Annotated in this window: 42 protein-coding genes and 2 riboswitches (2 of these 44 cut by a window edge); of the genes, 25 read left to right on the top strand and 17 right to left on the bottom strand. The window is 59.1% G+C overall.

From position 1 onward, the window contains the following. Window positions 1-140, bottom strand: partial view of a glycoside hydrolase family 30 protein gene (locus QQL64_RS07915; protein ID WP_284397926.1) — the 5' portion only. 1,417 nt of this gene lie to the left of the window's left edge; 140 of the gene's 1,557 nt are visible here — the first part of the coding sequence; the start codon lies at window positions 138-140; its stop codon lies beyond the left edge, outside the window. Window positions 141-472: 332 nt separating this feature from the next. Here QQL64_RS07915 and QQL64_RS07910 point away from each other — a divergent pair, with 332 nt between their 5' ends. Genes QQL64_RS07910 through QQL64_RS07900 form a run of 3 tightly spaced genes read left to right on the top strand, consistent with a single transcriptional unit; the run spans window position 473 to window position 3,469 of the window. Further along, entirely contained in the window at window positions 473-883 is a 411-nt protein-coding gene (locus QQL64_RS07910; RefSeq protein ID WP_284397923.1) for a hypothetical protein, read from the top strand. A 40-nt stretch (window positions 884-923) separates the two neighbouring features. Then, complete coding sequence (locus QQL64_RS07905) at window positions 924-1,622, top strand: response regulator transcription factor (RefSeq protein WP_284397920.1); 699 nt, start codon at window positions 924-926, stop codon at window positions 1,620-1,622. A 2-nt stretch (window positions 1,623-1,624) separates the two neighbouring features. After that, window positions 1,625-3,469 carry a sensor histidine kinase gene (locus QQL64_RS07900; protein ID WP_284397917.1) on the top strand — a complete coding sequence of 615 codons (1,845 nt, stop codon included), beginning with the start codon at window positions 1,625-1,627 and terminating at the stop codon, window positions 3,467-3,469. On the opposite strand, the gene QQL64_RS07895 is transcribed toward QQL64_RS07900, so the two are convergent. After that, window positions 3,466-6,879: an Ig-like domain-containing protein gene (locus QQL64_RS07895; protein WP_284397914.1), complete on the bottom strand. Its 3,414-nt coding sequence runs from the start codon at window positions 6,877-6,879 to the stop codon at window positions 3,466-3,468. The genes QQL64_RS07900 and QQL64_RS07895 overlap by 4 nt on opposite strands. A gap of 437 nt (window positions 6,880-7,316) precedes the next feature. Between QQL64_RS07895 and QQL64_RS07890 the strand changes: the two genes are divergently transcribed. Both QQL64_RS07890 and QQL64_RS07885 read left to right on the top strand, forming a co-directional pair. Next, window positions 7,317-9,419: an ankyrin repeat domain-containing protein gene (locus tag QQL64_RS07890; protein WP_284397912.1), complete on the top strand. Its 2,103-nt coding sequence runs from the start codon at window positions 7,317-7,319 to the stop codon at window positions 9,417-9,419. A gap of 189 nt (window positions 9,420-9,608) precedes the next feature. Beyond that, a complete protein-coding gene (locus QQL64_RS07885; RefSeq protein ID WP_284397909.1) occupies window positions 9,609-10,316 on the top strand; it encodes a hypothetical protein in 708 nt (235 codons plus the stop codon). Between the two features lie 152 nt (window positions 10,317-10,468). On the opposite strand, the gene QQL64_RS07880 is transcribed toward QQL64_RS07885, so the two are convergent. Beyond that, window positions 10,469-11,992 (bottom strand): glycosyltransferase family 39 protein, encoded by a 1,524-nt coding sequence (locus tag QQL64_RS07880; protein ID WP_284397906.1) that lies wholly within the window; start codon window positions 11,990-11,992, stop codon window positions 10,469-10,471. Window positions 11,993-12,145: 153 nt separating this feature from the next. Here QQL64_RS07880 and QQL64_RS07875 point away from each other — a divergent pair, with 153 nt between their 5' ends. The 3 genes from QQL64_RS07875 to QQL64_RS07865 all read left to right on the top strand — a co-directional run bounded on the left by QQL64_RS07875 (window position 12,146) and on the right by QQL64_RS07865 (window position 15,455). Then, window positions 12,146-13,534: a DUF6438 domain-containing protein gene (locus QQL64_RS07875; RefSeq protein WP_284397903.1), complete on the top strand. Its 1,389-nt coding sequence runs from the start codon at window positions 12,146-12,148 to the stop codon at window positions 13,532-13,534. 311 nt (window positions 13,535-13,845) lie between these two features. Next, on the top strand, window positions 13,846-14,286 hold the full coding sequence (locus QQL64_RS07870) for a DUF4265 domain-containing protein (RefSeq protein ID WP_284397879.1): 441 nt from the start codon (window positions 13,846-13,848) through the stop codon (window positions 14,284-14,286). 761 nt (window positions 14,287-15,047) lie between these two features. Continuing rightward, a complete protein-coding gene (locus QQL64_RS07865; RefSeq protein ID WP_284397875.1) occupies window positions 15,048-15,455 on the top strand; it encodes a VOC family protein in 408 nt (135 codons plus the stop codon). 35 nt (window positions 15,456-15,490) lie between these two features. On the opposite strand, the gene QQL64_RS07860 is transcribed toward QQL64_RS07865, so the two are convergent. Further along, the gene (locus QQL64_RS07860) at window positions 15,491-16,405 is read right to left on the bottom strand and encodes a LysR substrate-binding domain-containing protein (RefSeq protein WP_284397872.1); all 915 of its coding nucleotides are present in this window, start codon (window positions 16,403-16,405) and stop codon (window positions 15,491-15,493) included. 160 nt (window positions 16,406-16,565) lie between these two features. On the opposite strand from QQL64_RS07860, the gene QQL64_RS07855 reads away from it, so the two are divergent. Then, window positions 16,566-17,312, top strand: a complete 747-nt coding sequence (locus QQL64_RS07855) for an isochorismatase family protein (RefSeq protein WP_284397869.1) — start codon at window positions 16,566-16,568, stop codon at window positions 17,310-17,312. A 107-nt stretch (window positions 17,313-17,419) separates the two neighbouring features. On the opposite strand, the gene QQL64_RS07850 is transcribed toward QQL64_RS07855, so the two are convergent. Beyond that, complete coding sequence (locus QQL64_RS07850) at window positions 17,420-18,334, bottom strand: LysR substrate-binding domain-containing protein (RefSeq protein ID WP_284397865.1); 915 nt, start codon at window positions 18,332-18,334, stop codon at window positions 17,420-17,422. Window positions 18,335-18,515: 181 nt separating this feature from the next. Between QQL64_RS07850 and QQL64_RS07845 the strand changes: the two genes are divergently transcribed. From QQL64_RS07845 to QQL64_RS07835, 3 genes are all read left to right on the top strand, one after another. Continuing rightward, a complete protein-coding gene (locus QQL64_RS07845) occupies window positions 18,516-19,214 on the top strand; it encodes a pirin family protein (protein WP_284397863.1) in 699 nt (232 codons plus the stop codon). 60 nt (window positions 19,215-19,274) lie between these two features. After that, window positions 19,275-19,697, top strand: coding sequence for a DoxX family protein (locus QQL64_RS07840; RefSeq protein WP_284397860.1), 423 nt, complete (start codon window positions 19,275-19,277; stop codon window positions 19,695-19,697). A 395-nt stretch (window positions 19,698-20,092) separates the two neighbouring features. After that, window positions 20,093-21,001: a glycoside hydrolase family 18 protein gene (locus tag QQL64_RS07835; protein ID WP_284397858.1), complete on the top strand. Its 909-nt coding sequence runs from the start codon at window positions 20,093-20,095 to the stop codon at window positions 20,999-21,001. A 70-nt stretch (window positions 21,002-21,071) separates the two neighbouring features. Here QQL64_RS07835 and QQL64_RS07830 read toward each other — a convergent pair whose 3' ends face one another. From QQL64_RS07830 to QQL64_RS07815, 4 genes are all read right to left on the bottom strand, one after another. Beyond that, window positions 21,072-21,620: a MarR family transcriptional regulator gene (locus tag QQL64_RS07830; RefSeq protein WP_284397855.1), complete on the bottom strand. Its 549-nt coding sequence runs from the start codon at window positions 21,618-21,620 to the stop codon at window positions 21,072-21,074. Window positions 21,621-21,651: 31 nt separating this feature from the next. Then, window positions 21,652-22,839 (bottom strand): HlyD/EmrA/EmrK family protein, encoded by a 1,188-nt coding sequence (locus QQL64_RS07825; protein ID WP_284397852.1) that lies wholly within the window; start codon window positions 22,837-22,839, stop codon window positions 21,652-21,654. Window positions 22,840-22,849: 10 nt separating this feature from the next. After that, entirely contained in the window at window positions 22,850-24,331 is a 1,482-nt protein-coding gene (locus tag QQL64_RS07820) for an efflux transporter outer membrane subunit (RefSeq protein ID WP_284397850.1), read from the bottom strand. A gap of 105 nt (window positions 24,332-24,436) precedes the next feature. Continuing rightward, on the bottom strand, window positions 24,437-25,999 hold the full coding sequence (locus tag QQL64_RS07815) for a DHA2 family efflux MFS transporter permease subunit (RefSeq protein WP_284397848.1): 1,563 nt from the start codon (window positions 25,997-25,999) through the stop codon (window positions 24,437-24,439). A gap of 234 nt (window positions 26,000-26,233) precedes the next feature. Here QQL64_RS07815 and QQL64_RS07810 point away from each other — a divergent pair, with 234 nt between their 5' ends. Both QQL64_RS07810 and QQL64_RS07805 read left to right on the top strand, forming a co-directional pair. After that, window positions 26,234-26,764, top strand: coding sequence for a MarR family winged helix-turn-helix transcriptional regulator (locus tag QQL64_RS07810; protein WP_284397847.1), 531 nt, complete (start codon window positions 26,234-26,236; stop codon window positions 26,762-26,764). Between the two features lie 227 nt (window positions 26,765-26,991). After that, window positions 26,992-27,684, top strand: a complete 693-nt coding sequence (locus tag QQL64_RS07805) for a DUF4386 domain-containing protein (protein ID WP_284397846.1) — start codon at window positions 26,992-26,994, stop codon at window positions 27,682-27,684. A 65-nt stretch (window positions 27,685-27,749) separates the two neighbouring features. Here the strand turns inward: QQL64_RS07805 and QQL64_RS07800 are convergent, their stop codons facing one another. Then, window positions 27,750-28,727: a GlxA family transcriptional regulator gene (locus tag QQL64_RS07800; protein WP_284397845.1), complete on the bottom strand. Its 978-nt coding sequence runs from the start codon at window positions 28,725-28,727 to the stop codon at window positions 27,750-27,752. Between the two features lie 117 nt (window positions 28,728-28,844). Here QQL64_RS07800 and QQL64_RS07795 point away from each other — a divergent pair, with 117 nt between their 5' ends. Next, complete coding sequence (locus tag QQL64_RS07795) at window positions 28,845-29,489, top strand: HD domain-containing protein (protein WP_284397844.1); 645 nt, start codon at window positions 28,845-28,847, stop codon at window positions 29,487-29,489. Window positions 29,490-29,501: 12 nt separating this feature from the next. Here QQL64_RS07795 and pdxR read toward each other — a convergent pair whose 3' ends face one another. Next, on the bottom strand, window positions 29,502-30,956 hold the full coding sequence (gene pdxR / locus QQL64_RS07790; RefSeq protein WP_284397842.1) for a MocR-like pyridoxine biosynthesis transcription factor PdxR: 1,455 nt from the start codon (window positions 30,954-30,956) through the stop codon (window positions 29,502-29,504). Between the two features lie 105 nt (window positions 30,957-31,061). On the opposite strand from pdxR, the gene QQL64_RS07785 reads away from it, so the two are divergent. Next, window positions 31,062-31,631, top strand: coding sequence for a hypothetical protein (locus QQL64_RS07785; RefSeq protein WP_284397839.1), 570 nt, complete (start codon window positions 31,062-31,064; stop codon window positions 31,629-31,631). Between the two features lie 118 nt (window positions 31,632-31,749). On the opposite strand, the gene QQL64_RS07780 is transcribed toward QQL64_RS07785, so the two are convergent. Continuing rightward, on the bottom strand, window positions 31,750-32,688 hold the full coding sequence (locus tag QQL64_RS07780; RefSeq protein WP_284397837.1) for a GGDEF domain-containing protein: 939 nt from the start codon (window positions 32,686-32,688) through the stop codon (window positions 31,750-31,752). 22 nt (window positions 32,689-32,710) lie between these two features. Next, a complete protein-coding gene (locus tag QQL64_RS07775) occupies window positions 32,711-34,063 on the bottom strand; it encodes a beta/alpha barrel domain-containing protein (protein WP_284397833.1) in 1,353 nt (450 codons plus the stop codon). A 459-nt stretch (window positions 34,064-34,522) separates the two neighbouring features. On the opposite strand from QQL64_RS07775, the gene QQL64_RS07770 reads away from it, so the two are divergent. The 4 genes from QQL64_RS07770 to QQL64_RS07755 all read left to right on the top strand — a co-directional run bounded on the left by QQL64_RS07770 (window position 34,523) and on the right by QQL64_RS07755 (window position 41,734). Continuing rightward, window positions 34,523-36,052, top strand: a complete 1,530-nt coding sequence (locus tag QQL64_RS07770) for a GGDEF domain-containing protein (protein WP_284397831.1) — start codon at window positions 34,523-34,525, stop codon at window positions 36,050-36,052. 199 nt (window positions 36,053-36,251) lie between these two features. Then, complete coding sequence (locus QQL64_RS07765) at window positions 36,252-38,900, top strand: M1 family metallopeptidase (protein WP_284397829.1); 2,649 nt, start codon at window positions 36,252-36,254, stop codon at window positions 38,898-38,900. A gap of 153 nt (window positions 38,901-39,053) precedes the next feature. After that, complete coding sequence (locus tag QQL64_RS07760; protein WP_284397826.1) at window positions 39,054-39,641, top strand: LemA family protein; 588 nt, start codon at window positions 39,054-39,056, stop codon at window positions 39,639-39,641. A gap of 53 nt (window positions 39,642-39,694) precedes the next feature. Further along, entirely contained in the window at window positions 39,695-41,734 is a 2,040-nt protein-coding gene (locus QQL64_RS07755) for a M48 family metallopeptidase (RefSeq protein WP_284397823.1), read from the top strand. Here the strand turns inward: QQL64_RS07755 and QQL64_RS07750 are convergent. Beyond that, window positions 41,731-42,885: a YncE family protein gene (locus QQL64_RS07750; protein WP_284397818.1), complete on the bottom strand. Its 1,155-nt coding sequence runs from the start codon at window positions 42,883-42,885 to the stop codon at window positions 41,731-41,733. The genes QQL64_RS07755 and QQL64_RS07750 overlap by 4 nt on opposite strands. 51 nt (window positions 42,886-42,936) lie before the next feature. Continuing rightward, on the bottom strand, window positions 42,937-44,088 hold the full coding sequence (locus QQL64_RS07745) for a sugar diacid recognition domain-containing protein (protein WP_284397815.1): 1,152 nt from the start codon (window positions 44,086-44,088) through the stop codon (window positions 42,937-42,939). A 168-nt stretch (window positions 44,089-44,256) separates the two neighbouring features. Between QQL64_RS07745 and QQL64_RS07740 the strand changes: the two genes are divergently transcribed. Both QQL64_RS07740 and QQL64_RS07735 read left to right on the top strand, forming a co-directional pair. Continuing rightward, the gene (locus QQL64_RS07740) at window positions 44,257-45,579 is read left to right on the top strand and encodes an MFS transporter (protein WP_284397812.1); all 1,323 of its coding nucleotides are present in this window, start codon (window positions 44,257-44,259) and stop codon (window positions 45,577-45,579) included. A gap of 27 nt (window positions 45,580-45,606) precedes the next feature. Beyond that, on the top strand, window positions 45,607-46,875 hold the full coding sequence (locus QQL64_RS07735; protein WP_284397809.1) for a glycerate kinase type-2 family protein: 1,269 nt from the start codon (window positions 45,607-45,609) through the stop codon (window positions 46,873-46,875). A 125-nt stretch (window positions 46,876-47,000) separates the two neighbouring features. On the opposite strand, the gene gcvP is transcribed toward QQL64_RS07735, so the two are convergent. Beyond that, window positions 47,001-49,871 (bottom strand): aminomethyl-transferring glycine dehydrogenase, encoded by a 2,871-nt coding sequence (gene gcvP / locus QQL64_RS07730; RefSeq protein WP_284397808.1) that lies wholly within the window; start codon window positions 49,869-49,871, stop codon window positions 47,001-47,003. Window positions 49,872-49,917: 46 nt separating this feature from the next. Next, window positions 49,918-49,996: riboswitch (glycine riboswitch) on the bottom strand. Between the two features lie 3 nt (window positions 49,997-49,999). Then, a riboswitch (glycine riboswitch) is annotated at window positions 50,000-50,083 on the bottom strand. Between the two features lie 130 nt (window positions 50,084-50,213). On the opposite strand from gcvP, the gene QQL64_RS07725 reads away from it, so the two are divergent. Then, window positions 50,214-50,633, top strand: coding sequence for a VOC family protein (locus tag QQL64_RS07725; RefSeq protein WP_284397804.1), 420 nt, complete (start codon window positions 50,214-50,216; stop codon window positions 50,631-50,633). Between the two features lie 631 nt (window positions 50,634-51,264). Then, window positions 51,265-52,203 (top strand): hypothetical protein, encoded by a 939-nt coding sequence (locus QQL64_RS07720; RefSeq protein ID WP_284397802.1) that lies wholly within the window; start codon window positions 51,265-51,267, stop codon window positions 52,201-52,203. Window positions 52,204-52,357: 154 nt separating this feature from the next. Here QQL64_RS07720 and QQL64_RS07715 read toward each other — a convergent pair whose 3' ends face one another. Next, window positions 52,358-55,477, bottom strand: coding sequence for a WD40/YVTN/BNR-like repeat-containing protein (locus QQL64_RS07715; protein ID WP_284397799.1), 3,120 nt, complete (start codon window positions 55,475-55,477; stop codon window positions 52,358-52,360). A gap of 209 nt (window positions 55,478-55,686) precedes the next feature. Here QQL64_RS07715 and QQL64_RS07710 point away from each other — a divergent pair, with 209 nt between their 5' ends. Next, a protein-coding gene (locus tag QQL64_RS07710; RefSeq protein ID WP_284397798.1) for a TonB-dependent receptor family protein crosses the window boundary here: on the top strand, window positions 55,687-57,671 show its 5' portion. It continues 205 nt past the right edge of the window; 1,985 of the gene's 2,190 nt are visible here — the first part of the coding sequence; the start codon lies at window positions 55,687-55,689; its stop codon lies beyond the right edge, outside the window.

The raw sequence follows: 57,671 nt of genomic DNA, 5'->3' as shown, positions 1-57,671 counted from the left end.
ACTTTGGGCCCTACCGTGGGATGCTCGAAACGCAGTGCATAAAGGGCAGCCAGCGTGAGCAGGGTGATCAAAGCGATGAAGACGGTGGCTGCCCGGCTGGAACCCGACTTGCGCTCATCCATGGCGTGCAGAATGCCCATCGCTCATGTTGCAGTTCACTTGGATCACGAAGCTCCCGGGCTTCCGCATCAAAACAGGGGACGGGTCGACTTTTGAAACAGGGTCGGGTTCATTTCCTTCAAACCCGGGAGTGAACGCGACGCCGTTCCTGGAGCATAGCGAACCTGGGCCGTTTTGACTGTGACGGGGCATCGAATGGTTGCGGTACCCCCCCTTGCCCTGGGTGATCGCTGATCTTGGCATCGAGATCTGTGCACTGAATCCGTTGGGGTACTCGAAATCAGCACGAGTCCCTGTTTCTCCGCCCCAATACAACTCTATAGTGGCTCCAGGTAGACCAAGGAGGCCGCTTATGACCGCACCTATCGCCACCGCTACCCCGCCCTCGGACGAAGACAAAGCCCGTGCTCGGCACTTCCGTGATTTCATCGTGGATATGCTGGACCCTCTTTTGATCGAGGGGCGTCTGCATGATGGGATGGCGGCCCGGGAGTCGGTCGAGGCGCTGATTGCACTGCATCGTGATGGGACGCTGGCCGGTCATCGCTGGGACGAGCACCATCCGTTTTTGGTTGTCCACCCGGGTCTGAAAATCTGGCAAACCAACAACCTTGCATGTGCTCGCGCATTTGGCGAGGAGTTCGCCGATGTCGATAAATGGTCCCCCGATGCGCACCACTACTTGTTCGTGGGCCGAGACAGACTCGCCCTGGTGGGTTTGGAGGCTCGCTGCAAGGATCTGCGGCAGCGTCTCGCCTTGTGATCGTTTAACATCGCCTCGGAAGTAGTCAGGGGTTGGGGGCATGGCTTCTACAGGGGATCACATTGCATTCGATCGTGTGCTGATCGTCGAAGACGATGAGCCTACGCAGCGACGCCTCGTTAAACTGTTGCTTGAACTGGTCGGTTCGACTGACTGCGTTACGGTTGCAGATAGCGTCGCTGGCGCCAAAACCGCCGTCTCGGCATCCGAGCCTCGTCTCGCGCTCATCGATATTGGACTTCCCGATGGCAATGGACTCGAACTGATCAGCTGGGTCGCGAAGCAGCATCCCGACACGAGCACCGTGGCCATCTCGGCGTGGGGGCACGAAGAAGTAGTGTTAGCGGCACTTCGATCCGGCGCTGTCGGGTATCTGATGAAAGAGCGGGACGATGCCGAGCTTCGCTCCGCATTGCAAAGCATTCGTCGCGGCGGGGCATTGATCGATCCGCTCATCGCGCGCCGCATCCTCGCGTTCATTTCGCTCGCGTCGACGGAACCACTCACGCCGCCGCTTACTTCTGCCGAATCGTCATCCAAGAACGACACCGCGCTGTCGGAGCGTGAGTCGGAAATTCTGCAATTCGTGGCACGTGGATTCAGCAATCGCGAGATCGCCCATCTTACCGGGCTCTCGCGCTTCACTATCGAAGGCTATACGAAGAGCATCTATCGCAAACTGGCAGTGAGCTCGCGTACTGCCGCGGTATTCGAAGCCAAGGCCATGGGGTTGCTGTAAGCATGCGTATGGTTTTCGTTCTGTTGCTCGCCTGCATGATGCTGGTCTCTACGGACGCCGCCGGGCAGACACTATCAACATCCAATGCAACCATTGAACTGAAGTCCGCCGAGGCGGCGCCCGCCGACTGGCACTCTGAGGCGCCACCGGTCGATGGTTGGACGCCCGTCAAGCTGATGGATTTGTGGGATGCGCGCTGGCCGCAACACGACGGCGTAGTGTGGTATCGGCTGCACTGGAATCAGACCAGCGCCGATCAGCCGGCGGGCTTGCTCGTCGATTACGTCAATTCGGCGTATGCCGTCTACGTCAACGGCAGTCTGATTTACAGCGACACCCATCTAACCGAACCGCTTTCACGCAGCTGGATCCGGCCGCAATACTTTTTGCTCGACAAGCCGCTGCTTCGCCCGGGACAAAACACGTTGCTGGTGCGTGTATCGGGGTTGGCCGCTTACCAGCCGGGATTCGGCACCGTGACGATTGGAAATCCTGCTTCGGTGCTGGCACAGCAACGCCGTGGCGAGTTCTGGCGCTACAACGTGCAGTTGTTCGATCAATCCGTCGGCCTGGTATTCGGCGGGCTGTTCTTTATCCTTTGGCTGTTGCGGCGCAAGGATGCCTACTATGGCTGGTACGCGCTGTGCACCGTGTTCTGGTCGCTGTACTCGTTCAATTTTGTCGCCTCCAGCCCGTGGCCATTCGACAACACCGATGTCTGGGAGGCCCTCAACGCGGCGTTCTATGTCATATCGACGGTAACGTTCGCGATATTTCTGCTCCGCTACGCGGGCTACCAATGGCGACGTACCGAGCGAATCATGCTGATGTTTTGCATGGCACTATTTGTGTTTGCGCTGCTATGTCCCCAGTGGACAGGGCGCTATCGCACTGTGCCCATTGTCTTCGGTTGCAGCACGTATTACGCGTCCATCTTCTGGTTCATGGGTTATGCGCTAAGGCATCCGCGCGCGGACTACTACGCGCTGGCCGGCAGCCTGTTGATTCCCTTGGTCGTATCCGCGCATGACATGCTGCTGTTTTTAAGCGTCATTCACAGCGACAACTATCTGCTGGCAGTCACTTCGCCGCTTACGATCATCGGCATGGGTTCCGCGCTCGCCTATCGTTTCGCGGTGGCCATGCGACGGGCGGAAAACTTCAACGTGGAACTGCAGCGCGAAGTGAACGCTGCCACGCATCAATTGACGGAAACGCTCAAGCGTGAGCACGACCTGGCCTTGAACAACGCCCGCATCGGAGAGCGCCTCAATCTCGTTCGCGACCTGCACGACGGCTTCGGCGGCAGCCTGCTCGCAGCCATTTCCACGCTGGAAGATCCGCGCCGTCAGCCCGGGCCTGCACAAGTCGTCACTACCCTGAAAGAGTTGCGGGACGATCTGCGTCTGATCATCGACACGACGACGCATGAGCGCGACACCGATCTGACCGGACTCATCGCGCCGTTGCGGCATCGCTGGAGTCAACGCTTTGAAGCGATCGCCATCGACAGCCAATGGACGGTGGACGGAGTGGAAGACCTAAGCCTGGGTGCCATGCGCGTGCTGGAGTTGCTGCGCTTTCTGCAGGAAGCCTTGACCAACGTGCTCAAGCACAGCAGCGCATCGCAGGTGCATGTGTGCATTCGGCGCGAGGGCGAACATCTGAGCGTTGACGTGCACGATGACGGCAGCGGTTTCGATCCAGGCAATCTGACTTCGCCGGGCGCAGGACTGCCGAGCCTGCGCGTTCGTGCTGGCCGACTCGGAGCCACCTTGCAGATAACGTCATCGCCGGGGGAGGGCACGCGCCTGAGCTTCGACGCGCCGCTCTCCCCGCTGGTCTAGAACTGCTTCTTTACGCCGAGCTGTATGCTCTGGTCGTGCGCATGCGGCATCAGCATGTATTCGTATTCGGTGGTGATCAGCAGATGGTTCCATAGCTGCAGGTCGCCACCGAAAGCCGCCTGCACGCTGGTGCCGCTCGCCGAATACGGATTCGTCAGCACATTCCAGGAACCTGCCGACGGCACGAACGCATAGCTCAGCGTCGTGTCGCTGGTTCCCTGGAAATCGTGACCAACTTCCAGACGTACATGCGGTATGAGCAGCGCATCGCGCCATGGAATCTTGCCGCTTGCACGGACACCCGCTATCGCCTGCGACGTGCGTATCGTTTGCATGCCATAGGTCAGTGCGTCGGCGGCATCGCCGCTTTCCGAATAGCTGTTGAGCGAAGACAGCGACCAGGCCAGTCGGCCATACGGCGACATCGTCCATGCACCAGTCTGGTATTCGTAGCCCGCCGTAAGCGACGCAAACCACTGGTTGCCGTTGCGATGACCTAGGAGATCGGTGCCGCTGTCCGCTGCAAAGCGGTTGCTGTCGAAACTCAGGCCACCGCCACCCAGAACACCGTCGACGTACACATGCGCAGCCGGTTGATAGCTGCCATAGATAGCGGCGCTGTAGCCTTGCGCCACGCTGCGCGTGCCGTCGTTGCCGATGTCGCTGTTGTCGTGGTTGTAGCCGACACTGATGCCGATCAGTGCGTGCTGACCGATGCGTTGATCAACGCCCGTGTTCACCGCGATGTTGTCCGAATCGAAGCCTGCCGCTTGCCGATACGCATCGAATGCACCGAAGTTGGCCGTGCCGTTGATCCATAAGCCCAGGCCTGAAGAAGCTTCCGCGTTGGTCGTGCGTGTATCGCCTTGACGCATCGTGCCTGTCGGAGCCGGCGTGCCATCGCTGCTTTCGCCAGCACCGATACCAGGGCGCATGTCGGCGAATGACGATGCGCTGCCAGGCGCCGATGCGCGCGTGCTATTCGCGATCGCACCGGCAGTTCCTTGCAGCGGTTTGCCATCCAGACTGATGGACAGGTTGTTGCTGAAACGCGCCGTTCCGTTTCCATCGTGCAAACTGTCCAGGCGGCTTTGAATGTTGCCGAGCTGGTTCTGCGCGAAGCGTTCGGCCTGCATCGCCTGTGCTTCGACCAGACCAAGCACATCCGGATTCCGTGATGGATCGGGCTGGTTGCTCACCAGCACCAGCACGTCCTCCATCTGCGAATGTCCGTTGGATGCGATCATTACCGTGGTGATCTGTACCAGCCCGTGGAACGTCGTGGTAGGCGTGAATGTCAGCGTGGCGGGCTGGCTCATTGTTACGCTGCCGGCACTGGCGGGCGACAACCCCAACAACGCCGACGACACGTAAGTGCCCGGTGCCACACGGGCCAGATTCACCGATACAGGAGTGCCCGACTGCGTCGTGACGGTTTGGCTCAAGCCGGCGGTGCTGCCTGCTGCGGTGACCGTCACGGTAATGGTGCCAGGCGTCGATGCACCAAAGTGATTGCTCAGCTGATAGCTGAAAGTGTCCGTGCCCACGAAGCCGGCGGCGGGTGTATAGACAATCTGCTCGCCGCTGGCGGTGGCGGTTCCGTGCGCCGGCTGCGTCGCCACATTGACACCGGTGAGGGGTTGCGTGCCGGTGGCCTCGGCAGCCGCATCGATAAGCACGGATGCACCTTTCGTGGTGGCCACGGAGAGTGCTGCCGCGGCCGGTGTGCTCAGCGGCGTCACGGTGATCGTGATCGTTGCGGGCGCCGAATTCCCGCCCGGATTCGTGGCTGCATAAGTAAACGTATCGGTACCGCCATAGAACGTTGCGGATGGCATGTACGTGATCGTTTCGCCCGACACACTCACCGTGCCATGACTTGGGTTGCTGGCGACGGTGACGCCGGTGACGTCTGTTCCCGAAATGGCACTCGCCAGATTGATGCTTGTTGCCGTGTCATACGGCGTCGTGACCGATTTGGCGGTCACCGTGGGCGCCGCCACCACACCCACCGTCACGGTAACCGTCGCAGGCAAAGAGGTTCCGCCCGGATTCGTCGCCGTATAAGCAAAGGTATCGCTGCCGCCGTAGAACGTCGCGGAAGGTGTGTAAGTCACCGTTTCGCCCGACACGCTTACCGTGCCATGACTCGGATTTCCGGTGATGTTGACAGCGGTGATGTCCAATCCCGAAATGGAACTCGCCAGGTTGATACTGGCGGCCGTGTTGTAGGGGATCGTCGCCGATGCGGCGTTGACGGTAGGTGCGTTTACCGTGCCCACCGTTACCGTAACCGTTGCTGGCGAGGAGGTTCCGCCTGGATTGGTCGCGGTATAGGTGAAGCTGTCTGTGCCGCCATAGAACGTCGCGGATGGCGTGTAGGTGATCGTTTCACCCGACACACTCACCGTGCCATGGCTTGGATTGCTGGCAATCGCGACACCGGTGATATCCAATCCCGCCACCGCACTCGCCAGGTTGATGTTCGTCGCCGCGTTATACGGCGTCGTTGCCGATACGCCAGTCACCGTGGGAATCGGAGGTGGATTGACGGTAATCGTTACCGTGGCGGGCGTCGACGTGCCGGCAGCATTGCTGGCCGTGTAGGTAAAGCTGTCCGATCCCACGTAGTTGGCAGCCGGCGAATACGTCATCGACGTGCCGTTGGCTTTCACCGTGCCGTGCGAGGGTGCGCTTGTCACGGCTACTGATGTGGGATTACCGCTGACGTTCAAGGAAACAGCATTGTTGCTGCTGTCGAACGCTACGCTCGTGCTTGAGGCGTTGGCAGTGGGCGCGGCAAACGTGAACGACCCGCCGGTGTAGGTACCCGCATCGGTGACTACGGTGATTGTCACCGTGCCCGAACCGTTAGGCACCGTTGCATTGATGATCGGAGTGGCGCCATAGCTGACGGTGAACGCGGCGGCCGGCGTGGCACCAAAAAGTACCTGCGAAGCACCCCAGAAACCGGAACCGGAAATGACGACGGAACTGCCGGCAGTTGCCGAAGACGGGCTGACACCCGATATCGTGGCGCCGGCGGATGTGCAGGTAATGCTGTACGTAGCCGGGCTGCCAAGGTTGTTCGTGAGGTTATCGGCTCCCGCCCCCGAATTATTCTCGCTGCCGGAGACGGTATTGCCGTTGGCCATCATTTGCAGGAAGGAGCCACCGTAGAAAATCTGGCCCGACGTGGTCAACGTTACTAAGTCACCTTGATTGACCTGCTGGCTGTTGGTCAGTAGTTGGACGTATCCGTATCCGGGTATGGTGCCGGATAGCCCATTGAGCGCCTGGCATCCCGGTGAAGCCTGGGCCAAGCCGGACAAGCCCAACATGCCCAACAGTGCAAGCCAACTTAGCCCACGCCAAACTCGCCGCGTCCCGATACCGCACATGGCGCTCATGCCCCTGTTCCCGCATTTCAAGGACTGTGATTGTGTTCGCGATAAATCAGGCAGGCACCCCCGGTTTCGGGGGTATGCGACGATGGCATGCGCATAGTACGCGGTGGATAAATTGATCGACGGGGACGGAAGAGTGCGAGGTTTCGACTTCTTCTGGCGCTTTGAGCGCAAGGGTGTATGTCCGCTATCGACCCGAAGCGGACACGATGGATGAGTACCGGCAAAATTGAGCGACGAAAATATCGCGATATGGGCTGTCGATAGACGGCACTAAATTGCCATGTTATTGGCAGCTCCTGTCCCTGTGCTTGTGCCAACATACTTTCTGCATTGGAGGCACGTCTTAGGGGACGGATATGGGCAGAAGATGTTCAGCGGTTCTTACGTTGCGGTTGGTAGCGTGTGCCGGTGCGTTGATACTGGCGGCATGTAGTACGGTGCCAACCGCACCGGTCACTTGCGCTGCCACACCGGCACGGTGCGCGGTAATCGGCGACAGCAAAGCTGGTTACGACGATCCTTACCGCGTTTTCATCCGCATCCAATCTGACCTTGACCGAATTGCCGCCGGCCAGCCACGACGCACCGTTCCCGCCGGTGCCAGTCGCGATCCTATGGAAAGCATCGTGGATGCGTATGCGGCCTACTTGCAGCATGACGGCACACGCATGAACGAAGCGCTTACCGTCGCCGTGGATAGCGCCCAGCAAAAAATGCAGGGTATGTCCCAGTGGCAGAAGCCGATGTACGAGACATACAACGCACACCTGGCTGACGTCCTCCGTACCAGTCAACCGTTGCCGCATCTGCTGGCGGCAATCCGCATCGTGGACACCGCGCTGTACTACGAGACCGGCGGTTTGAGTCCTGAACAACGGGACGACCAACTAGGGATGCACAGTAGCACCCCCCAACCGCAGGCTGGCCTATGGCTGCGCCTGCCGTGCCGCACCTTGCATAGCCACGAAAATGATTTCGCGGCCAACGCGGATGCATTAAAAAGCTTGCCTGGTCCCTTGCTGGATTGCCCCAGTGATGACCAGGCCATCACGTCACTGGTCGGCATTGCGGGCGCGCCCCGGTTGTTGAAGCCACACCAGACGCCTGACTGCCCAAATGGTGTCGCACGCGATGGCACGTGCTATGCGGCCATCGCGCCATCCAAACCGTCGCCACCGAGTCCGCGCGAAGTGGCTATCGCCAGCATGGCCACGCATCCTGACGCGGCCGACCCCGTGCTGAAGCAGGCTGCCGAAAAGGATCTGCGCGGCGAACTGGATTATGCGCTGTTCCTGCATGCCTTCCGCCCGCGCACGCCGGCGCGCGACGCACAGATCCAGCATCTGCTCGACGACGTACAAGCCAAGTCGTATGTGCATCAAAAGCCGACTGGCGAATTCCCGATCACCGCCTACGACGGTAGTGACGATTCGCTGGTGCCACGAATCATTCTCGCATCAATGGGTGAGGACCGGAGCGTGTCTCAGTACGCCATTTCGTGCGATGTACTGCAAGCCAGACCCGCGCTGGTGGCGGCTACGCAGGCGCGCTATGGCAGCAACATGGACAACTTTCTGCCGCGCTCTGGTTGCGACGAAGCCGGTGACCCTGCCGGCTACCCCACCGAAGCGGTAGCCACGTTCAGCGATGATGCGACCAATGCTGACGGCCATTTCATCGACAACTTCGGTGGAAGCATGGTTTATGGCTTCGAAAAGGAGCAGAACTCCACCGAGACGGCGCTGAAGGTCGATCCGGCGTCCTTCCTTTTGCCCGTCGTCGCAAATGTCCAGGACTATCCGTATCAGAACTGGGGCTACCTCGGGCTCAACAACTACCGCATTAGCTTGCGCCTCATAGCCGAATTTGAAACGGCTCAACGAAAACTGGCTGACTACTACGTCACGATGCACATGTCTCATGAGCAAGGCATGCAAGCGGCGCGGAATGGACTTTTTGCGTTAGTGTTCGGAGGTGACTGCGGCCAGTCGATGCCGGACACCTCGCCGCGTGTACTGCTTCTCAAGCACGCGCCATTGCTGGCGATACAGGCGGCATTGGACAAGGACGACCACAGCGACGAACTTCTGGCGGGATGCGCGCAGTTCGGCGGTATCGACCCGTTGCTGCTGATCGCCTCCGGCGGTTATCCCGAGGCACTTGATCTACTGCTCGCCCACGGTGCGACGGTGAATGACGGCAACACCATCGGCAAAACGGCATTGATGGAAGCGGCGCAGTTCAATCAGGGGCAAAGCGTGCACATGTTGCTGCAGCGTGATGCCAATCCCAATGCCACGACATGGCCGGCCAACGACGACGCATTACTGCATCATGATGGACGCACTGCGCTGATGTATGCCGCTGCCAATGCCTCGCTATCCACGATCAAATTGCTGCTGGTTAGTGGCGCTGATCCGTACCAGACGGATAGCAAGGGCTTCCGCGCTATCGACTACCTGCTTGGCTATGGCCCAACGCCACCCAATCCGGTGTTGAGCCACTCTGATCGCGTCAAGGCACAGGAATTGTTGTATTGACGTCGCGGAAACGTAGGCGTGCCCTTCTGGCCTGCGATCGGTCTTATCGGTGAGGTTGTTTATTAACGAGCTTAAAGGGTCCGCTTTCGACCCAAAGCGGACGTTATCGGTCAGCATCGATGACGGCTCTCACTGGGGAATGGAACGGCATCTAGACGCCTGGAGAATGCAAACAATGAGCTTTTACATATGAACGCCGGCAATCTCGTTACAAGACTCGATAAGCGTAGGATCGCCATGACGGCGCTTTTCATTTTCGCTGTTGTACTTGTCGCGATCAGCGTGTCCCTTTTTCCATTGATGCGTAAGGCGCTGGCCGATCGCGAGGCTCAGCGAGCTGATCGTGAGGTTCAAAGGATTGCAGCTAAGTATGCTAAGGGCTTGACGCCGTGCGTGTATGAATCGAGTGATATTGATGGGTGGCTGCAAAAGTATCTGCCCGGGCCTCCCACCGTATCTATTTATGTAATGCCTTCTTTTTTTTCGCCGGTGGCCGTTCGGCTCGTTGGCCAAGACCTTTACTATTTCGAGTTGAACTTCCCTCTGTACGACATAGGACGTACTCCGCCTCCTAAGTTCGATCCACGTGGCGTACCAACCGTTTACCATTCCCGCGTTTCAAGCGAGATAGCACAACGATTACCGCAGGTGCTAAGCAGCGATATCAATCACGCTCAGGCAGTCATGCCGCAAGGGCTCGATGGAACCACTTACTTCTTTCACGCGTCGCCAAAAAGCTGCGCCATGACCTGGTCGCCTTCTTCTGGCACGCGAGCAGCAGATTTCGTCGAGCTTTTCAATCAGCTTGCCCGGCACGCTAAAACAAAGGATCCAACCGAGTTGGCGGCAAGCGAACAGGCGATTCTCGCCATCCTCAAATCACTGCAATCGACTTAGTTTGCACCTAACATGATGTCTAGGAGAGTGCGCATATAGAGGGCGAAATTCTCGGATAGATGGGGGGTAGCTAGCGATGTCCGCTTTCGACCCATAGCCGACATCGCTAACAGCGCGCATCCCTTCAGGCATCCTCCAGTTCATGTGACAACTCACCCAAATTCCGCCCCGTGCTTCCAAAGCTCGCTCAATGGCTTGCGCGTAGGGCCGCACACAAAGATATCGGGGTGATCCCGGCTTTCCTCATTGACCACTCCCAATGCGTTAGCCGTGTGGCCAGCAAGGCGGCAATCGCTGAAAAGCTCATCGGCGCGTTCGTGTGAACTACCTAGCACGATAAATGTGGTGGGTGGCGTCTGCGGATAGCCGCGCAGCCATCCGGAATTGATCGTGCTGATCGGTGCGGGCAGGTGGTAGTGCTGACCCAGTAGGGCAATAGCGCCGTACTCGCCATAGTTACCCACGGCAATGCCCAGGTTGGCTTGCTGTTCCGCAGGCAAGGCATCACGAATGACAGCCACTTGCGCAACGATTTCGTCCCAGCCGATTTCTTCGCGGAGGTCGCCATTGTGTTTGAGGGCAAAGTCTCGCAGCGGGCCGCTCGATGCGATGGGTACGATGTTAAGCGCCGCATAGATGCCGATGGCAAAGACGCCGGTAAACATCAGTGTAGTAATCCCAACACGCCAAGCGAGACGCAGGGTGCGCAACCATCGCTCTCCCACGACGGCTCCCATGGCCAGCAGCATCGGGTAAGCGCCACAGGTGTAATAGAAGCGTCCCTTTGCAAACAGGAACAGCAGGAGCGGTACCACATACATCCAGGCAAGCATGCGATAGCGGCGGTCTTTGCAGTAGGCGAACAAACCCGCCAGCCATACAGGCGCTGCGAACAGGTTGGCGTTCACTAGGAATTGATCACGCAGAAAGCCATCCGCGCGCCCCTCGCTTACGTCACGCGCGTGGATCGCTTGCAGGAAATGGTAGGAAACGAAGTCGTGCCTGACGAGCCAAACGAGGTTGGGGGCAAACACAAGTAGCGCGATGGCGCCGCCGGCCCAGAACCAACCATTCATGACATATCGCCGCGCGTCGGTGAGCAGCACACCCACCAGCACGCCAGCGAGTTCGAATGCCATCGAATACTTGGTTTGCAGGCCAAGGCCGGCGAGTATGCCAATCGCCACCCACCAGCGTGGCTCATCGTCTCGCATCAGACGAATCACACACCAGGCGATAAGCACCCACCACAATAGATCGAATGAGGAATACTGGAATTCCGTCGCCTCGAACATCGGCACGGGCGACAGCGCTACCGCGATGGCCGTAAAGGTCTGCGCCAACCGGCCGCCGCCCAGATCGCGAGCCATAAGACCGCTGGCGACAATCACCAGGATTTGTGCGAACACCGAAAACACTCGCAAGCCCACGAGTGACAGACCGAACATCTTGAGGCCCAAGTGCTCCAGTGCAGCGGTCAGGGGCGGGTAAGGTACAAAGCCCCAATCCAGATGCTGTGCATCACTCAGGAATTGCCATTCGTCACGGTGAAAACCGTACTGCCCGTTGGTCAACATGTGGGCTGCGCCGAAGAGCACAGCTATGACGAGCACCGGCACGACACTCCCTCGGTAGCCTGGCACAGCGTTCTGAACTGGAACACCGGTCGTAGTCATGGACGCATCCTTGAAACAGGTTGACTGTTCGCCCCATGCCTATCCGGCTCCCCGGGCGGTGATTCTTGTACTCTCCTAAGATAACCAATGTCCGGTTTGGACCCAAAGCGGACATAGTCCACGGTCGCAGTTGGTCATACGATTGGAGAGGGTATGGATAGCCGCGCGTGCTCACGGAAGAAGATCTTTGATCAAGGTTTCCACAAACAGTTCCTGACGGTAGCGTTTGCTTTCATTTCGGCGCTCTCGACCGACGCTCATACTGCAGCCCCGGAACCTATCGCGCCTAACGACACAACGATTAGCCTGACTCGCTCGGCCTGCTATGGCGAATGTCCTAATTACACTGTGGTGATCCACGGTGACGGACGAGTGCGTTTCAGCACGGAGGTAGAGGCGGTCAGCGGCTCTGACGTTGTATTCCGTCAATTCGCCCGATCACAGGGCGTGCTGCTGCCAGGTACCCATGAGGACAGCGTCCCTCCCCAAAACGTGGCGGAACTGATCGCGCAATTCCAGCGTGCAGGCTTTTGGCAACTGAAGGATCGCTATGCGGCAAGAGTTACGGACAGCCCCACGCAAATCATCACGCTCGTGGTTGGTGGTCGGCATAAGCAGGTGATCGATTACGTGGGCACTGAAGTCGGCATGCCTCAATCGGTGCGAAACTTGGAAGATGCCATCGATCGCGTGGCTGGAACGGCACGCTGGGTGGAAGGCAATGCCGCACTCATTCCATGGTTGGACCGGCAAGGCTTCGATTTTCGTTCAGTGCAGGCAAGCGAACTTGCTGTTGCTGGCGAACGGGGCAGCGCCGACGAAGCGATGGTGCTCGCACTCCTCGATCGAGGTGCGAGCCTGAACCTTCCCGTCGACGACAGTCCGGTGCCACGCAAGGTCGCGGGTGAACCAGAGCCGGCCGGTATCCTGCTGATCCAGGCAACGTTCCGCCGAGGACATGTGCGAGTGTTTGAACGTTTGGCCGTGAACGGCTGGCTTGCTCGCTGGGGTAAGGATAAAGCGGAGGAAGCGTTTGCTGAGCAGGCCGCGGGCTGCTCGCCGGAGCTGGTCGACGCGGTGGCTGCCGCAGGTATCAACATAGATGCCGTGGAGCGAAGCATTCCCGGGACAGATTGGCAGGACGTACAAGGACGCACAGCGCTCAACGTACTGGGCGACACCTATACGTGTGGCTCGAATAAAGACGCTAGGGTGCAGACCGCGCAGCGGTTGCTGGCTCATGGCGCGAACCCCAATCATCGTGACAGCGAGGGCCATACTCCGCTTTACGAGGTCGAGGATCTGGACCTACTCAATCTGTTGCTGGCCAACGGAGCAGACGCCACCATTAAATCCAATAAGGGGGAAAGCGTGGTTTTCGGCAGTTGGACCGATGCGATCGTTCTGCGCCTGCTGCAAGCCGGGGCAAGTCCTGCAGGGCACTATGAGGACGGAGCGACGTTGGTCCAGCAAGCGGCAATCCGCAAGATGCCACGAGTTGCGAAGTGGCTGGCGGATCACCCCGAGGCATACCGGCGTTGACGTGCGCGAATAGGTGGCGCGTTTCCTAATGGAAAATTCCTTTTTTTGCTCAGTTTTTTTATTTCTGGAGATGCTCATTAAAAGGCGGGTTTTGCTGAGCATTCATGAAATTGAGAAAGGTTTGGCAAAGACCAGAAAGGAAGACGATTGGTGTGTTGCCTGTCGCAAATGTAAAAGAAAAAAAAGGGGTCAGAGTACTTTTCTATAGAAGTGGAAGTAGAAAAAGTGCTCCGATCCCTTTTTTTTTCTGACCCTTTTTTTGGTCAGGTGCTCTGCCGTGATTGCAATCTAGACAAATCGAATAAATAAAAATGACTGAACAGGTGAAGATACATTTTCGGCTGGAACAAGACGAAGACGGCTACCCCGAAGTTGCCGTGGAATCTGTTTGGGCAACAAAGGGTACGAAATCGGGCGAATACGTTCTCGATAACATCCCATTTTTTTTCCGAGGCGCCACCGTGGGGGACACGGTCAGTGCGTACGAAGATGGCGGAAATCTGTGGTTTGCTGGTTTAACCCAAAGCTCATCCAATTCATTGGTGCGTGTTGTTTTTTTTGACCGTGAATGCCAGCCAAGGATCGCCAAGGCACTCAGTGGCCATGGGTGCGAAGTAGAGTATTTTGAAAAGTACAATCTTCTGGCGGTCAGTATCCCAGGCAACATCAAGCTCTCTGATGTACAAGCCTATCTTGCGCTTGAGACCGATGCGGGAAGCATTGATTACGAAGAGCCGATTTTAAGACAGTAAGCACACGGGCAGTACCTGCAGAAAAAAGGGTCCAGGAAAAAAAGGGGGTCAGAGCACTTTTTCTACTTCCGCTTCTATGGAAAAGTGCTCTGACCCCTTTTGTGCACCGACCGGTTGAACCTGCAACCCAAAGCAGACCTAACAAATCAAATGTCGAACGATGAGTCGTGCCCGAAACAATTGTTGGCACCTGAACGCTAGGCCTATTCGTTGTATGTTGATCTAAGAACGTTGCTAACTTGCCGTGCAAAAAGCAGGGAAGGGATCATCATGCGAGTCGTAGTGCGAATTGCCCTCATCGTTATGCTGGTGCTTGGTCTAACTGGGTGCTACCACATCATCGCCATTCCCGACGTTGCGACTGCAGCGGTATATGGCCCGAATGTTCCCATCCGATCGTTGAGGCCGCAGGAGGTGGCGCGGTTGTCGAGTTGGATTAAAGCGCACGACGCGGGCTGGCGAGACTTGATGGGAATGCCTTCTACGCCAATGACGATGAGGATCGTCATGCGTGAACCAAACAACCAACAGAGCAACCTTGATCTGTTTGAGTCGAAGGATGGTACGGCCATGGTGCACTTCTACGCGCCAAGTCCGGCGCCCCCTCTCAGTCGCTACTTGTCTGAAGCGGATGTCGCCGCCCTCTTGTCAACAGTAGGAAACTAACGTGGCGTTCAACGCGACCGCGGCGTATCACCGCAACAACCCAGCGCCTCGCGCGGCGCATCAACTGAGGCGTTAGGTGACGCAAGGAGCCTCCGATGCAGTTGTTGGTGAACATCGACGTAAACGATCTCGCCAGTGCCATTTCCTTCTACTGCGGCGCGTTTGACCTCACAGTGGGTCGTCACTTCGGAGCAGACGGCGTCGAGTTGCTCGGCGCTTCGTCTGCGATCTATCTCCTGGTCAAGGCCGAAGGCAGCACACCTTCCGCCTCCACGAGTCAGAAGCGCACGTATGAGCGTCATTGGTGCCCAGTTCACCTGGACTTTGTAGTGCCTGATATCGACGCGGCATTGCAAAGGGCCATCTCGGCGGGTGCAACGTTGGAGCAGCCGATTCAAACATCCAAGTGGGGCAAGCTAGCTCTTTTAGCTGACCCGTTCGGTCACGGATTCTGTCTGGTGCAGTTTCTTGGCAAGGGCTACGACGAAATCGCACAAGGCTAGAATCATTCTTCCGACGTATCGATGTTTGCTCAAGCCTAAAGAGTTACCGCCTTGGGAAATTCCGCTACAAGGTGATCTAGAAAAGCACGGACAGCTGGCAGCAGGCCGTGTCGGTTGGGAATCAGGGCGGTGATGGTGGAGTCACCTGCTTGCCAGTCCGGGAGTACGCGAGTCATTTCGCCCGATCGAACTTCGTCGCGGCAGGTATATCCGGGCAGCGCAACAATGCCCAAACCATCGAGCGCGGCCTGTTTCAGGGAAATGATGTCGTCGCCTAGCAGGCGAGGGGTGAGCGGAAGTGTCAGCTCTTCCCGTGCACCGCGCACGGGGCGGCTCAGGTGCCACGCGAGCGCTATACCGTTTCGCATCATAAACAGGGATGCATGTTGGGCTAGTTCCTGCGGCGTCGTTGGAGTACCGACGCGACTGAGATAGTCCGTGCCGGCAAACAGATACCAGGGCACGGGTGCGAGGGTGTGTTGAACGAGACTCGAATCCGGTAAGGGAGCCTCGTGGGCGCGAATGGCCACGTCGAAATTTTCGCCTACGATGTCGACGTTCCGATCGGTAGCGTGCTCGACGAGGTTGACCTTCGGGTGCTTCGCAATGAAGTCACTGACCATCTTCCGCATCGCGAATTGTGCCGTGATGACCGCGGTGGTAAAGCGGATCGTGCCCGACGGCTCAGACAGTCGTTGGCGAATGACACTCTCGGCTTGCTCCGCACGCTGGAGCATACCGACGGCGTGTTGATAGAACTCCTCGCCAACGTCGGTCATGCCGAAGCGGCGGGATGTTCGATTCAGGAGGCGAACCCCAAGATCGCTCTCAAGCCGCTGTATTCGACCGCTGAGAGTTGATTTGGGCACCCGCAAGATCCGCCCCGCGGACGTAAATCCACCGCGGTCGACGACTTGGACGAAGTAGTAGAAGTCATTCAGGTCCAGCATGGCGCCCCCATCGTTCGACTGATCGGATGATACGTCCGAGTTTTCACAACTTCTCAGACGATGGTACGCCCCTTAGCTTTGGCGATGTCGAGAAGCGCTCTGTCGCTGTCCATTCGCGCGGCCGCGGTGGCCTCCGGGACTTATCTCGATGGAGCCCACCATGGATCGACGTTCGTTTCTTCAGCAGACCGGTCTCGGCGCGGCCGCAGCCGCTGTGGCAGCCGCGCCATCTCTGGCGGCCGCTGCAGGTCAATCACCTCGTAAGACGAAAGCAGGAACTGCCATGTCCGATCAATTCATGACCTATACCCCTCTCACGCAGGACAACGCGGCCCTTGTCCTGGTCGACCACCAGGTTGGCCTCATGACCGGCGTTCGTGATTACTCCACCGGCGAACTCAAGCACAACGTCGTGGCGCTCGCGAAAGCAGCTCGCATCCTGAAGCTGCCCATCGTCGTTACCACGACCGCACGTGACAGCATGTGGGGCCCGACCTTCCCGGAACTCGTCGAGGCATTGCCAGGCATCCAAATCATCGATCGCTCTTCTGTGAATGCGTGGGATGACCATCGCGTCGCCGCCGCGATCGAAGCGACTGGCCGCAGGAAGTTGATCTTTGCTGGTATCTCGCTTGAGGTTTGTGCAGCGTTTCCCGCCATGACCGCCATTAGCAAAGGCTATGAGTCGTATGTGGCGGTTGATGCCTCTGGAACCTTCAGCGAAACCAAGCGCCAGGCGGGCCTGCTTCGCATGCAGCAGGCGGGTGTGATCCTTTCCGATTACGGCACGCTCTTGGTCGAGATACTCAAAGACAATGCACGCCCAGAAGCGGGTCCTGTATACGGCGCGATGGACATGCCGTGGGCCGTGCTCGTGGGTCAGGTTGCCAAGGCATACGGTAAGTAGTCCACAGCGCTTAGCTGCGGTGTTGTTGTCGAAGAGGGCGATACGCAATCGTCGCGATCGCCCTCCCTTTCGTTCTTCGCGTCAGCGGATCGAGTGGCGCGCAGGCGTCATTGGCGACTCATCTCTTCGAATCCCGCAACAAGAGCGTCCAGCAGGTGACGGACGGCGGGAACCATGCCTCTTCGGGAAGGGAAGATCGCGTGCACAAGTCCTGGTGTCGTGGCCATATCCGGAAGAAGGTGTCGTAACCGACCGGCCTTGATATCGGCATCGACAAGCTCCTTTGGCAGTAACGCAATCCCCGTGCCTTGCATCGCCGCAACGCGCAAGCTGGCCAAGTCATCCGTCGCCAGTCGCGGTTGATGGACCCAGGATGTCACCACGCCCTTGCTGTCTACCAAGTTCCATACAAACCTTTCGTTGTTGCTGGACATGGCAAGGGTGGGCCAATCGCTTAAGGATTCCATGGAACTGGGAGCAGGGTGGCGAGCGATCAATGCCGGGCTGGCAACCAGAATCTGCACGGACACGCCGAGTTGCCGGAAGGCAAGGTCGGTATTTTCCAGCGGCGGAAGTCTCACTCGAATGGCGAAGTCCAATCCTTCTTCAATCACATCTACACGGCGATTGGTCGCATCGAGAAGTACTTGAACTTGCGGGTTGTCCTGAACATATCGGGAGATGATGGCGGCCACACCCGCAGTCATAAGCGCAACCGGGCAGCTCATGCGAACGATGCCCTGCGGCGTGGTTCGCGTCTGATCGACGATATCTTTGGCGGCTACCGATTCGGCGACTAAGGCAGCGCAATGTTGATAGAACTGTCTGCCCGTCTCCGTTAGCGACAGAGTTCGACTCGTTCGATTTAGCAGGCGCACGCCGAGTTCCTCTTCCAGTGCGCGAATCCGCCGGCTGAGCTTTGAGGTTTGCACGCCAAGACTGCGAGCAGCTGCCGTAAAACTCCCGTGCTCGATCACTTCCGCGAAAAGCCGAAGATTATTGAGGTCCGTGATCTGGTTCATCGGTAGGCTCCGGTGTGCGCCTATCGTTCTACCAGTGGCAATGATCCTTTGCAAACTAGGAGATATGCCTAGGATTGTTGCCCGTTTAGCATTCTTCCAAGGCCCAAATCACCCCTAAGCAAGCCGGGTTCCTGATTGGGTAGCCGTCCCATACCGGGGCGGCGGCCGAGAGGACTTGAAGATGCTTACACACCGACGCTGGGAATCATTGGGCCATGCCGACTTCGGCTGGTTGCGCGCGAAGCACCACTTCACGGTTTTCGATGGCGGAAATCCGGAGCACGAACCCGTTGGGAATCTGGTCGTGTGGAACGATGACGAGATAGCCGTTGGCGGCGGATTCCCGTTCCATGGGCACAAAGACATGGAAATCATTACGTACGTCCGACAGGGCGTGCTCGGACACCGGGACAGTCTGGGATCGGAAGGGCAGATCCATGCGGGCGATGTCCAAGCGATGAGTGCCGGCACAGGCATACGCCACGCTGAATTCAACAAGGGCGATGAGCCGCTCAAGCTTTATCAGATTTGGTTGCAGCCGCGCACGGCTGGTGGCGAGCCGCAGTGGAATACGAGAAAGTTTCCGAAGGACGATCGCTCCGGCCGCTTTGTCGTGCTTGCCAGCGGCTTTTCAGATGACGATGGCGCGCTCCCTATTCGCGCAGATGCGCGAGTGCTAGCCGTAACGCTGAAGGCGGGCGAGCAAATCCATCACGTATTGGCGCCGTCGCGTTCTGCGTATCTGGTCGTGGCATCGGGAAAGGTCGCCGTCAATGGCGAACCCATGAATGCGCTGGATGGCGTTGCGATCACGCATGTGACGAACGTTGAGATCGTTGCGTTCGAAGATTCCGAGCTGGTGATGGTGGACACCGGCTGAGCCATTTTTTCCGACTCCACCTTGTCATTTTATCTAGACATTTCTTGTCAGGAGGTTTTTATGGAACGTTATACATTTCTTCCGGTACTAGGTCGCATCTTGCTTGGTTTCCCATTCCTCATGAGTGGTTTGAGCAAACTCGGCGCTTACGCTGCGACAGTGGGCTATATCACTGCAGTCGGTCTGCCTGCGCCACCGCTCGCATTTGCTATTTCGGTGATTTTTGAAATTGGCGGTGGTCTTCTGTTGTTGTCGGGCTTTCGCGCCCGCTCAGCATCCCTGGCCTTGGCGGCGTTCTCTCTTGCTACGGCGGTTTTCTTCCACCACAACTTTGCCGATCAAAACCAGATGATTCACTTTCTTAAGAACGTGATGATGGCTGGCGGTCTTTTGCAGATCACGTATTTCGGTGCGGGCGCTTTTAGCCTGGACAACCGTATCGCACGCACGAGCACGCACAAGGTGTCTGTAGCTAATGCTTAAGAGTGTGGGTGTACCGAGGCGGTCATTTGCCCGTTAGGGTAGGTGATCGCCTCTTCTTTGATTGCTTCGACACCTAACAGTTATCGCATTTCACAGATACTTGGCGAGGGAAATGCGCTTTGCATCACGGGCTGAGGCAATGACAGCCTATTCGCCAAAGCCCATAACGAATGCTTGTTTACATTCACTCCTTCGGCTTGTAGAAGCCTGACCAGGGCATGACAGCCGTCATGCCACTTGCGAAGGAGACTGCCATGGTAAGTCGATTCCTTGCCGCGCTCTGTTTGCTGCTCGTAGGGATTGCAAGTACCGGAAGCGTCCAGGCTACGCCGATATCTGTCTATGGCGCCTGGTTATGCTCTAACGACGGTTGCGCATGGAGCACCGTGCGCAACATGACGGACTTCGACACTAACAACAATTGGCTGATCAATCGCGGCGACGGCTCCGGCCTTCCTTCGGTCAATCTAGTGGTATTGGCATTCGCAGACCCATTGGTGGTGTTGAACAACGACAGCTTTCCCGTCGGCATAACGCCGGCGATCGTGCAGTACTTCACGTCCAAGGGCGTGCGGGTGATGGTCTCGATCGGCGGAATCACTTACACAAGCAATTGGGATTCCGCGCTGGCGAGCAACCCGACCCAGTTGGGTATCAATGCCGCCAATCTTGCCAAGAGCTTGGGCGTTGGCGTCGAGATCGACTATGAGAACGGCACGCCGAACACGGCGGGTCTGACTGCCTTCGTCAACGCATACCGGTCAGTCAACCCGGTCGACATGACCGGTGCCAACCCCGCCGCGCGCCTGACCGTGGATCTGGGTGCAGGTGATCGCTATCTGGGTGCCATGGCCACGTGGGCCGCGCCCTTGTTGAGTGGCACGACGCCAACACTCGACTATGCCAATGCGATGGTGCCGTCCAAACAACCTAGCGCGTCGGCCGCCGAAGCGAATTGGAGCGAACATATCAACGGCGAGCCGCAGTATGCGCCGCCGATTCCGCCGTTGGCGCCGGCGCGCTTTACCGGCAGCTTGTACATCACCGACAGCACGAAACCGATCCCCGAATGTATCAGCTTCGGCACGTCGCTCGAGCTAAGCACGGATACCTTCGTGCAGACCGTCGCACCCAACGGTGGCGGCACCACGCCGGGCATGCTCGGTTACATGTTCTGGGCTGCCGAGGCACCGTCGTCGCGCAACGTGACGACCGACCCGCCGAACGCCTGTACTAGTGGTGTGGGAGTAGGCGCCAAGACCTACGACATTCCCATCCCGATGCCGGCACTTACTCGCTACTGAGCGAAGCGCCAAGAATAGGGGGGCATCACTTCGCCGCCCTAGTCAGTAGGTTGTAGACGCCCATCTCCGATCATCGCGGAGATGGGCCATTCCCGAACCATCCTTCTCCGGCCGCGAGCGCTACAAACTGTTCGAGCGATGAACCCAGGTGTTCGATGGCGTCGAGTTGGGACGGCCGGATAGCATCGTTCAACGAGGCCAACAGCTCAAACGCTGCACTCTTTCCGCGCTCTGTCAGCGCAAGGAGTATTTGTCGGCGGTCCGACGATGAGCGATGCCGACGCACCAGACCTCCCCGTGTTAGATCATCGAGCAATCTCGTCAAATACGCGGCGGCGATCTTCGTGTCGGATTTGAGCTCCATCTGCTTGCACGTCGGCGCACCTGAAAGGCGAACGAGAACGAGCCAATGCAACAGCGACAGATGCTCGTTCGTTCCTGAAGCAAGGTGCGCCAACTTTTCCATCACATGGGTCGCGCTTTTCAATGTTCTGGCGACTTCTGCCATCTTGTAGATTGTTTCTGTCGCCGTTTGCGTGCTCACGCCCGTGGGCTGGTGCGAAGCGAGCGTCGCGCGCGCTTTTTGCCGTCTAGAATCGTGCGTCGCGTGCTTGATCATAGTTACTCCGCGCGGAAGGTTAAGCGCGTATCTACTTCGCGCTACCGGCCATATTTTTGTGAATAATCTGGGCGACCTGTTCGTCAGCGTGGGCTAACTGCTGCTGATAGACATCCGTACTAAAAGCGGGCTGCGTCGGCACGTTCTTGGCAAGCATCGGGCCGCTCCCATCGTGCAAGTCCACGGTCGTGTTCAAAGACATGCCGATACGTAGCGGATGTTGGTCCAGCTGCTGAGGGTCGGTGAACACCACGCGCACGGGAATGCGCTGCACGATCTTGATCCAGTTGCCGGTCGCATTTTGCGCAGGTAGCAGCGAGAAGGCGCCGCCCGTGCCCACGCCGAGTTCCAGGACCTTGCCGCTGTACTTGACCGCGTGACCATAGACGTCGGAGGTCACTTCCACCGGTTGGCCGATGCGCATGTGAGTGAGTTGTGTTTCTTTGAAGTTGGCGTCGATCCATACTTTGTGCAGCGGTACCACAGCCATCAGAGTTGCCCCGGGCTGCACGCGTTGGCCGACCTGTACGCTGCGTTTGGCTACATAGCCCGTTACCGGTGCCACCATGGTCGTGCGGACTTCACTGAGGTAGGCAGCACGATATTGAGAGGCGGCGGCTTTGACATCCGGATGCGACGCGACGACGGTGTCGTCCACCAACACCTTGTTGGTCTGCAGTTGCTGCTCGGCTGTCGTGAGCGAGCTCTCGGCCGCGGTCAAGGCGTCTTGTGCGTGCGAGAGTTCTTCCGCGGAGATCGCGCCAGACTTGGCCAAGCTAACGCGACGCTCGTAGTCGGCCTTTGCCTTCTGCACCGCGACCTGCCGTACTGCCACATCGGCCTGCGCACCTGACACGGTGCTATACAGGCCGCGCACCTTACGCACAGTGTTCGCGAGGTTTGCTGTGGCATTCTGCAGGGCGACATCCGCGTCTGCCTTGTCAAGCGTGACCAACACGTCGCCTTGCTTTACGAAATCGCCATCGTCGGCACCGATGCTCACCACGGTACCTGTGATCTGCGGTGTAATTTGCACGACGTTGCCGTTGACGTAGGCGTCGTCGGTATGTTCGTACCAGCGGCTTTCCAGCACGTACCACGTGCCAAAAGCCACGGCGCCAACGAGGACACATGCACTTAGGATCCGCAGCATGAAGCTACGACGTTTTTTGTTGGGTTGCGCGGCTTCGTTAGGAGCCGAAGAGATTTCAGTAGACATGATGGCTGCCTCAAGAGCGATGATGAATAAGGGAAGAAGAGTTCGCATCGGCAGCGATCGTCGACACGTTAGGAGCGGGCTCGCTTGGGCGATAACCGCCACCGAGCGCTTGAATGATTTGCACCGAGTAGTCGGTTTGCTCGGCATGCAAGCTCGCCATGCGCTCTTGGGCGATCAGCAACTCCTGGCGCACGCTGAGGGCTTCCAGATAGCTGCCGATGCCGGCTTTGTAGCGTTGTTCGGCTAGTGTCCAAGCGTCGTTGGCCGCATCGAGTGCGCGTTGCTGTGCGTCGATCTGCACCTGCAACGAAGCGAGTGCATCGTTGTCGTCGCATACCTCGTTGACTGCACGCACGAGCGTATCGTTGTACTGCGCCACGGCGAGATCATATTGCGCGTCCTTGCCGTTCAAGTCCGCACGGCGGCGACCCCCATCAAAGATGGGCAGGCTGATCGCCGGGGCCACGTCGTAGATGCGGGACTTCGCCTGGAAGAGATTGCCGCCGCCGAGTGCGACCAGGCCTGCCATCGCGGTAATGTTGACGTTGGGAAGGAACTGGGTCTTGGCTGCGTCGATGCTCTTGTCGGCCGCTTCCACGCGCCACCGCGCGGCGACCAGGTCGGCGCGATGGCCCAACAGCTCGACGGGAAGATTGGACGGCACACTCAGGGCATCGGGTGGCAACAGCTGTGGGCGAGCGATCGTCAAGCCACGATCAGGACCTTTGCCCAACAGCACGGATAGCGCGGAGCGTTCTGCGTCGATCGCGCGATCCGCCTGTGCCTTTTGACCCTGCGCACTGGCGACTTCCGAATCGCTCTGCTTGAGCTGCACTTGACTATCGATGCCAGCGGCAACGCGTTGCTGCGTCAGCTTTTGCACGTCCGTCGCACGCTCCAGCTCCGCCGATGCGACATCTTGTAGAGCGTAGGCGTAGCCGAGTTGCACATAGGCGCGAGCGACGTTCGTGGAGAGTTCTATACGCGCCGCATGTGCGTCGACTTCGGCAGCGCGCTGTTGTCCGAGAGCGGCCTCCCATGCCGCGCGTTCGCCGCCCCAAAGATCCAGATCCCATTTGAAACTGGCAGTGACGTACTTAGCGGCGCCGTTATGGCCGTTGCCAATCGGTAACGTTTTCGGCAGGCGCGCTTCGGCGACGCTTCCTGCGACGTCTACTTCCGGTTTGCGGTCGGCATCGGCTTCCGACGCTTCGGATTGTGCTTGGCGCGCCCGTGCGTCGGCTTCCGCAAGGCTGGGGTTGTCGTGCAAGGCTTCGGCAATCAGTGCATTGAGCTGGCTGTCGCCCAATGAGGTCCACCAATCGGCTTGAGGCCATGCGGCGGGCGACACCTTTACGTTCGCGAGGGTGCGCGTGACCGCGAGAGAGTCGGGGTTGATGGGCGCGCCGTTCGGATGCAGGCCGCCGGTGCTGGCGCATCCTGCCAGTGCGAGGGTCATTCCGACCGCTGCTGCAATGAGTTGAACACGCATGGTCTTAGTCTCGGTAAGTGAGGTGTGGGTTATCGAAAGGAGCGCGCAAGCGCTTCGGTCTCAAGAGCGTTAGTCGTTGGTATCGGCACCGTCGAAGACAAAGCATCAGTGACCGCCAGCCGTCGTCGCGCTAGCTGCCGCATCCTTGCTTGGATGAGTCATCCAAATCAGCGGAATGATCACCACGAAGATGACGGCGGACAGCCAGAAGATGTCGTTGAGACCGAGCATGGCCGCTTGTGCATCCAATCCGTTCTCGATGAAGGCGAGTGCACGGGAGGCACCGATCTGGAGCGCCGACTGCGTTTGTGCGATCGAGTCTGTGAAGATGGGGTTGTAGCTGTTGGCCTGTTCGGTCAGTCGTGCGTGATGCAGGATCGTGCGGTCGTTCCAGCCGGTAGCCAGCAAGGATGTTCCAACGGCACCCGCGAAGACGCGCACGAAGTTCGATAAGCCTGCAGCGGAGGGAATCTTGTCGGGTGTCAGGCCCGACAGGATTATCGCCGTCAACGGCACGAAGAACAGAGCGGTCGGAATACCCTGCAGCAGCGTTGGCAAGATCAAGGTGTATTGATCTATGTCGGTGGTGTACACCGAGCGCATGAAGAAGACAGCAGCGAACCCGACGAACGCCAGCGTCGCCAATATGCGCGCATCGGTCTTCATCATGACCTTGCCCATGACGGGAGCAAGGATCACGGCGAAAATGCCAAGCGGAGCAGTCACCAATCCCGCATCGACGGCGCGGTAGCCCAGGTACTCCTGAATCCATTGCGGCAGAAGCACCAGGTTGGCGAAGAAGATCGCGTAGGCGACCGAGATCGCAATGGTGCCGCCGCGGAAGTTGCGTACGGCGAATAGTCGTAAATCGACGATCGGCTTCTCTTCGGTTAGCTCCCAGATCACGAAGAACGCAAAGCCGATCAGTGCAAACACGCCCAGCGCACAGATCACCGGTGAGTTGAACCAATCCAGATCTTTGCCTTTGTCGAGCATGATCTGCAGCGCAGCGACCCAGCCGATCAGGGCTACCAGCCCAACCGTATCAATCGGCAAACGGCGCGTGGGCGTTTCACGATCGCGATAAACCATCCACACGACAGCGGCAGCGAATATGCCTACCGGTACGTTGATGTAGAAGATCCACGACCAGCTATACCTATCGGTGATCCAGCCGCCCAAAGCCGGGCCGGCGATGGGGCCGACTGTTGCCGTCATGGCCCACAACGACAACGCGCTGCCGCCTTTCTCTTTTGGAAACGTGGTGAGCAGCAGCGCTTGCGACAACGGGATCAGCGGGCCGGCTGCCACGCCCTGTAGCACGCGGGCCGCCAACAACACTGTGAGGTTGGGGGCTATGCCGCACAACGCAGAGGAAATCACGAACAGCAGAATCGCTCCGACGAACAGTCTGACCTGACCGATGCGTTGGGTGAGCCAGCCGGTGAGCGGGATCGCCACCGCGTTGGCGGCGGAGAACACAGTGATCACCCACGTTCCTTCGTCCACCGACACGCCAAGATCGCCAGACAGCGTGGGAATGGCGACGTTGGCGATGGAGGAGTCGAGCACGTTCATAAACGTGGCGAGGGCAACGGCGAAGGCGCCGAGTGCAAACCGGAGACCCGTTAGGGGGGCCGGTACAGCAGGGGAGGTGGATGCGTTCATGGGAGTCCGGTACGGCGATGTAGGCGTCAATGCAGCGCTTGGCGGGTCAGGGTCCGCATTCAAGATTTGTCTGGAGGCAGACAATAATGTTAGTCAACGAACAAGTCAAGAGGTAGACAGTTAGTCGACATATTAAATTCTATGTACTTGTTTTTATTGAGGTGATTGTTCTTGAGATGGATTGTCATGTAACATACAATCCAGTCACAGATAGTTTTGACCGGAGAAAATCCCTTGGCAGACCGCGATTCGACCAGCGAACAGAGCTTTCCCATCCCCTATCTGCGCGAGGCCTACCTGCGCCGGTTTCCGCTGGCGGCCGCACAGCGCTTGGAAACGGTCTTCACCCTCAAATCGGCGGGCCAGCAGATCAACAACGTGTTGAACGAATGGCTGGAAGGCACTGCAGGGTCACCTGCGCGATTTCAGACGCTCGCATTGCTATGGGGTGCAGGCGATCGTCTCGTTCCGCATCAGGAAATCATTGCGGTTCTGCAGGTCAAGCGCGCCACGGTTTCCGCGTTGATGTTTTCACTTGAACAAGAAGGCCTGGTGCAATCGATCGGCGATGAGAAAGACAGGCGTCGGTTACTTGCGACGCTTACGGAGAAAGGCAAGACAGTTATCACGAGCGCGATGGAGTTGAATGCGCACAGGCTGGAGAAGGCATTTGGCGACTTCTCGCAAGACGAACTGGATTTGATTCAACGGCTGTTGCGGCGTATGCGCGATGGCTTCGTCAAGGTTTCCAACGAAAAGAACTAAAACCTGACTGCCTTTCGAATATCTTTGTTGCAGGATCGACTGACTCATGGCATAGGCATACTTCCGGCACTCGGAAATCAGCTCGACGCAGTCGACTCTCTCCGTAACTAGGCTCTGGGCGCGACTCTCAACATAGAGGAATCTCTAGAGTGAGTACCCTATCTACCGCGAAGGAAGACCGCGCAAGGGCTTCGAAGCGATCGGTATCCGTCCAGACGTACGCACGCATGGCGGGCGTGCTCATGTTGGTATCCATGCTGGCAGGCATTTTCGGCGAGATGTATGTGCCGTCCAAGCTAATCGTGTCATCCGACGCCACCGCTACAGCGGGAAATATCGCATCGTTCCACATGCTGTTCCGGTTGGGCTTTGCCAGCTATCTGGTGGAAGCGCTCTGCGATGTCGGGCTCACCTTGATCTTCTACGTGCTGCTCAAGCCCGTCCAAAAGAATATTGCGCTGCTTGCCGTACTTTTTGGAATTATCTCCACTGCGCTGTACGGAGTCGCCGAGCTTTTTTACATCGCGGCACCACTCGTACTGGCAAATCATGACTATCTCAAGGTGTTCTCACCTGACCAGTTGAATGCTCTGGCACTACTGTCGCTGCAGCTTTATGCCTATGGCGCGGAGATATTCATGGTGTTCTACGGAACCGCCGCTGTTCTGCGCGGGTACCTTATCTTTCGCTCCGGCTACCTGCCAAGAACTCTTGGGGTTCTATGGGTGTTGGCCGGTTTCGGATTTATCGCCAAAAATTTCCTACTGGTCTTGGGGCCTTCCTACGCATCGGACCTCTTGCTTCTGCCCATGCTTATCGCGGGACTTTCGCTCATGACGTGGTTGTTGGTGAAGGGCGTCGACGTTGCAAGGTGGGAAGAAAGAAAGGAATTGACGTTGGGCTTCGAAAAAGCAACCTGACCACGTTTTCACTTAGATCCCTAGCGATTTCAGCTCGAAGGGTGAGTTGTTCGCGTCTCGCGAAATCAGTCGTGCGCGCCGCCGTGTCGTTTGCGATAGTCGGCAGGGGAGACGCCGACGTAGTGCATGAACGCGCGTCGCAGGTGATCTCCGTTACTGAATCCACATTCGGCGGCGACCTGCTTGGGAGCGTAATGTCCGCTTTCCAGCAGGCGTCGGGCCGCTTCGACGCGTGTAGCCTCGACCCATGCCGCGGGCGATACGCCTACTTCGCTGCGAAACAAGCGAGCGAAATGGCGAGGACTCAGGTGCATACGTTCGGCCATGAGCGGCACGCTGTGGTCCTCTGCCAGATGAGCAGCGACCCAGCGCTGCAAACCCTGTAGCGCTGAACGACCCGCTGGCGCTGCCTCGCCATGACGGCTGAATTGCATCTGCCCACCGGGACGTTTGAAATACATCACCAGTTGGCTGGCGACACGCATGGACACATCTTTGCCGAGATCTTCGGTGACCAGCGCCAATGCCAGGTCCAGTCCCGCAGTCACCCCCGCCGCGGTGCGCAGGCGACCATCGGCGACATACAAGGCGTCTGCTTCCACGGTGACGGCGGGAAACGTGTCGGACAGGGTTTCTGCAACAGCCCAGTGTGTGGTGACGCGCCGACCATCCAATAGCCCACACGCGCCAAGCAAAAATGCACCACTGCAAATCGAGCCATAGCGCTTGGCGCGGCGTGCGCGATCCGTTACCCAACGCGCGACGGCCGGTGTCGGCTTGAGGTCTGCAGCGTGTGGCGAGCCAGCCACCAGAAGCGTGTGGATCGTTTCGGTACCGGGTTTTCCAATGATCAGGTCGGGAATCAGCCGCACACCCGACGAGCTGCGAATCGGGCCGGGGCGGGAGCCGACCACCATAGGGGCATACATTTCCTTGCCGGCTTGTACGTTGGCCTCGGCAAACACATCAAGCGGGCCTGCAACGTCCAAAAGCTGGACTCCGGGCACGGCCAGGATGGCGATAATGCGAGGTGTATTTGCCATGGTTTTGCTCCATGTCCGTTCGTTGCATCAAATGGCAGAAATTTACGTGAAACGCCATTTGAGGACATCAGGATGAGAAGCCTAGCATGAGACGTCCCCAACGGAGAGGTCATTCTCATGAGCTTTTTATCCATCAATGGTGTCTGCATTCCCGACAGCAAGCTGGCGCGCGAAGTCACGGAGCTTGTCCGTGATACCGAATCGGAGCTGCTATTCAATCATTCCAGCCGCGTTTATTACTTCGGCGCCTTGGCCGGCAAGCAGCGAGGCCATAGCTTCGATGCGGAACTGCTGTATGTGGGTGCGATGTTCCACGACATGGGGCTGACGCCCAAGTACAGCAGCGTCAAGGATCGGTTCGAAGTGGATGGCGCCAATGCCGCCGCCAGCTTCCTGCGGAGTCATGGAATTTCCCAGGCAGACATCGACACGGTATGGACGGCGATCGCCCTCCACACGACACCGGGCATTCCGCAATACATGCAGCCCGTTGTTGCGCTTGTTACGGCGGGTGTCGAGATGGACGTTCTGGGATTGACGTACAGCCAATACTCCGATGCCGAGCGCGACGCCATCGTCCAGACGTACCCTCGTCCGGCGCATTTCAAAGAAGACATTATCCAAGCCTTCTACGACGGCATTGAGCACAAACCGGATACGACGTTCGGCAATGTGAAGGCCGATGTATTGGCCGATAAGGATCCACAGTTTAAGCGCGGCAATTTCTGCAGCGTTATTCGCTGCTCGCATTGGGCTGGATAGTGCAGGGCGCGGTCAACGATGGGATGCCCGCGCAGCTGACACCAATCGTTCAACGCCAGAACGTATGGCGGGAATACTAAGCCCGCCAAAGCGCAACAACAAACCATCGTCGTCGGCGGGTGTGTGCCGATAGGAATTGAGCGAGTGGAGCGCCAAGCCGCTGGCTTTCACCGTGCGTTGCACTTCCAACGCATCCGGGTGGCGCAGCATAAGTTGCACTCCCACCGTGTTGACTTCCCAAGTCCAGCCGCAGTTGGCGAGCGGCGCTAACCCTTCTGCGAGGAAGGCACATTTTTCGGCGTACACGCCGCGCATGCGGCGCACGTGGGTCGAAAAATGCCCTTCATCCATGAACCGACTCATGGCGAGTTGTATCAGTGGCGCACTGAAGGCGTCGAGCTGAGTACGGATGTTGGCGAGCTGCTCCACCATGGCTTCCGGCACCACGGCAAATGCGAGACGCAGCGACACGAACATGGATTTACTGAGTGTGCCGAGGTAGAGCACTCGGGCATGCTGGTCCAGCGAATGCAGCGGTGTCACGGGTTGGCCCACATACCCGAACTCGCCATCGTAGTCGTCTTCCAATACCCAGGCGTCATGTTTTTTCGCCCAATCCAGCAGCGCGATGCGGCGCTCCATGCTCAAGGCGACACCGGTCGGAAACTGGTGTGACGGTGTGACATAGGCTAACCGCGCGTTCGGTGCACGTTGTAATCCCACTTCTACCTGCAAGCCCTCCCGATCTACGGGTATCGGTACGATGGCAGATCCTGCAAGTTCCAGTGCGGCACGCGCGCCTGGGTAAGCGGGATCTTCCATCCACGTCGCATCGCCAGGGTTCGTGAGTAGCAGAGCCAGCAAGTACATGGCTTGTTGGATACTGTTGAAGATGATCACTTGTTCCGCTGTGCAGCGCACGCCACGCAGCTGCGCAAGATGGTGCGCGAGCGAGCTACGCAGTGCCGGCAGACCGCGCGGGTCGGTGAAGTTCATGTCCGCACGCTTGAGGTCGCGGGCGGCGCGCGTCTGTATCCGCTGCCAGATCGGCCAAGGAAACTCGGCGGTGTCCGCGACGCCGGCGTTGAATGGCTTGAATTCTTGCGCTACGCGACAGGCGAGGTTACCTGCCAGTTTGATCCCGCGCGTCGAGGCGGATAACTCGGGGTAGGGCGCTTTTCCAACCCGAGCAGTGCTTGTCGGCCCTGCTACTTGGCCGGCTATGAATGTGCCGCGCCCCAAGATGCGCTCCAGCAAACCTTCCTCCACGAGTTGGGAGTACACCTCCTCCAGCAAACCGCGGGAGACGCCATAGTCGGCCGCTGCTTTGCGACTGGATGGCATACGTTCGCCAGGCGCAAGCAGACCTTGCAGCATGGCATTGCGTAATGCGAGGTAGACATCGGCGCGTCGTGGCTGACTGGCGGGCACCGGCGGCAGTAAGGCGCCTCGTGAGCGGCGTGACATATATCTCCTGATATCGGTCCGTTTTATCTATTCAATACGGTCCTGGAATGCTATCCGCAGATCTGTAGCATGGCCGCTCGACGCTCTAATCACATGAGGTGCGGAATGTTCTTCAAAACTCCTGTTACATGCGCGATGGTCTTCGCGGTTATGTGCGGCTCGATAGTCGCCTTGCAGCCTCTTCAGGCGGTTGCAGCATCTCCTGTAGAACGAGATGGGCAACATGATTTCGATTTCCACCTTGGAAGCTGGAAAAGTAACATATCCCATCTTCAGCATCCGCTGACGGGTTCTACGACATGGACGAAGTGCGAAGGCAGTCTGGTGGCGCGTAAAGTTTGGGATGGGCGCGCGCAGATCGAGGAACTCGAGGCCGATTGCCCCTCAGGCCACATTGAAGACCTGCTGCTGTTTCTATACAACCCGGAGACTCATCAGTGGAGCCTCAACGCGGCAGCCGTTGGCGACGGCGTCATAGCTCGCCCCATGTTTGGTGAATTCAAAAATGGGCGCGGAGAATTCTATGATCAGGAGACGTTCAAAGGCAGAACCATCATGGTTCGACAAGTCTGGTCAGACATCACTCCGACGTCGCACCAATTTGAACAGTCATTCTCGGATGACGGCGGTAAGACTTGGGAGCCAAACTTCAAGGCAACGCTTACACGAGAGTAGTGAGCAGGTACGGGTCTCTGTCGGATATCAAATAAGACAAAAGAAAAGGCCCGCCATTAGGTGGGCCTTAAAAAAGTGGCAATCTGGGCTACATCGATCAAATCACCCGCGTAGTCGGTCAATCGTTGACGATGGTGTTCCTACCACGCTGCTTGGCCTGATACATTCGCCGGTCCGTCTGCTCGATAATCGGTGTTGCTTCATCGGCGCATTCGGGTATGAGGGTGCTGAGGCCGATGCTGGCGGTGAGGTATTTGCTGATGTCGGAGCCTTCGTGCGGGATGTGTTCGTTGGCGATCAGCTCACGGCAGCGCGAGGCGATTTTGTAGGCCTCGGTTTCGTTGGTGTCGGGCAGCACCAAGATGAATTCTTCGCCGCCGAAACGCGCCACGAAATCGCGTGGACGGGTGGCGGCCAATCCCAGCAATTTGGCGACGCGTTTCAGGCATTGATCGCCTTCCAGGTGGCCGTAGTGGTCGTTGTATTGCTTGAAGCAGTCGATATCGAGCATCAGCAGGGAAATAGGCTGCTTGTTGCGGCAGGCGTTGGCCCACTCGGTTTCCATTACCACATCGAAACGGCGGCGGTTGGCGACACCGGTAAGCCCGTCTTTGAAGGAGAGTTCTTCCAGCTCGCGGCGCAGGGCGGCGAGTTGTTCTTCGGTGCGTTTGCGTTCGCTGATGTCGAACATAAAGCCGATCAGCGAGTCGACGGAGCCATCGTCGTTGCGCACCACGTGCACCACGTCGCGGATCCAAACGTAGTCGCCATTCTTTTTCAGCGCGCGATAGTCGGCTTCATGATCGACGCCGGCCTTGGATTGAGCTACGCAGAAGTTCACCGCCCAATCGCGGTCTTCCGGGTGCATGCGGTCGGCCCAGTCTTGCACGGTCACCCAGCTGGACTGGTCCCAGCCCAGTAGTTCTTCGATCTGCGGACCGATGTAGGCGAACTGCATCGTGGCCCAGTCGATTCGCCAGGGAATGGCGCGCGTCGATTCGAGCAGGGTTTTGTAGACGGAGCTTTCCGATTCCAGTTTGCTATCGCTGATCGCCATCGTTTTGGTTCCGATATGAGGGTTAAGACGAGCGTTGCGTTTGTGTGGCGAGATGAGCTTCGCTGGCCGACGAACCAGGATGCGGGAAGAACCCCTTGGCGCGCTCGTACAGTTTCAGCAGTTGCTCGGGCTCGTCGTAATCGAAGCGCAAGCCGCCGCGCAGGTCGCGTCGTATCAGGCGCACCATCTGTCGCGTCACATCATCGTGAAAATGCTTGGCCGGCTTCCCGGTGATTTCCGCAAGGCGACCCGCGATCACGGGCAGATCGCTCACCACGGGGCATACGCGGTAACTGTATTTTCCGCCGATGGTTTCCGGCACCAGATCCATAAAGCGGTCTTCCAACTGGCGGAACGAGGTCAGCGTCAGTCGATAAGCGTTATGACCCAAGATCGGTAGGTCGTTGGCTACGGGGCCCATGTCGTCCAATTGCTGGAAGCCGGTGGCCAGCGGCAACAGTTGATCGAGGCGGTAACTTTGCACGTGCGGATTGCCCACGCGCGCCAGATTCGCGATGAGCTCGCCGATCGATGCATGGCCGATGATCGCTGCACGCTTGGGCAGGCCGGCCCAAATGCCATCCGCGCCGTTGAGCAGCGCTTCGATCACCGACGCGTTTTCGAAGCCTGCGCCGGCATGGATGTGTACCAGCACTTTGAATGGCGGTGGCAGGAATTGACGAATCACCGCGATGTAGGCGCCGACCTGAAAGGGCAGGTACGTACCGCGGTCGTCCTCGATGGTGATGCCTTCGATCGGCAATTCGGCCAACAGGCTGAGGATGGAGCAGGTAGCTTCCAGGTTTTGCGAAAACGCGTCGCAACCGTCGACGATGTTGATAAGAATGCGCGGTGGCGCACCGTTGTCGCCGCGCATGTGCTCGTGCAGCCAGCGCACGCTGGCCGGCAAACTGCGACGCAGCGTTTCCAGGTCGTACAGGCCTTGCATGCCGATCTCGCTGAGATAAATCTCGTGCACGGTGTTGGGTACGCCATACGATGCCAGCTTCAGCTGCGAGGGGTCGGGCGTGAACGTGCCGTCCTTCGCTTCGATGCCCAGCGCAGTGAACGCAAAGCATCCGGTCATGTCCACGTGGTGATCGCGCAGATGCATCATGAAGTCGTCGTCGACTTCGAGTTCATCCGGCATCGCGTAATCGAGTGTGCCCAGTGAGATGTTCTTGAAGCCGAACTCGCGCAGTTTGGGCAGGATGGATAGCTTGTCTTGCAGCGTCTGTCCGATGTTGGAGCCGACGGGGTTTTCCCGCAGCGAAAGATCGATGAGATAAGGCTCGATGTTGCGGAGTTTCTCCACTTTGGCATCGGCCGCCGCCAGAATGGCGTGGGCGTTTTCCAGCGCTTGCGTCAACGACATGAATCCCCCGATTTGTTGCACAGCGAAACCGTGGATGGGTCATGGCCGGTCTGGGCCGTTCAGCGCCCATCCGAAGCAACAAGCACCTACGGTAAGCGAAAGCGCTAACTCCCGCATGACGGGCGTTCATCCATCCGAACCGGGAAGGCTATGCAACTGTCGTGCCCAAGCGTTTGGGTGTCTTTGTGCTTGTGGCTAAAAACGGCGAGGCGGGCTTCTTGCGAGGGGCTGGCTCGTTCCGGCCCGTAAATTGCTTATGTACCCCAAGGAGCTAGTTCGGAGGCCATTTCGCCGATGAAATCAACGCAAATGGATAGGCCGACCGGGAAAAACCAGGGTGTTTATCAACGTGGGTTCCGTTGCCATAGCGACTCATCGGCGCGAGGGCCTGTCCGATACTATGTGACGCAGTTCGTCCATGATTGCCGCGTCGCACGTTTCATTCTGACTTAGGGGGCGATGTCCTTGCGTTGGATTGGGTTGCTCGCAGCGTTGTTGGTTGCTCATTTGGCCCTTGCCTACCATGTGGGGCAAGCGCAGGGTGTCCTGCCGCAGCTTGTTGTGATTGCCGTGCAGGGCGTGGCGGTGGGGGCGGTCGTCGTGCGCTGGCGGCGCAGTCCGCCGCTGATCCGGTCGCCATGGCTGTTGCTCGCCATAGCGGCGTTCATGCAGATATTGTGGGCGGCCACGAACTTGCTGGCTGTCGTGGTGGGCGATGTCGGCGGTTATCTCACGGCGCTGGGCGTGGTGTTCTCCGGGCTGTACATGATCCCGTGCATGTTCATGGTGGCGCGGTCGTTCGTGCAGAACGAGCCGCGCGTGGTGGTGATGCTGGACCTGATTCTGTCCTGCCTGGTCGCGGTGCTGCTGTATCGACTGGTGACGCAGATCATAAGCGGTCCGTTGGCGTCGGATCCATCCAGCATCTACTTGATCATCCATCACGCCGATGCCGTCGATTTCTCGCTGGCGGCCATGGCGATTTTGCGCCTGCTCGGTGCACGCGGTTTTCGCTGGCGCTTCTTCTATTTCGCGGCAGCCACCTACGTGTTGGTGAACGCCATCGTGGCGGCGGTCTACAACCGTGTCGAAATGCAAGGTCTGCCGTGGTGGGCCGGGTCGTTGGTCGATATTCCATACGCGTGTTTGGCGATCGTCACTATGCGCCAGCCGCCGCGTTTCCTTCGCGCTTATCATCCTTCGCTCGCGACGTCGCAGACGATCGTATCGTTCGCTCCCATCATGTTGTCGCTGATCATTCTGATGCTTGGGATCAGCGTGTCGCGCATCAGTTTCATTCCGGGTGTATTGGCGGCATCCGTGTCGGTGATTTTCTATGGGCTGCGCGTGGCCTTCATCCAAAGCCGCAACCTGGATATGCAGCGCGCCATCGACCAGACTACGCATCGCCTGCAGCAGCAGGTGGGACGCGACCCTCTGACGGGTATCGCTAATCGCGCAGCACTCGATACGCGCTTGCAGGAAGTGCTGGAAGAGGGGCTGCGTACGGGAAGCTACTGTTCGCTGCTGATGATCGATATCGATTTCTTCAAGCAGTACAACGACAGCCTTGGGCACATTGCCGGCGACGCCTGCCTGGTCAAAGTGGCTTGCGCGCTCAGCAGTAGTCAGCTGCGTGCGCGGGATCTGGTGGCCCGTTACGGCGGCGAGGAATTTGTGGTGGTGTTGGCTGATACTTCCGCCGAAGCCGCGCTTGAAGTGGCGAAGCGGCTCATTGCCACCATCGAGCGCTTGCAGATTGTGCATCCGCGTTGCCCGCAGGGACATGTCACGGTGAGTATCGGTATCGCTACGCAGACACACGACACGTCGATCGATCCCGTTGCGTTGCTGGAAGATGCCGATCGTGCTCTTTATCGCGCGAAGAGCAACGGCAGGAACCGTTACGAGGTGGCCGACGATATGAAATCAGATGCGCCCGCTGCGTTGCGCGGTGTGGGTGCAACGGATAGTGCTCTGCCGTTCTAACCGTCTAGGCGGTAGCTGAAACTACCTTGGAAAGGCCCCGGATAAGGGGCCTTTTTGCTGTCCGCGATGGGATAGCCATGACTTCCGGGGGTATCTGGCTGCCCGTTTGCGACGCACTATTCGGTCATTCGCTGGAACACATACACGCGATGCTTGCTTATCTATCGGCGATGCCGGTCACCAAACGGTAGGGGATGTTATGCGCACCATTTTGTTTTCCGCGATAACTGTTGCACTGATCGGCGCATTGACAAGCGGCGCGGCGATAGCTCAGTCGGCTGCAACGACCGAGATCATCGGCACCACGCAGTTGCCGCGCAGCGTGCGGCCTACGCATTACGACGTGGCGGTGACGCCGCATGTCGATACGCTGAGCTTCGATGGCAAGGTAACGGTAGCGATCGATGTACTGCGGCCTACGGCGAGCATCACGCTCAATGCGATCGACCTAAAGTTTTCGTCGGTGAGCCTGGCACCGGTTTCGGGGCAAGCGAGTTTCGGTACCCCGAAGGTATCCGTCGACTCCAATGCGCAGACAGCCACTTTCACGTTCGCCAAACCGTTGCCGGTCGGCAGTTATCGCCTGACCATGGATTACACCGGCAAGATCGATACCCAGGCCAACGGCTTGTTCGTGATCGACTATGACACCAAGGCGGGTCATAAGCGCGCGTTGTATACGCAGTTCGAGAATTCCGATGCGCGACGTTTCATTCCGTCGTGGGATGAACCGGCGTACAAAGCGACGTTCGATCTGACGGCGACGGTGCCTACCGGCCAAATGGCGGTGAGCAACATGCCCGCCGCGCAGAAGACCGATCTGGGTAATGGCCTCACGCGCGTGCACTTCCAGCCGTCGCCGAAGATGTCTACCTATCTGCTTTTCTTCGGTGCGGGCGATTTCGATCGCGTAACCACCAATTCCGACGGCACCGAGATTGGTGTGGTGACGCAAAAGGGATTGTCGTCGCAAGCCAGTTTTGCGCTGGATTCGGCCAAGACTATCTTGCACGAGTACAACGATTACTTCGGCACGCCATATCCGCTGCCCAAGCTCGACAACATCGCTTCGCCGGGCAGCAGCCAGTTCTTTGCAGCGATGGAAAACTGGGGTGCGATCTTCACCTTCGAATACGCGATGCTGCTCGACCCCTCGATCTCTACGCAGGCGGACAAGGAAGGGGTGTTCGGCGACGAAGCGCATGAGATGGCACACCAATGGTTCGGCGATCTAGTGACGATGCGCTGGTGGGACGACCTGTGGCTCAATGAAGGCTTCGCCTCGTGGATGGCAACCCGCACCACTGAGAAGCTGCATCCGGAATGGAACGTGCAGCTGTACACGGTCGATATCCGCGAAGCCGCCATGAGCCTCGACGCTGTGGCTACATCACATCCGGTGGTGCAGCACGTGGAAACGGTCGAGCAGGCCAACCAGGCGTTCGATGCCATCACCTATTCCAAGGGCGAGTCGGTGATCCGCATGCTCGAGAATTACGTAGGCGCGGATACCTGGCGCGACGGCGTGCGGCGCTATATCAAGGATCACGCTTACGGCAACACGGTGTCCGACGATTTGTGGCACGCGATGGAAACCGTGACCGACAAACCCGTCACCACCATTGCGCATGACTTCACTGTGCAAGCCGGCGTGCCGTTGATCCGCGTAGCTTCCGCCACTTGTCACAACGGCAGCACGACGCTAGCGCTGACCCAGGGACAGTTCAGTAAAGATCGCCCCGATATGACGCCGCTTAAATGGCATGTACCGGTTATCGCCCAATCGCTCGGGGGCACCCCAACGCGCACGCTGGTGAATGGACAGGCTTCACTGGTCGTTCCGGGATGCGGCACGGTCGTAGTCAATGCAGGGCAGAGCGGTTATTACCGCACGCTGTACGCACCCGCCGCGTTCGCGTCGATCAGTGGCAACTACGCCAAGCTGGCGCCGATCGATCAGCTCGGCGTGATGGATGACACCTGGGCGCTGGGTATGACTGGCCTGCAACCGGCATCGTTGGTCTTGGATCTGATCAAGGCTACGCCGAGCGATGCTGATCCTGTGCTGTGGGACAACATCGCCAGCACCTTGTCCGCGCTGAACGACTACTACCGCGGCACCGGCGCAAGGGAGGCGCAGTTCCGTGCTTTCGCCATCGGGCGGCTCGAGCCGGAATTCAACCGCATCGGCTGGGACCCGAAAGCCGGCGAAGCGGCCACCGTCGCCATCCTGCGGAACGACCTGATCGGCGCGCTGGGCAATCTGGGCGATGACAACATCATCAAGGAAGCACGTCGTCGTTTTGCTGCACAGGCGACCGATCCGTCGGCGATGCCGGCGTCGTTACGCAAGACCATCGTTGCGGTGGTGGCCCACAACGCCGACGCGGCAACATGGGATCAGCTACATGCACAAGCGAAGTCGGAGCAGACGCCGCTTATCAAGGATCAGCTCTACGCGATGCTATCCGCCAGCAAGGATGAGGCGCTCGCCCAGCACGCGCTCGATTTGGCGTTGACCGACGAGCCGGGTGCCACCAATAGCGCCAACATGATTTCCACGGTGGCCCAACATCATCCCGAATTGGCTTTCGGCTTTGCCGTTGCGCATCGCGAGCAAGTGGACAAACTGGTCGATTCGACCTCGCGCAGCCAGTATTACCCGTTCCTGGCCAATGCTTCGCTGGAACCGGCGACGGTAGGCAAGGTGCAGGCGTATTCGCAAGCGCATATCGCACCCACGTCGCGGCGCGATGCAAATACAGTGATTGCGAACCTGCAGTACCGCATGGGGGTACGCAAGAATCGGTTGCCCGAGATCGATACCTGGCTGAAGAAGAACGCCTAAGCAGTCGAACGGGTAGAAGTACAGAAAAGGCCCCGTTGCGTGCGGGGCCTTTTCGCTGTGGATCGCGCCACCCTTTATGTCTGCTTTTAGTGCAACAACAGCATGTTATGCTCATCCCGCCATGGCGCCGGAAACGCCTCAGGGGGAACTGCAATGGGCTTATTCATCTTTTTGGCCATTATCGTATTGGTCATCGGTTATATCGTTTCTATCTATAACGGCCTGGTGACCGCCAGGAACAGTTACAAGAATGCTTTTGCGCAAATCGATGTACAGCTGACGCGCCGTCACGATCTGATTCCCAACCTGGTGGAAACGGCCAAGGCGTACCTCGCACACGAACGCGGGACCCTCGAAGCGGTGATCCAGGCGCGCAATACCGCGGTTAAAGGTTTGGCCGACGCCAAGGGCAACCCGGGCGATCCGTCGGCGATGCAAAACCTCTCCGACAGCGAAGGCGCGCTGAACCAAAGCCTGAGTCGTCTGTTTGCGCTGAGCGAGGCTTATCCGGATCTCAAAGCCAATCAGACCATGATGCAGCTGTCTGAAGAGCTGACATCCACGGAGAATCGCGTTGCGTTTGCGCGTCAGGCGTACAACGACGCCGTGATGACCTACAACAACCGATGCGAAGTTTTCCCGGGTTCCTTCGTGGCGGGCAGCTTCAGCTTCACCACGGCACATCCTTTGGAAATCGAAGATCGCACGGTGCGCGAAGTGCCGAAGGTGTCTTTCAGCTGATCGCTATGGCTTGCTGATGGCAGGCCTCACCGGTCCATTCTGAGGGGGACCTGATGGATTTCTTTGCCCAACAGGCACGCGTTCGCGGCAGCAGCCGAATGCTGGTGTTGCTGTTCGCGCTGGCCGTGATCGCCATGGTGTTCGCGGTGGACGTCGTCGTACTGACGACTTTCGGCCACCATCGTCATGGCTTCGGCAGGCCGGCGCCGTCGAATAGCACATTGATGACGTGGACTTCGTTGATCGTCCTTGCCGTCATTGCGTTCAGTGCGCTGTACCGTATTCAAAGCCTTTCCGCTGGCGGCAAGGCAGTGGCGGAAAGCGTCGGCGGTGTTCCTGTGCCGCCCGACACGGACGATCCGCAACTGCGCCTGTTGCGCAATGTCATCGAAGAAGTCGCCATCGCGTCCGGCACGCCCGTGCCGGATATCTATGTAATGCAGGACGAGCCCGGCATCAACGCGTTCGCGGCAGGCTATTCGACCTCCGATGCGGCGATCTGCGTCACGCAGGGTAGCCTGGATCATCTGACGCGCGATGAACTGCAGGGTGTGATCGCGCATGAGTTCAGCCATGTGTTGAACGGCGACATGCGCCTCAACATCCGTCTGATGGGCTTGCTGTTCGGCATCATGATGCTGTCGGTGATCGGTCGACAGCTCACCTGGTCGGGCGCTTCCGTTTCGACGAGCGACGATAACGATGGCGAAGCGGGAAGAAGGGTTTTCGGTTTCTCGATTGGCCTCACGATCCTCGCCATCGGATCCATCGGATATTTCTTCGGAAGGCTGATTCAGGCGGCGGTGGCGCGTGAGCGCGAATCCTTGGCCGACGCTTGCGCCGTGCAGTTCACCCGTCAGACGTCCGGTATTGCCGGTGCACTGAAGAAAATTGCGGTGGTCGAAGGCGGCTCGCAGTTGCAAGTAGCGAACAGGCACGAAGTCGCGCACATGATGTTCGGCGATGTCGACGAATTCAATGATTGGTACGCCACGCATCCACCATTGATGAAGCGCATCCGCACGCTGGAACCGTGGTTCCGCGAAACGGAGCTGGCGAAGGTGGAAGCGTCGATGCGTGCGGTACCTCCGGACAGCAATACGGATGCCGCGGTCGATTCTGCTACCGATACTTCGGACAAATCGCCCAAGTCACTGCCTCCTTTGGAATGGCCGGGGCATGGGGATCCGGCGGCGGTAGCTACGCAAGTGGCCACTGCACCGATCATTGCGGCAACCATCGCTGCGACTGCCACTGCGACGAACGCAACTGTAACTGCGACTGCAACCGCGACAGCCGAGCCCAAACCGGGAACGTTCGAGCACGCAGGTGCCTTGCAACAAAGCATCCCCGCCAGCCTGACGGACGCTGCCAAGCAACCCGAATCGGCGCTTGCGCTCACCTTGGCGTTGGCGATGTCGGCGCACGAGGATCTGCGGCAGCGGCAATGTCGACTGATCGCCAATGCTTTCGGCGACGACGTGCAATTCACCGTCGGAAAACTTCAGGCTGACGAAGCGACCTTGCCGGCTTCGTTGCGCATGCCGCTCGTATCGCTTTCGTTCCCCGCACTCAAGTCGTTGCCGCCGGGGCGTCTGCAAACGCTGCTGGATACGTTGGACGCGGTGGTGCGCGTCGATCCGCAGGTCGATCTCGACGATTATTGTCTGGCGCGCCTGCTGCGCATGCATCTGCTGGAAGCGCTGCAGCCGAAGCGCGCACCCATCGACGGACAAAAGAAGCTTCCCACATGCCGCGACAGCGTGCTGCTGGTCTGCGCGGTAGTAGCCGTCTACGGCAGCGACGACGATGCCGCTGCGCGCCGAGCGTGGCTGCTGGCGATGGATCAGGCATTCCCGGGCGCCACGTTCACGTGGCAGACCTTGCCGTTCGATTGGCAGGAATCGCTCGATCGCGCACTGGCCGACCTGGACGGTTTGATGCCGGCGGCCAAGGAAATCGTGATCCAAAGCTTGCTAAGCGCCATCCAGGCCGACGGTGTCGTTACACCCACCGAATCGGAGCTGTTGCGCGTGATCTGCGCCAGCTTGCATTGCCCGGTGCCACCGCAAGCAGAGGTTAGCGCTGCCTAGCGTGACGTCGGGATCAGTGTCACCTGTTTGGCCGTGAAGAGCGTTGCTATCAGCGTATGTCCGTCACGTAAGAAGGTGACTTCGCGCGGAAAGCCGGGGGCAGGTGCAGACAGCACGCTCGTTGGCGTAACGCTGTCGATATTCGTGAATCCGGCGAGACGACCGCCACCGCCTTTGGAGAAACGATCCGAAATCGCCACCCATACCTGGGCTCCGTCGGGCCGGACCGCCACGCCTATCGGGCTTGGCCCGATCGGGAATTTCGAGACATGGATATCGTGAGTGCCCGCTTGCAGTTCGTCTGTCTGCAACCTGAGCAAGGCGTCATCGCCGCGTGCCGTGATCCACACCGTTTTGCCCGATGGCGACAGCGCGACGCGAACCGGATTGCAGCCGGCCGGCGTGGCCGCCACCACGGCGTGAACGGGATCGCTTAGCGCTTTGTCGGCGTCGATGCGAAGCAAAAGGCCTTGCGCGTGCGGGTGGCCGTTGGGGCCTTCTGCCTTGCAGTCGGCGGGCATATGCATAGTCGGTGGCATGGTCTCGCTTGTCGCGAACAGCCAATGTCCATCGGGCGACAGGGCCAGCCCAACAGGGGCGGTGGCCGTGGGAATGTGTCCGATCAACGCACTGGCGCCGAATTCCTTTTGCCGTGCTTTGTCGAGATCCCAGACGCTGATATTGCGCGCGTATTCCTCGCTGACGAAAAGCCGGCGATCATCCAGGCTGACGGCCGCATAGACCGAGCCGGCGTGCGCGTCGCTGCTAAGGGTGCCGAGCAGCGCGTCGCTGTCGTTGCGTTCCAATTTGCCTACGTCCAAGACGGCAATGCCGTTATCGGTGGTGACGACTAGCAGCGCGCCATCATGGGTCAGTGCTTCGCCGAACCCGGCGCCTTTGAGTTCGACGCGATGATCCAGCTTGACTATTCCGTCCTGGTTGCGCAGCACCGCCACCGCGCCACGGTTTTCCGAGATCGCCATCGACACAAACAGCCAGCAATCGTCCGGACTCGCTATGGCCTGGAACGGAGCGGCGGGCAAGTCTACGGTCGTGGATATGGAGGGGGCCGTGCATGAGGACGCCAAAAGTGTTTGCGGCATGGCCATGGCCAGCAATCCGATGGCGAAGGTCATAAGCAGTAGTTTCATACACATCCTTGGATGGCAGTTCGGTGGCTTGAAAACATAGCGACGCACACATCACTCGAGCTGAAGTGCCGCATAAAGCAGCAGCTGGCCTTCGATGCTTGCCAAGTCGAGTCCACTGAGTTCGCTTATCTTGCGCAGTCGATAATCTAGCGTATTGCGATGGATGCGCAGGGCTTTTGCCGTCGCGACGGGGTGGCCGTTTTGAGCGAACCACACGGTAAGCGTTTGCCGCAATGTTCCCTCTCGCTTATCGAATGCATTGAGCCGTTGTAATGGTTGGCGCAATTGCTCGGCTTGCCAGCCTGACTCGAGACCTGAAAGAAGAACCGGCAAGTTGAGGTCATAAAAAGAAAAGAGGTGCTCTCGGGGGCTTCGCTTCCGTCCTACGCGAAACGTTCTTTGCGCACTCTGGTACGACTGTGCGACGCCATCAATACCGGTCAAAGCCACGCCCATCGATAGCGCTGAAGGCGTCCCCAGGGTTTCACGCAAAATGGCGTCCAGTGCATTTAGGCGCTGGCGCGACAATGCTGCTCTAGCTGTTCCGCTGCGACTGTCGTCAAATATTTCAAGCATGATCAGTTCACGATGGGAAATTGCTGCTGTGAGCAGATCAGGCCGATGTATTGCCAGTTGTGCCTGGCAACGCTGCATTTCGATTAACGCCATGTCAGGGCGAAGACTTTGGTCAATAAGATCGAGCACGATCACCGCACGCGGGCGCTGAAAGTTGACGCCTAGCCTTACCGCCCATGCTTCCAAGTCCGTTTTCAAGATGCTGTCGTCTTTGATCAGCTGGAGAACGAATTCCTCCCGATACCGCCGTTCCCGTTGTAATTCTGCAGTTAGTTGCGCTTGCTCAAGAATCATCTCCGCGGTAACGCGAACGAGCTCGCCAAACTGACGCACCGCACTCGGGTCACCGGTTAGTCCCACTACACCGCAAATCTTTCCGCGCACGGTCAAAGGGAGGTTGACACCTGGCTTGGCTTCACCAAGCGCAGAGCTGGTTTCTCGGTCGATTTCGACGGTGCTATGTCGGACTAGTACGAGTTGAGCGCCGGCATGTACCTCGCCGATTCTCGAAGCCTCGCCGCTGCCGATGATCACCCCGCCGGCATCCATGACGTTGACGTTAAACGGAATAATTTTCATCGTCCGTTCGACAATTTCCTTGGCCAGTCGAGATTCAAGGGCAGGCATGATCTGTCACCGTGTTGACGATGGAGTCAGCATAGGGCAGATGCACTAAAAATGCGGGGAAAATGTTGCGAATAGTTAGGCATCGGCATGATGCGTGACGACGGCCGACCCCGCTAATTTGTGGTCTTTGCCATCGCGCAACCCATTGAGCGCGTTACACGAGAAGACATGACTGCTACGACTCCGCATGACGCGGCACCGGTGACGAACGTCTTAGAAAGGGCCTATGGCAAAGTGACTTTGCATCTGATCCCGTTCATTTTTGTCTGTTATCTGTTCAATTATCTGGATCGGGTGAATGTCGGTTTCGCCAAATTGCAAATGCTCGATGCATTGCAATGGAGCGACTCCATTTATGGCTTCGGTGCAGGCATATTTTTCATTGGCTATGTATTGAGCGGTGTGCCGAGCAACTTGCTGCTCCACAAGATCGGCGCCCGTCGAGTCATTGGTGTCTTGATGTTCATTTGGGGCCTGGCGTCGGCAAGCCTTTTGGTGGTCACCACGCCCATGGAGTTTTACGTGTTGCGCTTTCTCACCGGCGCCTTTGAAGCGGGCTTTTTTCCAGGCATTGTTTTGTACTTCACCCGCTGGTATCCGGCAGCGCGCCGCGGTCGAGTCATGAGCCTGTTCATGTCGGCCATTCCTATTTCCGGCGTGCTGGGCGGGCCGCTTTCGGGATGGATGTTGCAGCACTTTTCCGCCGGACAAGGAGGATTGGCTGCCTGGCAATGGCTATTCCTGCTGCAGGGCCTGCCAACGACGCTGCTTGGTATTGCCGCCTTTTTTCTGCTCAATGACAGCATTGCCCAGGCGCGTTGGCTGAATCAGGAAGAGAAGCGCCAATTGCAGCTGGCGCTCGACGAGGACGAACGCAGCAGGCAGGCCGCTGGACGGTACTCGGCGTCTTTTTCCAGCATGTTGCGCGATGCCAATGTTTGGCTGCTGGGACTGATTTATTTCTGCATCCAGGCGGGTGTCTATGCCATTAATTTTTGGCTGCCGTCGATCATCAAGGCACTGGGGTTTCAAAGTCCGGTCACGGTCGGCTGGCTCAGCGCGATTCCTTATCTCTTTGCTTGCATCTTCATGATCGTGATGGGGCGTTCGGCCGACGCAAGGAAGGAGCGCCGTTGGCACGTCAGCGCTCCGTTGCTTATGGGTGTATGCGGTTTGACGCTATCGGCGCAAGCCACCGGCCACCCCGCACTGGCCATCGTCGGACTGACGCTGGCGACGATGGGAGCGCTTACCGGATTAGCCCTGTTCTGGCCTTTACCGACCACCTTGCTTGGTCGTACCGCGGCAGCAGGTGGCTTGGCACTTATCAACTCGCTGGGCCAGGTGGCGGGATTTGTCAGCCCCTACCTCGTGGGTTGGATCAAGGACGCAACCCACAGCACCGATGTGGCGCTTTACATCTTGTCGGGCGTGATGTTCGTGGGCGCCGTATTGGTACTGAGGATGCGGGCGCACGTCGTCAATCGCTAAAAATAAACGTGGTACGCGAGGTTGAAGATGAAGCTTTCCCCCCAGCGCCAGCTACTGGAACAGATGTTTGCTGCCGCCGTCGAGGCTGCACAGCCTGCGCATTGTGTTCCGCGATATCTTCCAGAGGCGCCTCGGGGCCGGCTGATCGTGATTGGTGCGGGTAAAGGGTCCGCGGCGATGGCACGAGCGGTCGAGGATCATTGGAATGGACCGCTTTCTGGACTGGTGGTCACTCGCTACGGCTATGCGGTGCCATGTCAACGGATAGAAATCGTCGAAGCCGCACATCCGGTACCCGATGCCACGGGGCTTGCCACGGCGGGCAGAATGCTTGAGCTCGTCAGCGCGTTAAGTGCCGACGATACCGTTCTTTGCCTGTTTTCCGGCGGAGGCTCTTCCTTGCTTGCTTTGCCGCTGCCCGGCATCACGCTGGAAGACAAACAGGAAGTCAATCGCGCGCTACTTCGTTCAGGGGCCACGATCAGCGAAATGAATTGCGTCCGTCGCCATCTGTCGTCGATCAAGGGCGGGCGATTGGCGGCAGCGTGCCATCCCGCCAAGGTGGTGACACTGATCATTTCCGATGTACCGGGTGATAGACCTATGGACGTTGCCTCTGGACCGACGGTGAGCGACACAACAACGTGCGAGGACGCACTCGCCATTGTCGATCGCTACGGGATCAAACTGCCCGCGCATGTCAGGCAGGTGCTGGAAAGCGGATCTGGCGAATCCATCAAATCCGACGACGCGCGCCTGGCCTCCATCGAAACCCATGTTATTGCGACACCGCAGCTTGCCCTGGAGGCGGCCGCGCGCGTGGCCCACGCCGCAGGCTTCACGCCCCACATTCTCAGTGACAGGATCGAAGGCGAAGCCGCCGAGGTCGGCAAAGTCATGGCCGGCATCGCTCATCAGGTAGCCGCCCATGCTCAGCCCTTCGACGCTCCCTGCGTCTTGCTAAGCGGTGGCGAGACGACGGTGACCGTGCGCGGTCATGGCCGTGGTGGACGCAATGTGGAATTCCTGCTCGCGCTTGGCATGACTCTGAGCGGCGAAGACGGCGTTTATGCGCTCGCGGGGGATACGGATGGCGTCGATGGCATGGAGGAAATTGCTGGAGCCTATTTAGCGCCCGACTCTTTGACGCGCGCCCGGGCGTTAGGCATATCCCCGCAACACAGTCTCTCCAATAACGATGCGCACAGTTTGTTCCTCGCGCTTGGCGATTCGCTGGTGACAGGGCCGACCCGAACCAATGTCAACGACTTTCGGGCCATCTTGATTACGAACTAACCCGCTGATCTGACAAGTTCGCCATAAGCACGATGCGCGACTTATAAAAAAAGGCCCCGCCAAGCGGGGCCTTTTGCACTTTGAACTCCTCCTCATATTTGCAGGGGGAGTAAAAGCCGAAACGCTTACACCTCGGCTTCTTCCTTGTACGCATCGATCGGAATGCACGCGCACATGACGTTCTTGTCGCCGTAGACATTGTCCACGCGTGCCACCGGCGACCAGTACTTCTGCAGCTTCAGGCTGGGCAGCGGGAAGGCGGCGAGTTCGCGCGGATAGGCGTGGGTCCACTCGGTGCCCGTCACCATGGTGGCGGTGTGCGGCGCGTTCTTGAGCGGGTTGTCTTCGCGATCCAGACGACCGTCTTCGATGGCGCGGATTTCGTCGCGGATCTGGATCATCGCGTCGATGAAACGATCCAGCTCGTGCATCGATTCGCTTTCGGTCGGCTCGACCATCAGCGTGCCAGCCACCGGGAAGCTGAGCGTCGGCGCGTGGAAGCCGAAGTCGATGAGGCGCTTGGCGACGTCTTCGGCGCTGATACCGGTGCTGTCCTTGAGCGGGCGCAGGTCGAGGATGCATTCATGCGCGACCAGCCCGTTGCGGCCGGTGTAGAGCGTTTCGTAATGCGACGCCAGGCGCTTGGCGATGTAGTTGGCGTTGAGCAACGCGACCTGTGTCGCTTTGCGCAGGCCTTGCTGACCCATCAGCGTGACGTACATCCACGAGATCGGCAGGATGCTGGCGCTGCCGAAGCTGGCGGCGCTCACCATGCCGACGTTGCCTTCGCCGCCGAGCGTGCGGGGCAGGAACGGCGCGAGGTGCGACTTCACGGCGCACGGACCCACGCCCGGGCCGCCACCGCCGTGCGGAATGCAGAAGGTCTTGTGCAGGTTGAGGTGCGAGACGTCCGAGCCCCACTTGCCCGGCTTGGCGAGGCCGACCAGCGCATTCATGTTGGCGCCGTCGGTGTACACCTGGCCGCCGTGAGCGTGCACGATCTCGCAGATCTTGACGATGTCTTCCTCAAACACGCCATGCGTGGAAGGGTAGGTGATCATCAGCGCAGCGAGGCGGTCGGCGTACTTCTCGGCTTTGATGCGGATGTCTTCGACATCGACGTTGCCGTTGCTGTCGCACTTGGTGACCACCACGGTCATGCCACACATCTGCGCGGAAGCAGGGTTGGTACCGTGCGCGGATTCGGGAATCAGGCAGATATCGCGTCGGTCTTCGCCGCGCGAGCGGTGATAGGCGCGAATGGCGAGCAGGCCCGCGTATTCGCCCTGCGCGCCGGAGTTCGGCTGCAGGCTCACCGCATCGTAACCGGTGCATTCCACCAGCATCGCTTCGAGTTCTTCGATCAGCTGCTTGTAGCCTTGGGTCTGATCGGCGGGTGCCAGCGGATGCATGGCGCCGAATTCCGGCCACGTCACCGGAATCATTTCGGCGGTGGCGTTGAGCTTCATGGTGCAGCTGCCCAGCGGGATCATGGTGCGATCCATCGCCAGATCCTTGTCAGCCAGCGAGCGCATGTAGCGCAGCAGTTCGTGTTCGCTGTGATGCGTGTTGAACACCGGATGCTGCAGGAACGGTGTCTTGCGCAGCAATGCGGCCGGCATGGCATCGTGCGTGGCCGCATCCAGTTCGTCGATATCGCCGATGTCGGCGCTGAACAGATCGGCCAGTGCCAGCACGTCGGCGCGCGTGGTGGTTTCATCCAGGCTGATGCCCACGCTCTGGCCGTGGATCTGGCGCAAGTTGATGCCGCGGCCGGTGGCCTTGGCATGAATCGCATCGGCGTCGACGTTGGTGACGTGCAAGGTGTCGAAGAAGTCGTTGCCGACCGTCATGCCGGCACTGCGTAGTGCCGACGCGAGAATCGCGGCGAGGCGATGCGTGCGGCGCGCGATGCGAGCAAGGCCTTCCGGACCGTGATAAACGGCGTACATGCTCGCCATCACCGCCAGCAGCACCTGCGCGGTACAGATGTTGGACGTGGCCTTCTCGCGGCGGATGTGCTGTTCGCGTGTCTGCAGAGTAAGGCGATACGCCGGCTTGCCTTCCGCATCCACCGACACGCCGATCAAACGACCCGGCATGGAACGCTTGTACGCATCGCGGCAGGCGAGGTACGCAGCATGCGGGCCGCCGAAACCGAACGGCACGCCGAAACGCTGGCTGTTGCCGATCACGATATCCGCACCCCACGAACCCGGCGAAGCGATCAGCGTCAGCGCGAGCAGGTCGGTGGCGACGGCGACGATGCCGCCGCGCGCATGCACGGCTTCTGCGACCGCGCGATAGTCGTGAATCTGGCCGAAGGTGTTGGGGTACTGCAGCAGCACGCCGAAGCTGTCGACCTTGATAGCGTCCGCGGCGTCGCCGATATGCAGTTCGATGCCGATGCCGTCGGCGCGCGTGTGCAGCACTTCCAGCGTTTGCGGGTGCACGTCGTTGGCGACGAAGAACACGTTGGATTTGGATTTGGCCGAGCGCTTGGCCAGCGTCATCGCTTCGCCCGCGGCGGTGGCTTCGTCGAGCAGCGAGGCATTGGAAATATCCATGCCCGTCAGGTCCGCCACCATGGTCTGGAAGTTGATCAGCGCTTCCATGCGGCCTTGCGAGATTTCGGCTTGATACGGTGTATAGGCCGTGTACCACGCCGGATTCTCAAGAATGTTGCGCAGGATGACGTTCGGCGTGAGCGTGCCGTAGTAACCCTGGCCGATAAAGTTTTTGAACACCTTGTTCTTGCGTGCGATGGTGCGGATCTTCGCCAGCGCTTCTTCCTCGGTGATGCTTGCCGGCAGCGCCAGCGGCTGCTTGGACTTGATCTGGCCCGGCACGATGGCATCGGTCATCGCTTCCAGCGAACCATGACCGATCACCTGCAGCATCTGCGCGATCTCGGCATCGTTCGGGCCGATGTGGCGTTCGATAAAGGCGTGATGGTGCTCGAGTTCGCGTAGCGAAGGGGTGTTTTTCTGACTCATGGCATGGGCGTCCGAAGAACGCGTGCAGGCCGCACGCGGGGCGCCCCTCTGTCCTTTTGCCTGAGAGTTTAGAAGCGGTGCGCTTCGTGCCCCTTCGGCGCCGGATCTAACCGGTCTCTCCAGAGTCTTGGTTCACGGCGGTATGGAGCCTGAGCGATTACGGGCGTTGCGCCTTCGGCAGCGGGTTTCCCCGCTTCTCCCACCATGTACATCAAGAGATCAATTATACCTGTTACATGGGGTTGCGCACTGCCGTTTTCATGTGGGCTGGAGTAGCCTCAGGCTCCCCAAAGCCCGCCCATCGCCATTCAGGCCTATGCCGGGGTGGCAAGCAATAAAAGCATGAACAAACCACCTTTTCGCATCGAACAGCTGGACCACCTTGTCCTGCGTGTCTATGACGTTCCCACCATGCTGGCGTTCTACTGCGATGTGCTGGGATGCACGGTAGAGCGGCGGCAAGACGAGATCGGCCTGGTGCAACTACGCGCCGGCGCATCGTTGATCGACCTGGTGAGTCTCGACAGCAAGCTCGGCCGTCATGGTGGCGCCGGTCCCGGCACGGAAGGGCACAACATGGATCACTTGTGCCTGAGCGTGGAGGGTTACGACGAGGCGGCCATCGTCGCTTATCTCAAGGAGCGCGGCGTACATGTCGGCGATGTCGGCAGCCGCTACGGCGCCAAGGGCGAGGGGCCGTCCATTTATCTCTTTGATCCGCAAGGAAACATGGTCGAGCTGAAGGGGCCGCCTGCGCATTGAAGCGACGTCAGCGAACCCCGAAGCTTCGCAGGGGCGATGGGGTTAGACGGTCGTTCGCGCCCACGGGAATGGCGTTCTGTCAAACCGTTGTTTGAAAAAAACATGTGTCATAGGTCACGAATTTAACGTTTGTATCGATGCAATCGTTATAATGGGCGTTCCCCCCAGGGCGCTTATGTGCGATTCGCCGGTTCGGCGATCTCGATGCATGAGCGTGTGCAGTCCCGCGAACGATTCCCCCTCGGCATTCGCGTCGGACTTCACGACAGCTACTAGATGGATGTGTGATCCCCACGTGCGCTGATGCAGTGCGCGTATGGCTGCTTCTGGTGCGGTCAAGGAGATTGAAGGTTCAGCCGGCCCCCACCGGCGGATCTATTGACAGCGAAGGTATTCGCGACGTCGCCCGCAACGCGGTGGAGCACATGCTCCGCGCGTGCGCGGGTGCGTGCGGCCATGCAGGCCGAACAGGTACGCCGCGCTGCCGAGGCGCTCTCTTTGCCAAGGATTCAAGGCGATTCTTCGATGCGTTGCGCATGGCGATGGATAACGCCGCGCACGCTTGTCGTTTGAGGGTGTCGGTGTGTGTGAATCAGAACTTTCAGAGCGGTCGTTCGATGACGACCCAGTCATGGCTACCGCGTCGGTCTCCGATCGCGAAGTAGGGGCGTTGCTTACCGATCTGCCGTCGGCGCATGGCCTGCACGCCGTGCGGCCAGCGGTTGCTACGCCCGGCCTGGGCGCCCGGTTGCATGCGTGGAAGCGTCGCTTCAGCGATCCCGCAAAGCGGGCTCGGCGTGCGGCGCGCGTGATCCGTCACATCCGCTTTGTCTATTTCGCCAATGTCGACGACGACAGTCTTTTCGGCGAGTACCACCATCAATTAGTCACCGCGGAAGTCTTGTTGGATCGCGTGCTTGCCGCGCGCGCGTCGGGTATGAAGGCGGTGCATCCGGTCCTGCAGAGCGATGCGGAAGATCGGCTGTTCGTGCCGCCGCCGCGTGGCAGCTTTCACCAGGTTACGCCCGAATACATACGCTGGTATGGGCGCAATGGCGTGCGACGCGCCATCCCCATGGTGCGGGAAGAGCTCGCCATCGAACTGATGGGCGAGTTTGCGTATAGCTATAGCGACGCGCTTGATATTGCCCGGAACGATTCGGGTGCGCTGGCACGCGTCGATCAAACCTGGTTGCTGTCGCGCGCCAAAGCGCCGATTACGTGTCGGCCCCTGCATGCCACGGAGTTCCGGCAATTGGCGCATGCGATCGAGGCTGCCTACAACGTTCCACACGGCAACTCGACGGTGGTGCATGCCAATGTCGAGATCGCGCGTAGAGCCGCCGCCACGCTCGGTGCGGTGATGGACGAATACGTGAAAACGCCGTTCCACACACCCGAATTGGCGCAGGCCTTCTCCGATTTCCACTGCGCACACTTGCAACGCATCGCTCAAGCGTCACGTTCATCGGCCATTTTGCCGATACCGATCACCGGTGTGCTGGGCTGGTTTTCCGCCAAGCGTGCGCGCATCTACGCCGAAGTGCAGGCGAGGTTGGCGGCGCGTTGATGCGCCGGCTTTTCCCTTCTCCCCTTGGGAGAAGGTGCCCAACGGGCGGATGAGGGTGCGATCGGAGCGGTGAAGAAGGGAAATGAAGCATCGCGCAAGAATCGTACCCTCACCCCAACCCCTCTCCCAAAGGGAGAGGGGCTAAATCGTCTAGTCATAACGTAATCGGTTTGTCCCCAGCGGCCTTCAGCTTGTCGTTGAGCGCCGCGAGATCATGTTGTTTCAGCTGCTGCCATGCGTTGAGCGTGGCGGCGAGCGTGTGCGACAGCGTATCGTAGGATGTCTGCGCATCGGCGCTCGGATCGGCATCGGCCCCATCGACCGCGCTGCCGAGTTTTTCCAGATTCATCGACAGCGCCACTAGGCTATCCGTGCGACGGGGTGGCGTAGGTATCGAGTTGCGCGGGTCGACGTGCAACGGCACACCGGATAGATCGGATGTCTGCGCAATCAACGCCGCAATCTGATCGTGCAGCGCGCCACTGCTGTGCGCTTGCTGCTCATCCAGCGCCTTGAGCAGGCGACCGGCTTCCGCACTGGCCGAAGATGCCTGCGCTGACGTCGTTTCCACCTTGTTGGCGAGGGCAAACTCGCGCTGCATCGCTTCCGGAGAAACCGTCACACGCGGATCCGGCTTGATCTCCAGCGGTTGCCGATAACGACGCCCGTCGACGTTCAATTCGACGGTGTAGCGACCAGGCGGTGCCCATACACCATCCTTGGGCCGCTTGTGAGGTTGGGCTTCGCCCTTGGCGGCGTAACGCAGATTCCATGCGAAACGATGCATGCCCGGTGCGGTGGAGAGTGGCGTGGGAATCGGAACCCACTCCGGTGCGATTTCCAGTTTCACCGGATCCAGCATCGGCGGCTTGTCGTCGCTGCTGAAGCTGCGCACCGTATTGTTCTGTGCATCGAATACAGTCAGCGTTATCGGTCCTTTGACGTGCTTGGGCAGCGTGTAGTCGATGATGGCGCCATCGGGTGGATTCGCTGCCATCGGCTCGTCTTTCGGGAGCGGCGTACCGGTGAACTCGGCTCGGCGCACGCGAATGGCATCCGCCGGTTTGAACAGCGTGACCGTGTCGGTATTTACGCCATCCATCTGACGCAGGGCGGTCACGTCATCCATGATCCAGAAACCGCGGCCGTGCGTGGCGATCACCAGGTCATCCTGGTGTACATCAATGTCGCGCACAGAAGTGGGCGGCAGGTTTTGCTGCAACGGCTGCCAGTGGGCACCGTCATCGAAGGACACATACATGCCCTTTTCGGTGCCGGCATAGAGCAGGCCCTTGCGCACGGGATCTTCGCGCACGACGTTGACGAAGCTGTCGGATGGAATGCCGCTGTCGATGCGCGTCCAGCTCTTGCCGCCATCTGTCGTGCGATAGATGTAGGGTGCGTCATCGTCGAGTCGATGGCGATCGACGGCTAGATAAGCGACATCGGCGCTGAAGTGAGAAAGTTCGATGCCGCCCACCTTGGACCACGGCGTCAGAGCCGCGGGCGTCACATTGTTCCAGTGCGCGCCTTCGTCGTCGGTGCGCCATACCAGTCCATCGTCGGTGCCTGCCCACAGTATCTGCGCGCTGAGCGGCGAAGGCGCGATGGTGTAGATCACGCCGCGCCGTTTATCGACATGACTGTCGTCAGCGGCGGTCACCGCATCGAGATTGGCGGGCACGCCCGCATCTTCGCGCGTGAGATCGGGACTGATCGGTGCCCAATGATCGCCGCCGTCGGCAGTGCGGAACAGGCGCTGGTTGGCAAAGTACAGCACCTTGGTGTTGCGTTTGGAGAACGCCAGCGGCAGCGTCCACGCGCTGCGATAGTGCGCGGCGGGGTAGGCCAGCGTGGGATCGATATTGCGCACCTGCTCGGTGCGCATATCCAGCTTGTCTACGTTGCTGCCATAGATGATGTCGTGATCGTCCGGGTCGGGCGCGATCATGCCGCTTTCGCCGCCGGGCGTGATTTCGTGGAATTGCTCCATGGTGATGCCGTCGCGCGAACCCGTGCGGCTGGGCAGCGCCACCGCGCCGGAATCCTGCTGTGCGCCGTACACCCAATACGGAAAGCGATTGTCGGTGCTGACGTGGTAGATCTGTGCGGTGGGCTGGTTGTACCAGCTGCTCCACGTCGTGCCGCCGTTGAGCGTGATCAGCGTGCCCTGGTCGACGCCGAGGATCTGGCGATTCCCGTTGGTCGGGTCGATCCACATTTCATGGAAGTCGTCGCCGGTGGGATCGCCCTTCAGTGCCATGAAATGCTTGCCGCCGTCGTCCGAACGCAACACGATGGTGTTCATCACGTACACGCGATCTGCATTCTTCGGATCGACAGTGATGCGGTTGAAATACCAGCCGCGCTGCCAGATGCGCTGATCGTCGGTGACATGCTGCCAATGCACGCCGCCGTCGTTGGAACGGTAGAGGCCACCTTCGCCGTCGGGTGCATCGACCAAGGCGTAAATGCGATTGGGCTCGCTGGGTGACGCGCCCAAACCGATGCGTCCCGGATGTGCGGGAAAGCCGTTGTCTTTGATCTGCGTCCAGTGCGCGCCAGCGTCGTGCGAAACATACAAGCCAGTACCCGGCCCGTTCGACGGCGGGTAGACGCTCCACGGCGGACGGCGCGTTTGCCAGAGCGCGGCATAGATGGTGTTCGGATCGCCGTGTTTGAAGGCGAGATCGATGGCGCCGGTGTCGTTGTCTTTGAACAGCACCTTGCTCCAGTGCTGGCCGCCGTCGGTGGAGCGGAACACGCCGCGTTCGGCGTTGGGGCCGTAGGCATGGCCCAGTGCTGCGACGAACACCACGTCGGGATTGCGCGGATCGATCAGGATGCGTCCGATCTGTCGCGTATCTTCCAGGCCGATATGGCTCCAATGCTTGCCGCCATCGGTGGACTTATACATGCCGTTGCCATGCGCGATGTCCGAACGCATGTCGGCTTCGCCGCTGCCCACATAGATAGTGTCCGGTCGGGAGGGCGCCAGGGCCAGCGCACCGATCGATCCCACGCCTTGGTCGTCGAAGATCGGCTGCCAGGTGCGGCCTGCATCGTTGGTCTTCCACACGCCGCCATCCACCGCGCCAAAGTAGAAATGACGTTCGTCGCCGGGAATGCCGCTCACCGCGAGCACGCGGCCACCGCGGAAGGGGCCGATCAGGCGCCAGTGCAGATCCTGGAACAACGAGGGTTCGACCACCGCGTGTGCGGCCAATGCGGTGGAGATGCCCAGCGTGAACAGGGCGAGGCGACGCAATTGCATGTTGGAATCCCCTGGGAAAGCGTTATCGGATGATGGGATGTAAGGTGTCAGGCGGCTTGCGGGGTAGGCCGGACAACGTTAGACCATAACCGATGTACTTCGCATCGGCGGTCGCTTGGCAAGCAATCCAGGGTAAACGCATGGCATATGGTCATCGGTCTCGGCAGTGCGCGATAACAGGCGGCTCTCCCGCTTTGACTGGATGTTGGATGCCGCCCCTGCGTCGTGCTGCCTTGCCGCTTGCCCTGTTGATTTCGCTGGCTCCCCTTTCTGCATTCGCACAATCGACGCAGCCGAACAGCGATACCGGTGAAGACCAGAGCACGACCCCGAAGGCCGTCAACCTACCTACGGTGAACGTGCGCGCCGACGACTGGCGCAAGTACCTCAAAGCCAAGCTGGTCTATCAGATGCCGGAAGTCGACGGCCCCAAGATCACGGTGACCAAGAAAACCACGGTCACCCATCTCGACAACCAGCCCACGGTGATCGGCAACAACCTCAATCAGGTGCTGGCGCGCACGCCGGGCGTGCTGGTGTCGGAACAGCCCACGCCGACGCAGTTCAACTTCAACTATCGCGGCGTCGGCAATCCACAGGAATCGGAATTCGTGCTGGTGATGCAGGACGGCATTCCGCTGGAAGGCGATTGGATCGGCTTTCCGACGCTGTATGCGTTTCCGATGACGCAGAGCCTGTCCGAAGTGCAGCTGATCCGCGGCGGTTCCAGCCTGCTGTACGGGCCGGAGCCCGCACCGGTGATCAACTTGGTGTCGAAGCGGCCCGCGCCGGGTACACCGTTGACCGTGACCACCGAACAGGTGGTGGGTGAGCACGGCCTGTTCTCCAGTTACAACGTTATCGAGCGGAACCAGGGCGCGTGGGCATTCCGCGCTGATGCGGGCTATGTGCACAGCGACGGCACGCGCGCGAACGACGGCTCGCAGAATCGGCAGGTCGATTTTTATCTCGGCTATCAGCCCGATCAGCAGCAACTTTGGTGGCTGGATTTCCATGCGATCAGCGCCGTATCCGGCGACCCGGGACGCCTGAGTTACACGCAATGGCGGCAGGATCCGCGCACCGTCAACACGCCTTACAACCGCGACTGGGTGAACCGCGATCAGCTGGTGCTAGGTCATACGCGCGATTTCGGCGACAACTGGCATCTTGAAGCCAAGCTGTGGTTTACGTATCAGGATCTGGTCAGCCGTTCGGCGAAAGCGGAGCTGCCATTGCAGCCGCCACCGACCAGCACCACGCTGCAAGATGAAGCGTTCCACACCATGGGCGCGGATGTACGCCTGCGCAAGAACTGGGGGCAGGGCAATGCCTTCACCATCGGCACCGTGTTGTTTCATGGGGACGATCCGTTCCGGCAGTGGAGCAGTCCGAACCTGCTGATCGATCGTGACGACCACAGCGGCACGTCGGTCTTGAATCAAAGTAGGACTTCGCAATACGCATCGCTGTTCGCCGAGAACGTGTTCCGTTTGCCGTATCGCATCCATATCGTGCCTTCGGTGCGTCTTGAGCACGAGCAGATTTCGGTGGACGAAACGGTTCGTCCGCCCTTTCTCTCCCGACCGTTCATCCATGAAACCGACAACCGCAATGTGCCGCTGTTCGGCTTAGGGCTCGGCAACGATTTCGGTCACGGCAACGAAACCTACTTCAACGTGTCGCAAGGCTGGCGACCGTTGCGCTACTTCGACATCGCCTCGCCCTTCAGCAACTTGATGCCGGGGCACGCGGCAGCACTGTCCAAATCGGTGTCGTGGGAGGCCGGCGTGCATGGTGCGCCGGTCACTGGCCTGTACTACGACGTCAGCCTGTTCTGGATCGATTTCAGGAACCGGCTGGAAACGCAGTACATCAACGCTATCGACACGATCGAGGTAAATACTGGCGACACGCGCAGCCGCGGCCTGGAAGGCCAGCTCGACTACGATTTCTTCGCGCCGACGCAGTGGGCGACGCAAGGTCAGCATTTGGAGACCTTCGTCAACGTCAGCCTGCTCAATGCGAAATTCACTGGCAGCGATATTCCTGGGCAAGTCGGCAAGGTGCCCGCGTTTTCGCCTGCCTATCTGGTGAAGACCGGGGTGACCTGGCGCAACGAGCGCGTCAAGCTCAGTCTTACCGCGGTTTCCTCCGCGGCGCAGTATTGGCAGGACTCCGACAAATCTTATGG

This window comes from Dyella lipolytica (assembly GCF_030160075.1).
In the GTDB taxonomy this organism is placed as follows: domain Bacteria; phylum Pseudomonadota; class Gammaproteobacteria; order Xanthomonadales; family Rhodanobacteraceae; genus Dyella_B; species Dyella_B lipolytica.
Note: the sequence above shows the minus strand (reverse complement) of the source record. Positions and strands in the feature narration are given on the sequence as shown.

Excerpts from the sequence above, each read along its gene's own strand:
- QQL64_RS07755 (WP_284397823.1), top strand. The coding sequence starts at position 39,695 with ATGGATTTCTTTGCCCAACAGGCACGCGTTCGCGGCAGCAGCCGAATG.
- QQL64_RS07830 (WP_284397855.1), bottom strand. The coding sequence starts at position 21,620 with ATGATCAAGCACGCGACGCACGATTCTAGACGGCAAAAAGCGCGCGCG.
- QQL64_RS07780 (WP_284397837.1), bottom strand. The coding sequence starts at position 32,688 with ATGGCGATCAGCGATAGCAAACTGGAATCGGAAAGCTCCGTCTACAAA.
- QQL64_RS07900 (WP_284397917.1), top strand. The coding sequence starts at position 1,625 with ATGCGTATGGTTTTCGTTCTGTTGCTCGCCTGCATGATGCTGGTCTCT.
- QQL64_RS07785 (WP_284397839.1), top strand. The coding sequence starts at position 31,062 with ATGTTCTTCAAAACTCCTGTTACATGCGCGATGGTCTTCGCGGTTATG.
- QQL64_RS07735 (WP_284397809.1), top strand. The coding sequence starts at position 45,607 with ATGAAGCTTTCCCCCCAGCGCCAGCTACTGGAACAGATGTTTGCTGCC.
- QQL64_RS07865 (WP_284397875.1), top strand. The coding sequence starts at position 15,048 with ATGCAGTTGTTGGTGAACATCGACGTAAACGATCTCGCCAGTGCCATT.
- QQL64_RS07860 (WP_284397872.1), bottom strand. The coding sequence starts at position 16,405 with ATGCTGGACCTGAATGACTTCTACTACTTCGTCCAAGTCGTCGACCGC.
- QQL64_RS07845 (WP_284397863.1), top strand. The coding sequence starts at position 18,516 with ATGCTTACACACCGACGCTGGGAATCATTGGGCCATGCCGACTTCGGC.
- QQL64_RS07820 (WP_284397850.1), bottom strand. The coding sequence starts at position 24,331 with ATGCGTGTTCAACTCATTGCAGCAGCGGTCGGAATGACCCTCGCACTG.
- QQL64_RS07825 (WP_284397852.1), bottom strand. The coding sequence starts at position 22,839 with ATGTCTACTGAAATCTCTTCGGCTCCTAACGAAGCCGCGCAACCCAAC.
- QQL64_RS07750 (WP_284397818.1), bottom strand. The coding sequence starts at position 42,885 with ATGAAACTACTGCTTATGACCTTCGCCATCGGATTGCTGGCCATGGCC.
- QQL64_RS07795 (WP_284397844.1), top strand. The coding sequence starts at position 28,845 with ATGAGCTTTTTATCCATCAATGGTGTCTGCATTCCCGACAGCAAGCTG.
- QQL64_RS07835 (WP_284397858.1), top strand. The coding sequence starts at position 20,093 with ATGACGGACTTCGACACTAACAACAATTGGCTGATCAATCGCGGCGAC.
- QQL64_RS07885 (WP_284397909.1), top strand. The coding sequence starts at position 9,609 with ATGAACGCCGGCAATCTCGTTACAAGACTCGATAAGCGTAGGATCGCC.
- QQL64_RS07740 (WP_284397812.1), top strand. The coding sequence starts at position 44,257 with ATGACTGCTACGACTCCGCATGACGCGGCACCGGTGACGAACGTCTTA.
- QQL64_RS07745 (WP_284397815.1), bottom strand. The coding sequence starts at position 44,088 with ATGCCTGCCCTTGAATCTCGACTGGCCAAGGAAATTGTCGAACGGACG.
- QQL64_RS07720 (WP_284397802.1), top strand. The coding sequence starts at position 51,265 with ATGGCTACCGCGTCGGTCTCCGATCGCGAAGTAGGGGCGTTGCTTACC.
- QQL64_RS07715 (WP_284397799.1), bottom strand. The coding sequence starts at position 55,477 with ATGCAATTGCGTCGCCTCGCCCTGTTCACGCTGGGCATCTCCACCGCA.
- QQL64_RS07850 (WP_284397865.1), bottom strand. The coding sequence starts at position 18,334 with ATGAACCAGATCACGGACCTCAATAATCTTCGGCTTTTCGCGGAAGTG.
- QQL64_RS07875 (WP_284397903.1), top strand. The coding sequence starts at position 12,146 with ATGGATAGCCGCGCGTGCTCACGGAAGAAGATCTTTGATCAAGGTTTC.
- QQL64_RS07775 (WP_284397833.1), bottom strand. The coding sequence starts at position 34,063 with ATGTCGTTGACGCAAGCGCTGGAAAACGCCCACGCCATTCTGGCGGCG.
- QQL64_RS07870 (WP_284397879.1), top strand. The coding sequence starts at position 13,846 with ATGACTGAACAGGTGAAGATACATTTTCGGCTGGAACAAGACGAAGAC.
- QQL64_RS07725 (WP_284397804.1), top strand. The coding sequence starts at position 50,214 with ATGAACAAACCACCTTTTCGCATCGAACAGCTGGACCACCTTGTCCTG.
- QQL64_RS07770 (WP_284397831.1), top strand. The coding sequence starts at position 34,523 with ATGTCCTTGCGTTGGATTGGGTTGCTCGCAGCGTTGTTGGTTGCTCAT.
- QQL64_RS07855 (WP_284397869.1), top strand. The coding sequence starts at position 16,566 with ATGGATCGACGTTCGTTTCTTCAGCAGACCGGTCTCGGCGCGGCCGCA.
- QQL64_RS07895 (WP_284397914.1), bottom strand. The coding sequence starts at position 6,879 with ATGAGCGCCATGTGCGGTATCGGGACGCGGCGAGTTTGGCGTGGGCTA.
- QQL64_RS07805 (WP_284397846.1), top strand. The coding sequence starts at position 26,992 with ATGGCGGGCGTGCTCATGTTGGTATCCATGCTGGCAGGCATTTTCGGC.
- QQL64_RS07905 (WP_284397920.1), top strand. The coding sequence starts at position 924 with ATGGCTTCTACAGGGGATCACATTGCATTCGATCGTGTGCTGATCGTC.
- QQL64_RS07840 (WP_284397860.1), top strand. The coding sequence starts at position 19,275 with ATGGAACGTTATACATTTCTTCCGGTACTAGGTCGCATCTTGCTTGGT.
- QQL64_RS07880 (WP_284397906.1), bottom strand. The coding sequence starts at position 11,992 with ATGACTACGACCGGTGTTCCAGTTCAGAACGCTGTGCCAGGCTACCGA.
- QQL64_RS07760 (WP_284397826.1), top strand. The coding sequence starts at position 39,054 with ATGGGCTTATTCATCTTTTTGGCCATTATCGTATTGGTCATCGGTTAT.
- gcvP (WP_284397808.1), bottom strand. The coding sequence starts at position 49,871 with ATGAGTCAGAAAAACACCCCTTCGCTACGCGAACTCGAGCACCATCAC.
- QQL64_RS07815 (WP_284397848.1), bottom strand. The coding sequence starts at position 25,999 with ATGAACGCATCCACCTCCCCTGCTGTACCGGCCCCCCTAACGGGTCTC.
- QQL64_RS07800 (WP_284397845.1), bottom strand. The coding sequence starts at position 28,727 with ATGGCAAATACACCTCGCATTATCGCCATCCTGGCCGTGCCCGGAGTC.
- QQL64_RS07910 (WP_284397923.1), top strand. The coding sequence starts at position 473 with ATGACCGCACCTATCGCCACCGCTACCCCGCCCTCGGACGAAGACAAA.
- pdxR (WP_284397842.1), bottom strand. The coding sequence starts at position 30,956 with ATGTCACGCCGCTCACGAGGCGCCTTACTGCCGCCGGTGCCCGCCAGT.
- QQL64_RS07765 (WP_284397829.1), top strand. The coding sequence starts at position 36,252 with ATGCGCACCATTTTGTTTTCCGCGATAACTGTTGCACTGATCGGCGCA.